The following is a 57,059-nucleotide window of genomic DNA, read 5'->3' as shown; positions in this document are numbered from 1 at the left end:
GTTCGCCGGGTCGAGCGTGAGTTGGCCGTGTTCGTCCACGTAGGGACCGAGAACCGGGTCGTCTTCGAGCGGAAGCGATGACATTCGGTTCGAACGAACGCATCGCATCCGTTTATCCGTGTGCTATCCGGGGTGAAAGTGTGAGGGCGATAGATTCTTCGGACGATAGAACCGTTCTCATGACGTGACCGAAGTAGTTCTCGTCAGACAGAAACACCACCCAGGAAAAACCGAGAAACTCCGTGCGTGGTGTGACGAACTGGAGGCGCGCGAGGACGAAGTGTTCGAGACGCTCGAAAACGAGGGTGTCCACACCGAATCCCGATTCCTTCGGTCCACTGACGACGGCGATTTCCTGTTCACGTTCATGGAAGCCGAGGACATCGCGGCCTCGAAGAAAGCCGTCGAGGAATCGGAGTTCGATATCGACGACGACCACGCGGTGGTGATGGCGGACGTCATCGTCGAGGGAAGTACGGAACTGCTGGTCCCGCTCGACCACTTTTCGCATCCGGCGCGGCCGTAAAACAGCGGAAATGGTGGGGTGTGTTGTGCGTCCTTGCGGTATAAAACTACCGGATATTCGGTGCGACGTCGTCGCCCAGTCGCTCCACGCAGTCGGCCATCGCCTCGGTACCGATTCCGGGGTGGTACGTTCGGAAGATGAAGTGCACGTCGTCGCCCAGCGCGTCGCGGTACTCGTTCAACTCCGCCGTGACTTGCTCAGGCGTGCCGAAGATGGCCTGTTCTTTCAGTTCTTGTTGTCGTTCTACCGGGAGTTCGTCCACCGACTCGCCGGAGAATATCTCGGCGTACCGTCGCTGGATGTAGAAGTAACCGGGCTTCATCGCCTCCCACGCTTCTTCCTTCGAATCGCCGACGAACCCGTGTTGGAGGACGTACACCTCGAAATCGCCCTCGATTCCTTCCTCCTCCCGAACGTGCTCGATGTCCTCTTTGCGCTTTCGGACGCCCTCGATGGACAGCGAGGAGGGCGCACACCACGCGTCCGCGACGCGTGCCGCACGCCGAACGGCGGGTTTGACGCCGCCGCCGTACATGATGGGAATTTCCGACTCGGGTTTCGGCGTCACGCTCACGTCCGGCGAGACGTCGTGGAACTCGGCGTCGTAGTCGAGTTCCCCGTCCGACCAGGAGGCACGGAGGAGTTCCGTCAGGTCGGTCATGCGTTCGACACGCTCCTCGCGTGGGACGCCGAACGATTCGAACTCGCGGGGGTTCGACCCGATGGCGAGCCCCATCGTCAGTCGTCCATCGGACAGCAGGTCGACCGTCGCGGCGTCCTCCGCGAGGCGAACGCCGTCGTAGAGCGGGGCGAGTGCGATACAGGAACCGAGTTCGACGTTCTCCGTTCGGGCGGCCAGCGCCGCGAGCGAGGGCATGGTGGAGGGGAGATAGCCGTCCTCGGCGAAGTGGTGTTCCGACACCCACATGCTGTCGAGGCCGGAAGCGTCGATCACCTCGCCCAACTCCAGCATCTCGTCGTAAATCTCGGTCATCGAACGGTCGTCGTCCGGGCGTCGCTGGCAGGTGAACAGCCCAGTCCCGAGTTTCATACTCGAAAATCGAACGCCGATACCTTAATCGTTTATAAGGATGGTTGGCGGCGAAGCGCCGCCATCTCCACCCTCAGTATGAGTTTCCGCCACTCCGGAGCGCGTCCGCGACTTTCTCGATGGGATGCGGCGGCCGCGTCTCGCCAGCGCGGTCACCGAGTTGCGTCCGGCAGGATGCGCCGGGCGCGACGACGGTTTCCGCGCCGCTGTCCTCGACTTGGTCGAACAGGATCCGTCCGATGGCCTGCGAGAGGTCGTATTGCTCGGCTCGGTAGCCGAAACTGCCCGCCATGCCACAGCACCCGCTGTCGAGGGGGTCCACCTCGTACCCTGCCCGCCGAAGGACGCCGACCGCGTGGTGGTCCCGATTGAGCGCCTTCTGGTTGCAGTGGCCGTGATAGGAGAGCGATTCGGCCACGCCGCGGAACTCCATGTCCTCGTCCAGTCGCTTGCGGTCGATGAACTCACAGACGCCGTAGGTGTTCGCCGCGACGTCCTCGACGGCGCGGTTCGAGACGAGGTCCCGATACTCGTCCTGGAACATCACCGCGTCGGAAGGTTCCACGAAGACGACCGACCAGCCGTCGTCGACCCGGGATTCGAGCGCCGCGACGTTCGCTTCCGCGTTCTCGCGCGCCGTGTCGAGGAAGCCTTCCGAGTAGGCCGCCCGTCCGCTCGGCGCGAGGTCGGTCGGCACTTGGACGTGAACGCCGGCGGCTTCGAGGACTCGGACGGCGGCCTTGCCGGGTGCCGGATAGCTGTAGTTCGTGAACGTGTCCGGGACGAACAGCACCCGCTCGGTGGCGATGTCGGGCGGCACGCGACTCCCGCGCGATTCGAACCAGTCCACGAACGTCTCACGACTGAACGTCGGCAGGTCGCGCTCGGGGGCGATACCGAGGGTCCTCTCGGCGATCGCGTCCGCTCCCGGAAGCCGCGTCGCCCAGTTCGACAGCGGGGCGAGCGCGCTCCCGAGCGCCGAAATCCTGTGCACGTTCGCGAAGAACGTTTCGCGTCGGTCCGCACCGCGTTTCTCGTGGTCGGCGTGTTTCACCTCGGCCTTCAGTTTCGCCAAATCGACGCCGGTGGGGCAGTCGTGAGCACAGCCCTTACAACCCAGACAGAGGTCCAGCACCTCCTCCTGAAACCGGTCGGTGAACAGTTCCTCGGTCGGAATCTCGCCGCTGATGGCGGCCCGAAGGAGGTTCGCCCGCCCCCGCGTCGTCGTCATCTCGTCCTTCATGCCGCGGTAGGACGGACACATCGTCTCGCTTCCGGTCTGGCGGCAGGTGCCACAGCCGTTGCAGAGTTCGACGAGGTGCGAAAAGCCGCCTTCCTCCGAAAAATCCTGCACCGTCGTCGGCTCCAGTGAGGAGTATTCCGGCCCGTAACGGAGGTTTTCTCGCATGTCGGCTTCGTCCTCGTCCCGAAACACGACCGTTCCGGGGTTCATCCGCCAGTCGGGGTCGAACGCCGTCTTGAGGTCCTGAAACGCCGTCCACAGTTGCTCGCCGTACATCTTCGGGTTGAACTCCGTTCTGGCGAGTCCGTCGCCGTGTTCGCCCGAAAACGCCCCGTGGTGGTCGAGGACGAGCGAGGTCACGTCGTCCGCGATGGAGTGCATCGTCTCGATGCCCTCGGCGTCTTTGAGGTTCAGAATCGGTCGAATGTGAAGCGTGCCGCTTCCCGCGTGGGCGAAGTAGGCCGCCGTGGTATCGTGATCTTCGAGCACGTCCATGAACTCGCGGACGTACTCCGCGAGTTCCTCCGGCGGCACCGACGCGTCCTCGATGAACGGATACGGTTTCGGATCGCCCTCCATGCTCATCAGCAGCGGAATCGCGGCCTTTCGGAGCTTCCAGAGGTCCGCCTGCTCGTCGGCCGTGTAGGCTTCGAGCACGTCGAACGCCTCGCCCGCGTGGACGAAGTTGGCGTTCGTCTCCGCGATGGCGTCCTCGAAGTCGTCCCGGAGTTCGTCGTCGAACTCCAACATCAGGGCGGCTTCCGCCCGTTCCGGAATCGGAGCGGCGTACTCCGCGAACTCCGTCGAGTCCCGGGCGAGTCGGAACACCTCGTCGTCCATCAATTCGACGGCGCTCACATCGAATTCGAGGGCTTCCGGAACCGCCTCCATCGCCGACACGAGGTCGTCGAAACAGTAGAGCGCGAGTGCGGTTTCGTCGGGGCGCGACACCAATTCCAGCGTCGCGCGCACCACGATACCGAGCGTCCCCTCCGCGCCGACGAACAGTTTCGAGAGGTTGATGTATCGGTTTCCGTCCCGCTCGGAAATCACCTTGTGGAGGTTGTAGCCGCTGACCGAGCGCTTGAGCGTCGGATAGCGCTCCTCGATAGCGTCCTCGTTGTCCTCGACGAGTCCCCGGACGGTTCGGTACAGTTCGGCCTCCCTGTCGTCACGTTCCACGATTTCGTCCCACTCCTCGCCGTCGAGTTCGACGTCGCGGGTGTGAATCAGCGACCCGTCGGCGAGGACGACGTCCAACTCGGCGGTGTACGCGTCGGTGATGCCGTAGCGAACCGAGTGCGCACCGGTGGAGTTGTTGCCGATGCCGCCGCCGACCGTGGCCCGGTTGGAGGACGCCGGATCGGGCGCGAATTTGAGCCCCCACTCCGCGAGGTAATCGTCCAAGTCGTCCTGCACGACGCCGGGTTCGACCACCGCTCGGCGCTCGTCGGGTGCGACGTCCAGAATGGAATCCATGTGGCGCGAGAAGTCGAGGACGACACACCCTTTTCCGACGGTCTGCCCCGCGAGCGACGAACCGGCACCGCGCGGGAGGACGGGCATGTCGTGGTCAGCCGCGATGCGCGCCGCTGCTTGTACGTCCTCGACATCGGTCGGGTAGACGACCCCCGCGGGCTGGGATTGGTATATGCTGCCGTCCGTCGCGTACAGGATGCGCGTGTACTGGTCGAAGCGGACGTCACCATCGACTACGGCACGCAGTTCGTTCGCGAGGGAGGGATGCGTGTCCGAGACTTCGTGACCGAGCGAGGCGCGGTACGTTTCGAGGTCGGGATTGTCGTCCCGTGTTGCCATGCGAGAGATAACCAGACACATGGGCATAAATACGGGGTTGAATAAACTTGATCCTGCTAGATATAAACAAACGTGTCTCGTACTCGATGAATCTGGAATCGTGCCCGACAGGTCTCAAAACGGACGTTTTAAGCTATCCTTTCGTTCGGAAGGCGTCCGTATTTCGACGTGTCCTACCCCGAGACGTGACGGGTGGGGAACTATCTATAAAGTTTGGCGAGAGCCATATTATGTCATTCGAACAACTGGTCCTCGATAGGAGAATAGTCGAGAGGGGGATCACGAAATCGGAAGAAGGCGTCGGGGTAGGTTGCGATTGGCCATTACTCTTTTGTCTATTGCATGATTCTGTAGGGCTAGGGAGAACCATGCACGACCTGACTGGTTTCCAGCGAGACCTTCTGTACGTCATCGCTGGTTTGGACGAACCCCACGGCCTCGCCATCAAAGAAGAACTCGAAGCGTACTACGAGAAGGAGATTCATCACGGCCGACTGTATCCGAATCTCGATTCGCTCGTCGATAAAGGGTTGGTGGAGAAGGGACAGCGAGACCGTCGGACGAACTACTACACGCTCACCCGCCGAGGAGCGCGGGAAATCGAAGCGCGACGCGAATGGGAAGAGCGCTACGTCGGCGCCGACCTCAGTCAAACGCAGACCGCTTAAGGAGAGAGTGCGGTACCGAGGACCGCCGCGTTCAACGCTCTGATCTGAGCGAACACCGAGCTTGACTCATTTACTTTGTAGCCTTCACCTGACGGAGTGAGAACGCCGAGGTCCGCGAGTGGTTCGACGTGCATCCACACTGATTTTCGGGACAGACCGACGAGTTGGTGAAGGTCGTCCTGCGTGAACACCTCGTCCTGATCCATCGCGAGTAGTGCGTCCAACAGCAGTCGTACCTCCTTCGGCCGTGTCAGGTCACGAAAGCCGTCCGACGCGCCGCGTTCGTCCGCCGCACCGCGCAACTGCGCGACTGTGTTGGCGATGACGCTTTCCGAGTTCGGGCGGTACGTTCCGTCGTCTTCGCGGAATACATGGAGTTCCACGAGGTCGTCCAGGCTTCGGTCGACGCTGTCGGCTCCTTGGTCGAGTTCGTGCGCGAGTTCCTCTAGCTCCCACTCGCCGCCGGTCGCGGCGGCGAGACGAACCAGCTCTCTGGTCGCGGGGTCGCGGGTCAGAAAGAGCCAGCCGGACGGGTAAGCCGCCCGTGCCGCCTGAATTCCTTCTTCGTCCGCAAGCCCCAACATGTCGTCTCGATTGTGGGTCGTGCGGAGGGTCCAATCTCGGGAGTCTACATGGAGCGCCATTAGATTGCATTGTCCCGCCGATGGTATATAATGGTTGTACTCCGAAAGTGACTAGTTTTCCGGATTCGACTCACACGAAACGCTCCACGAGACGGGAGATTCCGCGGACAATCGTCGATAGATAGACTTCAACCCCTCAGAACGGGTGTCCGGAAGGATGTGTAGTTCGACGGAACCGTAGCGCACGACGACGCGAAAAGTCGTGTCGTGTTCGCGGTCGCGGACGAGATACATCGGGACGGGAAGGTCGAACCAGTCGCCGTAGGTGTAGGAATCCCCGTCCAGTACCCGCTCGACGAGCGCCACGAGGTCGTTCTCGGATGGGTCGGAGTCGGGCGAGAGTCGAAACAGCGTCTCCCCTTCGTAGCAAACGCCACCCCGTCGCGGATACGTTCGGCGCGGACGGTAGGGAATCGAGAACGGTGGGTCGCTGTCGGACATGGACTATCAGCGAATTACACCGTCATCGGTTAAATAGTTGAGCGGCGGGTACGGATAAAAATCGCACTCCCGGAGACGCAGAGGACGGCGACGACGTGTCCGACCAGTGCGAGCACCAGCAGGTCGTAGCCCCAGACGAAGGGGACCAGGACGAGTTGCAACACGGCGAAGGCGATGACGACCGCATCGACACGCCGGAGGTCCTGGCGCGTTTCCGACTCGCTCGGATACTTCACGGAGACCCAGAAGCCGATGACGCTCGCCCACCACGCGGTGCCGATACGGTAGCACACGTCCCAGAGGACGAGCAGGGTGAGGAACACGGCCGGAATCGGGGGCGACGTCCCGAGCAGGGATTCGAGCAGCGGCGCTCCAGTCCGAGGCGTGTACACCAGCAGGTAGGTGACCAATGCCACGTAGGCGAGGACGCCGAGAACCACCTCGATACTCGATCCGAACAACAGTTTTCGGTACGCCATCGGAATCGTCAGATCCCGCACTCGTCGTCCGATGAGGAGCATCAGCGCGCTTCCGGCGGTGGCGACGACGATCGCCGCGGTACCCGCCGGAACGGCGTGCCAGAGGTCGTATCGCCACGCGAGCAACAGCATGAGTCCCTCGAAGAGGACGAACTGAATCGTCAGTGCGAGCCAATCGGGGAACGTGACGCCCGGAATCCCGTCCACGATGCTCTCGTAGGCCCATCGATACTCCGGCGTATTCATCCGGTTTGCCCTGCTCATGCGATTGCGCGCCGCACGGCGTCGTCGAAGGGTGTCAGTTCGATGGGAACGAGCGAGCGGATTCGGTCGTCTTCCACGACGGTGCGCGTCTTCAGTCCGAGGATGAGCGGATGCGCGACGTCTTTGGGGACGTCGGTGACCAGATCGACCCAGTAAGCCGAGAGTTGCGGCGTGAGGACGGGAACCGGGACCATCGTCGCGCGTTTGTCGAGCAGTTCGCCCGTCCGAATTACCATCTCGCCGTAGGTCAGTACGTCCGGACCGCCGATTTCGTACGTTTCACCGGCCGTCTCCGGCGTGTCGAGGACCCCGACGAGATAACCGACGACGTCCTCGATGGCGATGGGTTGGCAGTTCGTCCGGACCCATCGTGGCGTTATCATGAGCGGCAGGCGCTCGGCCAACTGTTGGACCATCCGGAAACTGGCGCTGTCGCCGCCGATGACGATGGCCGCCCGCAGGACAGTGAGGTCGTACGCCCCGGTGCCGAGGATGTACTCCACTTCCCGGCGCGATTTGAGGTGATCCGAGAGCGTGACCCGTTCTCCGCCGAGTCCGGAGAGATACACCACACGGGAGAGTTCCGCCCCCCGAGCGGCCGAAACGAAGTTCCGCGCCGCGACTCGGTCGTGTGCCATGAAGTCCTCGCTCTCGCCCATCGAGTGGACGAGGTAGTACGCGGCGTCCACTCCGTCGAAGACGCCGCGAAGGCTCTCGCGGTCGTTCAAGTCCGCTTCCACCACTGACACGCCTTCCGGCGGGTCGTACGTCGAAGCGTTCCGAGTCATCGCCACGACTTCGTGACCCCGTTCGATCAGTTCGGGGACGAGGTTGCGGCCGACGAACCCGGTTGCTCCGGCGACGAGTACCCTCATTACTCGAAACTCGGGCGCTACGGTTCAAAAGCTGTCGGGGCAACCTGAAGGGTTATGGCTCGCAACCGCCTCCTCTGTCACATGGATTGGCCCTTCCTCCTCGCCCTCGCCCTCCTGCTCGGTGGCGTTCTCGGAAGCGTCGCCCCCCTCGTGCCGGGTGTTCCCCTCTCGCTCGCGGGAATCTACGTCTACTGGTGGGGGACGAACTTCCACAGTCCCGGCCTCGCCTTCGTCACCATCGCAACGGTCGTCGGTATCGCGGCGTTCGTCGCCGACTACGCAGGAAGCGCGATTTCCGCACGCGCTGGCGGTGGATCGATGGTGTCAGCCGCCGTCGCGGCCGTCGTCGGAATCGTCGCCCTGTTCGTCACGGGACCCGTGGGAATGCTGGTCGCCGTCGCGCTCGCCACCTTCGTCGTCGAACTCACGCGGACGAACGACCTCCGACACGGTGCACGAACCGCTGGCTTCGCCGTCCTCGGCATGCTCGCGTCGGCGGTCGTTCAACTGCTCGTGACCGGTTCGCTGCTCGTCGGCTTCCTCGCCGTCGTGTTGTTCTGAACGGCCGCCTTCCGCCGCTTTTCGCCCATTTTCATTCTACCAACATGAATAATATTGTGAATTTGGAGCTCTTCGGGTCAGGCTTTCCCGTCTACGCCCGGCATCATCACGACCGGTCCAGTTACTGAACTACCGTATTGAATAATTTTAAATCAGTTGCCTGATTTGTAGATGACGACAGCCATAGGCGCCTTTCCATGCAAGCTATCGAAATCACCTACATACTACTCAGCATCGTTCTCGCGGCGACCGGCCTCACGATGGTCGGTTTGGCGATGCGTGCCTACCTTCAGACCTCCCGACGGTCGATGCTCGCCCTCTCTATCGGGTTCTCGATTCTCGTCGCGGCCGCAATCGCCACCACGTTCAGCGCGTTTCTCACGGATTTCCACAACACCAGACTGCTTTTGACGGTGAACTACGGCGTCTCGACGGTCGGCTATCTGTTCGTCATCTACAGCGTGACCGGCGCGGACTGAAGTGACTCGAATTTCCCCGACCGGACCCTATTTTTCCCTCCTTCGCGTTCGAATTCCCATGAGCCAACTCGCGGACGCAGTTCGTGCAGGTGATCGCACCGTCGGATCGTGGATTTCCATCGGCCACCCGGCAGTCGCCGAGATGAGCGCCGAACTCGGCTTCGATTTCGTCGTCATCGACGCGGAACACACGGCGATGTCGCTGGAGACGGTCGAATCGCTCGCCCGTGCAGTGGATGCGGCGAGCGGCGACACCGAACCGCTCGTCCGCGTGGCCGACGACGACCCCGCCCGACTCAAGCGCGTCCTCGACACCGGCGTTTCCGGTGTTATCGTCCCGATGGTCGAGACGGCCGACCAGGCCCGAACCATCGCGGATGCGACGCGTTACCCGCCGGACGGGATCCGCGGAGTCGCCGGAGCGCGGGCGTCGCGGTACGGACTCAGCTTGAGAAAATACTTCGAACGGGCGAACGACGAGCGTCTCGTCGTCGTCCAAATCGAATCCTCGACCGGCGTCGAAAACGCGGCCGACATCGCCGCGGTCGCAGGTATCGATGCGCTGTTCGTCGGCCCGGCGGACCTCTCCGCGTCGCTCGGTCGGTTCGGCGACACCGACTCGCTCGACACCGAGATTTCCGCTGTCTTGGCCGCAGGTCACGAGGCGGACGTCCCCGTCGGCACCATCGCGCTCGAGTCCGAAGACGTGGAGCGTTGGGCCGACGCCGGATTCGACTTTCAGGTCGTCGGCATCGACGCCGACTACTTGCTCTCGGGTGCGACGAACGCCAAGGAACGCTACGAGGACGCGATCCGATGACGGCCGAGATGACGCTCGTCTGTCATCAGTGTGGCAACGAGGTGAACGCGGAAACGCGCGCACGTTGTTCGTGCGGCGAACCGCTCTGGCCGAAGACCGATGCATCGGATTTTTCGTGGCCGACGGTCTCGGACCCCTCCATCTGGCGGTATTCGGCGTTGCTCCCGGTCGGGCATCCGTCGGCGACTCCCGGTATCTGTTCGGCGGTCGGCGGAACGCCCCTCCTTCAAACGCCGCGGTTGGACGAGTACGCCGGGTGTTCACTGTGGATCAAGGACGAGAGCGCCAATCCGACGGGCAGTTTCAAGGACCGGGGGAGTGCGGTCGGCGTCGCCCGCGCGCTCGAAACTGGCGACGAGTGGGTCGGAACCGTCTCGCACGGCAACATGGCGATGAGCATGGCCGCGACCGCCGCGGGCGCTGGCCTGAACTGCCTCGTCTTGGTCCCCGACGACATCCCGACGGAACGACTCGCCCACATCGCCCAGTTCGGTCCGACGCTCGTGCAGGTCGAAGGTGACTACGGGCGACTGTACGACGTGAGTCTCGAATTTTCGGATATTCGGTTCGTGAACTCCGACGCGCCGCTTCGGGTCGCGGGCCAGAAGACGACGGCGCTCGAAATCTGTGAGTCGTTCGCCGCACGAGGAACCGGTTCGACCGTACCGGATGCCATCGTCGCGCCGGTCAGCAGCGGCGGGCACGCCAGCGCCATCTGGAACGCCCTCCGTGAACTCCGGAGCGCGGGGTTGCTGGATTCCGCGTCGCTTCCGCGACTCTACTTCGTGCAGGCCGCCGCTTGCGACCCGATTGCGAGGGCGTATCGGGAGGGAGCGAACGAGGTCGAACCCGTCGAGGGTGGCGAAACCGTGGCGTACTCCATCGCCAACGCGTCTCCTCCGAGCGGCAACCGAGTCCTCGCGGCGGTTCGTGATACGGGCGGTGCCGTGCTCTCAGTCGAGGACGATGCGATTCTCGATGCGAAACGTCACCTTGCCAGTCGTGCGGGGTTGTGCGTCGAACCCGCCTCCGCGACGACGCTCGCGGGAATCCGTCGGCTTTCCTCGGCGGGCGAAATCGCTCACGACGAGTCGATCGTCGCCATCGCGACCGGCACCGGGTTTCGTGAACGCTCGTCCATGACCGACCGCCCCGAATCGGTCCGGATCGACGACTTGCCGTCGCGCGTGGAGTCCTTGGTGTCCGGATAGCACTTCGCCAGTATCGTCTCGCTCTCGATGGTCGCGCCGTTCACCATCACGTCCACGCTCGTGAACACGATGCCGTTTCCGTACGGTTCGACCGTTTTCCCCGTCATCGGTCCGACGAGCGCCTTCCCTCGGTGGCCCGTGACGGTGTCCTCGTAGTAGATGACGAGGTCGTACTGCACGTCCTTCGGTTCGACCCTGACGGTCACGTTCCGGCAGGTGTAGTCGATGTCGGCGGTCACGTCGACCGTCTGGAGCGCCGTAGCGTCCGCTGTCGGTGTTTCGTCCCCTGTCGCCGGTTTACCGGTCGCGACCGTTTCCCCACCCAAACCGATCCCGGTGACCACGACGACGACGATCGCGGTCGTCACCAGTTTCCGTCCCATTCTCCCGAGATGCATACCGTCGGCACGCCATCGATTCGGTTAGGCGTTGTTGCCGACCCCGCTGGTCGTGTTTTCCGCTACTCGTCGCGTTCTCCGCTATTTGTCGCGTTCTTCCCTATTCGCCGCCGTCCTTGTAGACGATCTCCTCGATTTCGCGCCGCTCGCCGTCCTCGTACCGATACACTGTCCCCGCCTCCTCGTCCCTCGTGGTTCGGTGCGTGCCGTCGCAGAATGGGTAGTCCGACGAGAGACCGCACATGCAGATGGCGATGTTCCCCTTCTCGTCGTCGAAATCGTCTTCATCAACTTTCAGCGGACCGGTCGCATCGTGTCGCACTTCGCGGGCCATGGTTCGACTTGTGCCCGACCGTACTTCAGTCCCGTCGCCGACTTCCGGGCTACTCCTCGTCCCGTTCGTCCAGCACGGTTTCCTGAATCCGGATTCCTTTCGACGCCAGATGGCGCAACTGCTGACGGGCGAACTCCTCCTCGCGGGTGCCGCGCGTCGCCAGCACGTACATCCGGGCGCGTCCGGCGGGGCGCATGGTCCGTCCGGCGCGCTGTGCACCTTGCCGCCGTGACCCGCCGAGACCGGACGCGACGATGGCGATTTCGGCGTCCGGGAGGTCGATACCCTCGTCGCCGACGCGGGAGATAACGAGGGTGTCTTCACGCCCGTCGCGGAACGCCTGCAAGTGACGTTCGCGTTCCGGGTGGCGCATCTGTCCGCTCAGGAACGGCACGTCGAGGGCCTCCGCGATCCGGTCGCCCTGTTCGAGGTACTCCACGAACACCAGCGCCTTCGAGGTGGGATGTTCGGCGAGGAGGAACCGGATCTCGTCCAATTTTGCGGGATTCGTCGCCGCGATCTGGCGCTTACCGCGCCCGTCGGCGTTTGCGTACTCGCCCTGATAGGTCTCCTCGTCCCAGCCGACGTACCGTATCTCGACTTCCGGCTCCGCGACGAACCCGGCCTCGAACAGCGCGTCCCAATCGGTTCCGATTGGGGGGCCGATGAGCGTGAAGATGTCCTTTTCTTTGTCATCTTCCCTGACAGGAGTAGCGGACAGTCCCAAGCGGTGCTTCGATTGGAGGTTCGCGCTCCGGCGGAAGACTCTGGATGGAATATGCTGACATTCGTCGTACACGATGAGTCCCCAACGTCGCTGGTCGAACAACTGTCGATGGCGGTCCATCCCGGCGGTTTGGTAGGTCGCAATCGTCACCGGCCGGACGTTCTTCTCGCCGCCGTGGTACTCGCCGACCTGCTCTCGCGTGAGGGTGGTGTGGGCCAGTAGTTCGTCGCGCCACTGCCCGGCGAGTTCGCGGCCGGGAACCAGAATCAGCGTCTCGCCGGAGACGGCTTCGAGGACGCCCATCGCGGCCACCGTTTTCCCGCTGCCGGGCGGGCCGACGAGGACGCCGGATTTCAGGTCGATGAACTCCTCGACCCACTCGCGCTGGTAGTCGCGCAGGGAGAGCGCGCACTCGACGGGCAGTTCGTCGCCCGTCTCCAACTCGCGTTCGTCCTGAACGGGATACCCCGCCTCGTACAGGATTCGCTTGACTTCCGCGACCTTGTCCTCGGCCACCCAGCTCTCGTCGTCGGCGATGGGAGCCCGGAGGTGGTTATCGTTCAACTTCTGCCGGGCGACGTTCCCCATCAGGTCGTCGCTTGCGGCCTGCAGGACGACGTAGCCGTCCTCGTGGGTGTAGAGGCGGAACTGCTTCGCTCGTTTCCACTGCCCCTCGATGAACGACTCCAAATCCGGCGACGGTTCGGGGAGCACCTGCCGGACGGTTCGCATCAGGTTATCGAGCGAGTCGTAGGGTGCGGACCAGATGTCCTCCTGTCGAACCTGATAGCTGTAGCTCCCGGCCCGCGTCGTGTCGGTGAGGTGGGCGAACTGCGAAAGCTGTGCTCGCGTGAACTGTTCGGGCTGGTCGGCGACGATCTCGCGGCGCTTCGGGAACACCACGATTCGCTCGCGGTCGGCCAGTCGCTCCCACTCCGTCGGGAACCAGACCACCGGGTCGTTCTCCACGTCGAGGCGCGTCACGTCGCGCTCGTCCCGCAGTCGTTCGAGTGCGCGGTTGGCGTCCTCGTGCGAACGGTCGAGGACGCGGGCGACTTCGTCGGCGGTGAGCACCGGCCGCCCGATTTCCTCGATGGCGTCGTAAAAGTCCGAAATCTCGTACTCGTGCTCGTCGTCGGTCACTGCCCTTCGTTTGGATGCCCCCTCGAATACCCGTTACGACTCGGTGCGGTCGGCGTCGGTTTCGCTCCAGTTTCGCTCGTAGGCACCCTCTTTCCGGAGTTTCCCGCTCCGTTCGAGCACGCTCGGGGTGCGACAGACGCCGCGAGCACCGGCCGCCTGCGGAACGGTGCAGTTGTTGCAGTTCTCGCAGGCGACGGCCGCCTTCTTCCCTTCCAAAATCCGCGCCGGAAGCCGTGGCTCGGCGTAGAACGGCCTCCCCATTCCTACCGCATCACAGGACCCGTCCGCGAGCAGTCGGTCGATCTGCGGTCGATTTCGAATCCCGCCCTCGGCCAGCACGGGGATCGAAACCCGCTCCGCCACGCGGCGAGTGAACGGCCGATTCCACGCCGGGTCGAAGTCGTATTTCAGCGATTGGAGCCAGTTGAGCAGGGCGACGACGGCGGCGCGTGGCTTGCTCCCGAACGCCTCCTCGTACCCCTCTCGGAACCGCTCGTCGCGCCACGCGCGGGCCGGAAACGCCCCGCGGATGATGCTCGCGTCCCAGAACACTGAGGCCTGTACCGGCACGACAGCGTCGAAACCGGCCGCCTCCAATCGGTCGCAGATTCGAATCCCGTCGGCGAGCGAGAGATGTCGCCGGACGAAGACGGGAGCGGTCGTTTCGGCCGGTACTTTCGTCATGATCGGCACGTCGGGACCGACGCGTTCCCGAATCTCGTCGTACACGACTTCGAGGAATCTCGTTCGGGCGGCCAGCGACCCGCCGAACTCGTCGTCGCGCCGGTTGTAGAACGGCGAGAGGAACTGCTGGACGATGCCCATGTTCGCCCCGGCGATGTGAATCCCGTCGTAGCCCGCGTCAACCGCGCACGCCGCCGACCGGCCGAAATCAGCCGCGAGGTCGTACACCTCTCCCGTCGAAAGGACGTGTGGGTCGTAGTCCAGAAAGCTCAGTGTATCGAGCAGTCGAAGAACGGCTGGCGGTCGGGAAACCGCCAGTTGCCGTAAATCGGGATGTTTCCGGCGATAGCCCGCGTGCCACGTCTCCATGCTCCGCAAGCCGCCGTGTTCCAGTTGGATGAAAATTCGGCTTCCGGTCCCGTGGCCGTGAATCGCGTCCGTGAGTCGGGAGAGACGGGAAACGAACCCCGAGTCGTGCACCCGCGTCATCCCCGGCGCGGCACAGCCCCCCGTCCCGCGGACGATGGTCGCCCCTTGACAGATCAGTCCCACGCCGGACTCAGCGGCGGGTTCGAGTTCCCGAATCAGGACGTCCACCGCGTCCTCGCCGTTGCCAGCACATTCGAGCAACGGGGCGCGATAGAGCCGATTCGGCAGTTCGATACCCCCGATTTCCAGCGGGTCTTCGAGTTGCGGCACGTTGACGGTGAATTCGTCCGATTCGCTCGTAAAGGTTTGCGCGAAAACAACGGCCTCGTGGGGAGTGGTCGATTTTTCGATTCGGAGGACTGTCGCTGCTGGGTGGCTGTGCTCCTAACAGATAACGTCCGAAAGTCGAAATCACCACACCTGAAGCTACTCCCGTTCGAAAATTCGAAATGGAAAAGACCGCACGCGACCGCCTTATCGTTCGCTCTGTTGCTTCTTCTTCGCCTTTTCGTTCTCGGCAACGCCGAGGAAGGCGAATGCCGCGCCCAGCATGGCGGCGTTCTTCAAGAAGTGGTTCTGTTCGTTCCCCCGTTCCTGTCCCTCCTGATTCCAGAAGTCGTGGGTGAACGGCGTGACGCCGACCAAGAAGCTGATGGCGGCGCTGGCGGCGAGTCCAGGAAGCTTCCACAGACTGATTCCGACGCCGCCGACGACGAGGAGCCAGTGGGACGCCACCACGGACAACTCGGGCATCGGGATGCCTTTCGCTTCCGCGTAGCCCGCCTGTGCTTCGATGTTTCGAAATCCGGAAATCCCCATGTACGTCAGCAGGCCGCCGAAGATCACTCTGGCGAGCCTGAATCCGGTTGATTTTGCTACCGTGTCGCTGCTTTCTGCCATGGCTGACTACACGTCCAATCGCCACTTATAGCTGATTCCCAAAATGTTCGGTATCGCTCACGTCGGGTCCTGACATCGGTGTTACCGCCCCGGATGCTACCGATTATTGCTTTTATTTGTTCCCTTTCATTTCCACTTGATCGAGCACCCACGCGACGGCAGGAACTCCAAGTCAACGTCCTCGCCCGCGAGCACGCTGTCGATGGCGTCGCGGATGTAGAACTCGGTGGCTTCGGCGTCGGGATTCAACGCGTCGTCGAGTCGGCCGTGGTAGGCCAGCGTGAACGTGTCGCCCTCGTTACGGAGCAGGAACGGGTCGGGCGTGCAGACCGCGCCGTAGGACTCCGCGACTTCCTGTGTCTCGTCGTGGAGGTAGGCGTCGTAGGCGATGGTTCCGTTCTGAACCATCTCCTGCATGTTGTCGAAGGAGTCCTCCGGGTACTCCTCGGCGTCGTTCGCGTTGACGCCGACGACGGCCACGTCGTCGTACTCCTCCGCGAGGTCGTTCAGCAGGTCGAACTTCGCCTTCGCGTAGGGACAGTGGTTGCAGGTGAACACGAGCAACACGGCGTTGTTGTCGGAGAAGTCCGACAGCGTGTGAAAGACTCCGTCAGTGCCGCGCAGTTCGAAGTTCGGCACCGGATCGTCGCGTCCGATTTTCTCCTCGGATTCCTTCAGTACCATATCTACTCGTTTTCACCGAACCCTCAAAACAGGTTCGCCCACATCAGGTGGTTTTCGTCGGTGAAAACAGCGGAAACGGTGGTCTCGTGGAATCGCCCCGTCTCCCTTCCGCTCTCAGAGCGACAGGTACGGAATCGTCGCCAACTCGTCCGCCGAGTAGGCGAGGGCGTCGGACTGACTCACGCCGTCGGGCGTCACGAGGTCGATGACGTTCGGGTTCATCGAGTCGTCGCGCCCGCCGCCGAAGGTGTAGCCGCCAGCAGTCGCGTTGACGGGTCGAATCCGGCCCGGACTGTAGCCGTCCTGTCCGAGCAGCAGCGGCACGAGTCGCATGCCCGTCAGGTCGCCGAACACCGATTTCGGCAGTTCGAGTTTCACCGCATCGACCGACCCGTACCCCGTTATCGTCACGTCCTGCGTGAGTTCGCCTCCGTCGGCACCTTCGACGCGGGCCGGAACGAATCCTTCCGCGACGACGCGGTAGTGGTACGGCGCTTCGAACGTCGCGTTGACGCCCTCGCGTGCGGCCGTCGTCCCGTCCGCGTCCGACTCGTCGGGGTCACGGAGGTACACCTGAATCGTCTGGAGCGACAGTTTGTTGCCGCCCCACGGGTTCGTCAACTCGCCCGCGAGGGAGAGCAGGAACTGATAGCTGTCGTCGGTCTCGTAGACGCCGAACCCCTTGATGTCGAACGCGCCGTCCACGAACTCGCCGGAGGTCGGATAGGTGTACGAACCCGGTCCGTCGTCGTCGCCTTCGGGGTCGTCCCACGTCGCAACCTCGTCACCCACATCGACGTATGCGACCGTCTTCCGTCGCACCACCGTGCCCAACTCGTCCAACGAGTCGGTGTCCGTTGCGGCCGCCACGGTGATGCCGCTCTCCCCGTCGCCGACTTCGACTTCGACGCTGAACTCGCCGCCCTCGCGGACGACGGTATCGGTCGGCGTCTTCACGACGACCGTCGCGCCGTCGGTTTCCCCGGAAATCGTCACGGTTCGATCCGTGACCGGCGAGGACGGGAACTCGACCGAGAGGTTCGGTCCGTCCGGGACCTCGCCGTCGGCGTATCGCCCTGCCACGAACTTCGGCGTCTCGACCGGCCGTCCGGCCTCGACGCCGTAGGCGAGGCGGACGAACTGCGCCATGCTCCACGAGAGCGGGGTCGCCGACCCGGTTCCTTCACCGAACTCCCACCCGTAGTCGGTCGGGTCGGGTCGGTCCCACACTTGCTCGGGAATCATCCCGCCCGAGTTGGCGAACTTCGCCATCGTACCGAGCAGGGATTTCGGGTCGTACCGGCGCTCGCACCCCGTGAGAAGTTCGTACTCGCCACGCTCGCCGGTGAAGATGGGCCAGAGTCGGCCCTGTCCTTCGTTGTCGAGCGTCCACGGACCGCCCTCGCGGTAGTCGTCGTTCGGGTCCTCCCCCTGTTCGCCGTAGCCGTCGTCGTTGTAGCGGTAGAACGCCGGACCGTACGGCGTCTCGACTTTGATGGTGTCGTCCACGACGGCCAACGAGTTCCGAACGACCGGGTCGTCCCACGGCTTGACGCCGAGACGGACGAGTTCGAGGAATCCCGCGTCGATGACGTTCCGCTCGTCCAGCGTCGGCCCGCCGTTGTTGATGGCCCGTGGTGCCCCGTCGTCGGGATCAGTATCGTCGTTGATGCGGAAGTAGTAGGGCGTGTTCGTGTGTTTCTCGGTCCCCTCCGTCGTCGCCATCCACTCCTCGGTCTTCGCTTGCCAATCGTCGGCCAGCGCGAGGTAGACGAGCGCGTCGGCGTCCTCCCCTTCCGTGTCGGCAAGCGCGGCGGAGCAGGCGAGCCCGGCGATTTCGGCCGCCGTCGTGCTCGGCGAGTAGCCCGACTCCTCCTCCCATCGTTCCTGGCCGGTCGCCGGACCGTGCCCGACGACGTACTCCGTCGAGCGGCGAACGTTCCCGTAATCGTAGCTCACGTCGTCGAACCCGATGCCGTGGCGCTCGTGCAGTTGGTACGCCATGATCTGCGGGAACGAGATGTTGTCCATCTGTTCGCCGCCCCAGCGCGTTCGCCCGTCGAGGAACGTGTTTTGGGGCAGGAATCCCTCCTCGTCCTGCTGATACTCGTACAGGTATTCGACGGCAGCAATCGCGCTCTCCTCGTCTCCCATCGCCGACATCGCCGTGAACGCCTGATACAGGTCGCGCGACCAGACGAAGTTGTAGCCGTAATCCGACGGTTCGTTCGCCACCACGGCGTCGCCCCACGGGACGCTCGGACTGGCGACCCCCGCACCGCGGAACCGCTTCGACTCGGCCGCTTTCAGTGCCATCGCGCTGGCGTTGAACTGCCGTCGTAGGTCCGAATCACTTCGCACGCTCTTCGGTACGTCGACGCCCTGCAGATAGCTCCGCCACGATTTCGCGTAGCGCGCTCGTACCTTCGAAAACGGCGAGGAGAGCGCCGATTTCGCCTCCGCGTACGCACTCCTTTCGTCCGCGTTTTCGGCGAAGCCGAGCGCGACGGTGGCCTTCAGGTGTTCCGTTTTCGTTCCGAGACGCCCGACGAGGGCGATGTTCCCGGTCGCCTCGTCGTATCTCGTGTCCGCCGATCCGTCCGTCAGTAGCGGCGAGATGCTGTCGCCGCCGATCACGTCGACCGTCGTCCACTCGAATCCGGCATCCGCGACGAGCGCCCCGGCGACGTTGTACGGGTCGCCGTTCTCGTCCAGAATGACGGCATCGCCGTCGTTTTCGGCCGTGTCGTGTCCCGCCAAGTACTTCGAACTCCCATCGGATTTCGCGTGACCCATGTCGCTCATTCCGCTGTTGGAGAACGCCGTGTCGGCGAGGGCGTACACGTCGTACTTCGTGCTCCCGCTGAACTTCACGTCCGCGAGAAGCGCGTCGTGGTCCGGATGCGCCGCGTACTCCACGACGAGTTCCCAATTTCGGTCGCCGGTCGCGGTTATCGTCTGCCGGAACGAGAGCGAATCGTCGTCGACCATCTCGGTCGTTCGCTCGACGCCTTCCTCGTCGTCGTCCAATCGAGAGACGTCGAACGAGCGAGCGACGTAGCCCTCTTTCGGCGCGGCAACGACGAAATCGAGCGTTCGGAGGTTGATATAGTCGATCCGCGGGAACCGCGTTTCGGTCAGCGCGCCCTCGGTGAGGGTGAACCAGACCCGCGACGGGTCGTCCGCGTCGTGGTCGGCGACGGTGCCGACGCCGTACTTCTCGCCCGTCGTCCAGTGGGCGTCGGTGCCGCCGGTCGGCATTCCCTCCGCCGTTATCGGTGTCGCCATCGCCCCGGTAACGCCCGCCCCCAGCAGTGTCAGCGCGGTCCGCCTCGTCATATCGAATGTTTTCTCGCGCACGACACAATCTACGATGATTGATTACTTCATACTTTTCCAAAGATAATTATCTATAATTTCTGATTCATGCTTTCGTTGTTTCAGCCGATGTCGCTCCGGCAGTGATCTCAGCGACGGATTTCTTCCGGTGGCCCGCCCGCCAATCGCTCCCTATCGTGCTCCGCCTCAAAATCGAGTTCCGGGCCGACGGGTACGATTCCGGTCGGGTTGATGTCCGTGTGGCTTCGGTAGTAGTGCTCCTTGATATGGTCCATGCGGACCGTTTCGGCGACGTCCGGTAGTTGCATCAACTCCTTCAGGTAGTTCCAGAGGTTCGGATAGTCCACGATTCGCCGGACGTTGCATTTGAAATGCGTCGCGTACACCGCGTCGAAGCGCACGAGCGTCGTGAACATACCCACGTCCGCTTCGGTCAGAACCGGGCCGCAGAGATACCGCTGCTCGGCGAGCACGTTCTCCCAGTGATCGAGCGCGTCGAACAGTTCTTCGACGGCCCCTTCGTAGGCCGGTTGCGTCTCCGCGAATCCCGCGCGATACACCCCGTTGTTGATGGGTTCGTAGATCGCTTCGATGGTTTCGTCCACCTCGTCGCGGTACTCCTCGGGATACAGCGTCACGTCACGGTCCGCGACGTCATCGAACGCGATATCGAACATCCGCATGATCTCCTTCGACTCGTTGTTCACGATGGTCTCCTGCTCCTTATCCCAGAGGACGGGCACCGTCACGCGCCCCGTGAACTCCGAGTCGGCGTTCGTGTACACCTCGCGGAGGTAGTCGGCCCCGCTGATGTGGTCGGGTGTACAACCAGACGTTTCGGGCGAGAACTCCCACCCGTCGTTCTTCCGATGCGGGTCCACGACCGACACCGAGATGTGGTCGTCCAGTCCCTTCAGCGCCCGCGTGATGAGCGTCCGGTGTGCCCACGGACAGGCGTACGAGACGTACAGGTGGTAGCGTCCCGACTCCGCCGGAAATTCACTGTCCGGGTCCGCCTCGACCCACTCACGAAACGAGGTCGTTTGCCGTTCGAACTCCCCCTCGTCGTTCGTCGTCTCGTACGCGTCCGTCCGCCACTCGCCGTCGACGAGCATGTTCATGTCTACCGATAGGTCTTTCCTGGCCTTAGCGGTGGGGTTCCCCCACGTTCCTTCCGCATCCGTTCGGGGGACCCGGCCGCTACCCGTCCCTTGGCCGGTCGATTCTATCTGTCCCTTCATCCTTTCCAGATCTCTATCTGGATATCTGTACAGATTTCTTCCTGGATAGCTATATAGAAATCCAGCATCAGGCACCGCTTCTCCGCGGATACGACCCCGTCGAAACACCTCCGTCCCGTTGGACCCCCTCCCTGAATGGATGGCTTCCCTCGTGAAACGTCTACGTCGCTTAATGTTCTCCGTCGTGTACTTCCCCTCATGGCACTTTCGCCTCCGATTCTCGCTGTCGGGGCGTTCGTCGTCGGCGTCGTACTCATCGTGTACAGCGTCGAGGAACTGGTCGAAAACATCACGAAATCCGCAGTGTTGACCGGCTTGTCCCCGTTCGTCCTCGCTATCCTCTTCGCCGGGATGGACGTCGAGAATTGGGTGTTCGGCGTCGCCGCGATGCTCGGTGATCTTCCGGGTATTGCTATCGGGTCCGCGCTGGGATCGGGTCTCTTCCTCGTCGGTGTCGCCGTCGCCATCGGCGGATTCCTCACACCGTTCGAAACCACGGTAGACCGCGATTACCTCCTTCTCCTGCTCGCCTCCCCGCTCGTCTTGTTAGCCTTCATTTTCGACGGAAGACTGTCGCGGCTCGACGGCGTCGCCCTGCTCGTCATCTTCGTGCTCATCCTCGGGTACATCTATCGCGAGGAACGAGCTGGCCGGGAGACGTTCCGGGACGAGGAAACCCAAGAAGCGGTCGAAGCGGTCGAATCCAGTGGACACGGTGGCTGGTACTACCTCGGCTTGTCGGCCCTGTTCGTCGTCGGCATCGTGCTCGGATCGGAGTTGGCCGTTCGAGGCGCACGGGGTATCGTCACCGCGTTTAGTCTCGACGGGACCGTGTTCGGAATGACGTTCGTCGGAACGGCGATGTCGCTGGAGGAAGTGTCGCTGGTCGTCGTTCCAGTTCGCGAAGGGAAGCCGAGTATCGCCATCGGAAACGTCGTCGGAAGTCTGCTCTTCTTTTCGACGGGAAACGTCGGGCTGCTCGCGGTGACACGACCGTTCGCGCTCTCGCCCTCGGTGCTGCTATTCTACTGGCCCGCATTCTTCATCGCCACCGTCGTGACTGGCCTATTTCTCTACCGCGGCCGCATCGGACGCCCCGAAGCCGTCGTCTTCGGTCTCATTTATCTGGGTTGGTGGGTCGGTGGGTACGTTATTTTCTGACTTCCCGAACGCTCATCCCCTCATCCACCGAAACGGTCTGTTCGTCGTCCGCGAACTTCAGCGTCAGCCAAACCGTGTTCGGGTCCTCGGAGACGACTCGCGTGTCCACGTTTTTCGATATCTCGTCGAATCTCCAATGAGGTACCGTAGTGATATCGACTCCGTGGTCGTAGCAGAACGAAACCACGGCGGGATGGTCGATGACGTTCTCGATGATCGAGGTTCGAAGAAATCCCCGGCACCGGTCGCAGGTGTGTGTAATCTCGATTTCGCCCCCATCGATTCCGATTTCGTGGCTGACGGTACTCGCACACCACGGACAGATGCCGTCCCGAAGGAGGACTACCAGTCGTCTCGTCCAGCGATCGAACGCTCCGATACGGTCGTCGTCCGACCTGTTTTCGAGTCCGGCGGGGGGATACGGGGCGTTCGATACCGACTCGTCGCAGGTGGGGCAGTACGCGTAAAACACCTGATGGTCGTATCGCAGTTCGAGCGGGGATTCACAGTTCGGGCACCGCTCGTCGAGCGGAATCGGGTCGATTGCGTCCGGTCCCATGACGCTCCCGAGCATCGCTCGATAGAGCGCGATGCCACCGGCGAGATGCGTATATCCGTCGTCCGTTTTCCGGAGGAACGTTCCGTCGAGCGCGTTCAAATGGTACTGAAACCCGCCGCTGTCACGCATCCCGACGGCGTCTTTCAGCTCGGTGAACGTCACCAGAAGCCCTTGTCTTCTGGTTGGCGAACGAATCGCTCTGCGATTCGTTCACGTTGCCGTCCAGTTCGGCGCATTCCAGAGTACGTACAGGATTTTCAGTCGGGTTTCGTTGGCGAGCAGTTGGAAGGCGTTCCGGAGTTCCTCGTCCTCGGGTTCCGACGTCACGATTTCCCGTTCGATGGGGAGGAATTTCATCGGGTCGGTTTCCCCCACCAATCATGACAACGATCCAATTGAAACGTCGTTCAGCGAACCCTTTTCTCACCCGGTTGTGTCCCTCTCGGTACGAACGCGCCAGTGACGGCGCACGAAACATGAATCCACGACAGAGATACTTCCATTCGATTCGCACCGGTTTCGAACCGTCCACCGAACACCCACGATGCCATCGCTGAACGAACTCATCCGCCGGTTCTACGCCTACCGTGGCCTCACTTCCGAGGGATTCGTCTACCCCATCCTCACGGTTCACGCGCTCGCACAGGGACTCGACCTCGCCGGTGTCGGCTTCGCCGCGGGGTCGTTCTTCGTCGGCACGCTCCTCGGCGAGATTCCGACCGGTTACCTCGGCGACCGAATCGGCCGTCGGAACGGCCTCGCCCTCGGGTCGGTGCTCGTCTCGTTGACCCACCTCGGCTTCGCGTTCGCCCACTCGCTCGCCGGGTTCGTCGCGCTCTGGGGGTTCTGGGGTGTCGCGGCGACGTTCCGCTCCGGCACCACGGACGCGTGGCTGTACGATACGCTCTCGGATCACGGTGAGACCGCCTCGTTCGCCCGAATTCACGGCCGCAGTAGCGCGACGTTTTACGCCGCCGCCGCGACGACCGCGCTCGTCGGCGGGGTGCTCTACGAGCAGTGGGCCCCGTTGCCGTTCCTCGCCGCGGCGACGTTGACGGGCCTCGGAACCCTCATCGTCCTGACGCTCCCCGAACCGTCGGCCAGCAGCACGAACGAGGGATTTTCGCTCGCCGACGCGCGCACCGCACTCGTCCGCGTCGTCTCGAACCGCCGCGTTCGGTCGTTCGTCCTCCTCTCGGGCGTCGCCATCGCCGTTCCGGAAACCGTGGACGTGTTCGTCCAACCGGTCGCGCTCTCGGTCGGGTTCACCCCCGCCACGCTCGGCGGCCTGTACGCGGGACTGATGCTCGCCGCCGCCACCGGGTCCTCCGTCGCGGCCAGAATCGGCGAACGGTTCGGTATCGGCGGCTGGTTCACGCTCGGGCCGCTCCTCCTCGCCTGCGGGTTGCTCGGCGCGAGCGTCGTTCCGGTCGTCGCGCTCCCGGCGTTCCTCCTCTCCCGCGGAACGAACACCGTCTACGGCACCCTTCAGAGCACGTTCCTCAACGACCGAATCACATCACACGGCCGCGCGACGACGCTCAGTGGCGTCTCGATGATCCACGCGCTCCTCTTCTTCCTCGCCCGCACGGTTGGCGGGACGCTGGCGAACGCAACCTCCCCGCTCGTCGCCCTCGCCACGTTCGGGTTCGTCGCCGTCGGTTCGGTCGTCGTCTTCCGCTCGGTTTCCGATCCGTTCGTGTCTCGCGGGTCGGTCGCCGTCGACTGACCGACTTCCGTGCGGAATCGTCGGTTCTTCACGAATTAAAACCCCTCCTGGGAAATATAGGGTATATATCACCTTGCTCCTTGTAACTTCGTTCGAAGCATGACCGACCAAACCACGAACGAGGGACTGGAGGACGTCATCGTCGCCGAAACCCGGCGGAGCTACATCGACGGGGACGCCGGTGAACTGGTCATCGCGGGGTATCCGCTCGCGGAACTCGCCGAGAACGCGACGTTCGAGGAGACGGTCTTCCTGCTCTGGAACGACCGGCTACCGACCGCCGACGAGTTGGCGTCCTTCCGCGCCGACCTCGCCGAGTACCGCGACCTCTCCCCAGCGACGCTGGACCTGCTTCGAGCGGCCGCGGCGGACGACGCCCCGCCGATGGACGCGCTTCGGATGGGTGTCGCCGCCGCGACGCTCGGCCACGAAACCGACGGCTCCGAGGACGAAGCACGACTCCTCGTCGCGCAACTGCCGACCATCGTGGCGGCGTACTGGCGGCTCGAAAACGGCGAGGAGCCGGTTTCCCCCGACGACGACCTCTCCCACGCCGCGAACTACCTGTACATGCTCACGGGCGAGGAACCGACCGACGCCGAGATTCGCGGGTTGGAGACCTACCTCAATTCGGTCGTCGACCACGGTCTCAACGCCTCTACCTTCAGCGCGCGGGCAATCGTCTCGACCGAGACGGACCTCGTTTCGGCCATCACCGGCGCGGTCGGTGCGCTCAAGGGACCGCTTCACGGCGGCGCACCTGGCCCGGTGCTCGATATGCTCCTCGACATTCACGAGTCCGGGGATACGGAGGAGTACGTCGAAGACAAACTCGACGCCAGGGAGCGAATTATGGGGTTCGGCCACCGCGTCTACAACGTCCGAGACCCGCGTGCGGCCGTCCTCTCGTCGGCCGCCGAATCGTTCTACGAGTCGGGAGGGGAACGCGAGTTCTTCGAGACGGCGAAAACGGTCGAAACGACGACGACCGACCTGCTGGCCGAGCGCAGGCCGGACCTCAGTCTGGCGACGAACGTCGAGTTCTACACGGCCGTCCTCCTCCACGGTATCGGGATTCCGTCCGAACTGTTCACGGCGACGTTCGCCGTCGCTCGCGTCGGCGGTTGGACCGCCCACTGTCTGGAACAACTCGACGACAACCGCATCATTCGCCCCCGTTCGTCGTACGTCGGCGGGGAAAACCGCGAGTGGCGACCGGTCGAGAACCGCTAACTGGGTATCTTCAGCCACTAACTACCCATCACGGTTCGTTTTCGGTCATCGACTACCACCGGGACGACCCGAGCCATCGACCTTCCGGCGGATACTGTCTCGTTTTCGTGCGTTTTCATCGGCAACCGTGTCCTGCGAGTTCCGATATTCCTCCTGTGATCTATTCACTCTCCCACGTTTTTACATCGAGATTCGGATGAAGCGTGTGCTTGCTTGCGATTTGTTGCTCTCACGCCCAATAGAGATATATGTCTATTACAGCGAGTATGTAATAGAGTATGACTCTCAGTCCACCGAAGCGAATATCGACCGGTGTGGATGGACTGGACGAGATACTGCACGGCGGAATTATACCGGGACGGAGCTATCTCGTTCGGGGCGATCCAGGTACAGGAAAGACGATTCTCGGCATTAACTATCTCACTACGAACCCGGACGATACCGTCATGTTCGTCAACTTGGAGGAGTCGGAACATGACATTCGGGAGAACGCGGCGACGCTCGGCATCGACCTCGGTGCCGTGAACTTCCTCGATTTGAGTCCCGACTCGGACGTGTTCGTCGACGACCAGTCGTACGATATCTTCTCCCCCAGCGAAGTCGAACAGGAACCGCTCACGCAGGCGATCACGGACCGCGTCGAAGCCATCGAACCCGACCGGGTGTTCATCGACCCGCTCACGAAACTTCGTCATCTCACGTCCGGTGAGTATCAGTTCCGAAAGCAGGTCATCGCGTTCATGCGGTATCTGAAAGAACAGGGTGCGACGATTCTACTCACGTCGGAAAACACGGAGAACTCGCCGGACGACGACCTCCAGTACATGACCGACGGTACCATCGAACTCAGGCGCTCGGAGCGAGGTCGAACCATCAGCGTGCCGAAGTTCCGCGGTTCCTCGATTCGGGAAGGAAGACATTCGATGCGAATCGAGGAAGGTGGGCTCGCCGTCTATCCCGAACTGACGACCAACGAGCACGACAGCGAATACGTCGCGGAACCGATTCCGTCCGGCGTCACCGAGATCGACAAACTGCTTCACGGTGGGCTCGAACGCGGGACGGTCTCCGTCCTTAGCGGACCGACTGGCGTCGGGAAGACCACTGCCGGAACGCAATTCATGAAGGAAGCCGCCAGTCGTGGCGAGCGCTCCATCATCTACATGTTCGAGGAATCCACCGAGACGTTCATGCGGCGGAACCAAGCCATCGACATCCCCGTCGGGGAGATGATGGAGGAGGGGACGCTCTCGGTCGAGGAAGTCGAACCGCTCGATCACTCCGCGATGGAGTTCGCCAGGAAGGTCCGTCGCGAGGTCGAGGAAAACGACATCAGCATCGTGATGATAGACGGCCTGCAGGGGTACAAACTGTCCGTCAGTAGTGAGGACGACCAGATGCTGGTTCGCAAGCTCCACACGCTCTCGCGCTATCTCAAGAACATGGGCGTATCCGTTATTCTCGTGGACGAAATCGACACCGTCACCGGTGAGTTCCGCGCGACCGAGGCGGGTATCAGCTATCTCGCCGACAACCTCGTCTTCCTCCGGCACCTCGAAATCTCCGGCGAGATGCGCAAGGCCATCGGCGTCCTGAAAAAACGCACCAGCGACTTCGAGCGGACCCTCCGTGAGTTCCGCATCACCGAACACGGTCTCGAAGTCGGCGAACCGCTCACCGGTCTCCGAGGCGTCCTCTCGGGTGCACCGGAGTGGATCGAGGACGCACCGAGACTCGATGATGAATGACCGACGCATCACTCGTGCTCGTTTTGAGCAAAAACGAGCGCAATCAATCCCTCCTCACCGACCTCGTCAACGAGGAGGGATGTGAAACCAGGCCCGTCTCGACGGTCGAGGAGTTCGACAACGTCCTTCGGGGCGAGGATTCCATCACCATCGCCGTTCTCGACACCGAAGGGTACACCGCCGACCTCTGGAAGCGGTGTGACTACCTGAACGAACGCGACATCCCGACCGTGGTTCTCACACCCGAAACCCCTCCACACGTCCGCCGCGAAGCCATCAGTCGCGGCGTTCGCTCTATTCTCGAAAAGCCGGTCGACACGGCCGATCTGCGGGCGACGATTCGCGGCATGCTCACGACGACGTAAGGAGTTCGGCGTCATCGCCTCGCTCGTCTCTCTCGCCGCACTCGTTTCGTTCGTCTCTCATCTCTCGTCGCACTTGTCTCTCGCCGCACCCGTTTCGCTCGCCGGGTCGGTCGTTCCCGTCCGCAAGAGACAACGCCTTTAACCGTCTCGGCATATCCTTCGGTCGATGCGAATCGAGAACAGTTTCATTCCCGTCCGCGGGGTGGGCGAGAAGACGGAGCAGAAACTGTGGCGAAACGGCGTCACCCACTGGGACGAGTTCGACCCGTCCCACGTCGGGAGCGCCACGGGCGACCGAATCGAGTCGTTCATCGCCACCGCGAGCGAGCACCTGGACGACGGCAACTCCGCCTTCTTCGCCTCGGCCTTTCCCTCCAGCGAGAGCTGGCGGCTGTACGACAACTTCCGCTCGAACACCTGCTTCTTCGACATCGAGACCACCGGCTTGAGCCACTTCTCCAGCGTCACAACCACCGTCAGCCTCCACCGCGACGGCGAGACGAAGACTCTCGTCCGCGGCGACGACCTGACCGCCGAAGCCCTTCAGCGTGAACTCGGCGAGTCGGACCTCGTCGTCTCGTTCAACGGCAAACGCTTCGACCAACCGTTCCTCGAACACGAGTTCGACCTCTCGCTCGACACGCCGCACGTCGATCTGATGTACACCTGCAAGCGCCTCGGTCTCACGGGCGGCCTGAGTGCCGTGGAGTCCTCCCTCGGAATCTCCCGCGGCGGCATGGACATCGGCGGCGAGGACGCCGTTCGCCTCTGGCACCAGTACGAAGCGGGCGACGAGGAGGCACTGGAAACCTTGATCGAATACAATCAGTACGACACGCAGAACTTGGAATCGATTCTGGAACACGCCTGCGACGAACTCCACCACGACGTCTTCGCCCAACACGTGGAATAACGGGTTGTTCGGTGGACTTCGTGTTCGATTTCGACTGCGCGTGAATTCCGGTTTTGATCGTTCTGCGATTGCAGTTACTGGAGGGGGATTTCGTATCTCAAAGGCTCGTCCGTAAGGCTCGTCCGTGCCACACGGCGCGCGTGAGAAACGCGCGCGAGGGATGAGCGACGCCGTGACCGCAAGGAGCGGCGGAGGGAATCGGTTGGGGTGGGTGTGGCGGTTGCGGTAGCGGTATGATGCGGCTCGGTTACTGAAATCAAAGCAAACCTAACCACCTCCCTTCGAAGCGAGTGGGTTGGAGGCTTTCAAACTCGTTGTGACGTTGCGCCAGTACTTTTCAGTAGGTTCCAGTACTGATCCTCTCACCATTCCGCGACGGCACGAACCGGCCCACCATCTGCATCCGCCACGGCTAGCGGAAACGCCGAGAGCCGAAACCGCTCGGGAAGCCCGTCCAGATTCGTCAGGTTCTCCAGGATGAGGTGGTCGCTGCCGAGGAGTGCGTGGTGGGCGGGGATGCCGTCGGGTTCGTCGTCGCGGGCGTTTTGGGTCGGTGTGGAGTCCACGTTGAGGGCGTCGATACCGACGTGGCAGTCGTTATCGACACACCACGCCGCGGCGTCGGCCGTGAGATACGGGTGGTCGAAGTAAGCGTCGGTTCCCCAGTGGGCGTCCCACCCGGTGTGGAGGACGAGCAGGTCCGCGTCGGCCGGATTCGGTAACGCGCCTCGGTCGATGGGTTCGCGTGGACCCTTGCCCCGGCAGTCCACGAGACGGGCCTCGAACGCGAACGTCTCGATGGAAAACGAATCGAGGGTCCGGCCGTCGGGTTCGGTGTGGCTGGGTGCGTCGATGTGTGTCCCGCTGTGGGTTCCGAGTTCGAGGCTGGTGACGCGGTAGCCATCCTCCTCGTGGGTCGCGTGCGGGGTGCACTCGACGTGCGGGTCGCCGGGGTACACCGTCGTCGCGGGGGTCAACGGATGAGTACAATCGCGGAACATGTTCGTTCGATTCTCGAACCCGTGTGATAAAAATCTCGTCGCCCGACTACTCCACTTAAACCACTGTATTATTACCACCCGTCGTTCGATTACAGGTTGTATATTTCGATAGAAATATACCCCCTCACTGGACATCTACAGCAACGCGCGTATGAGTGATTCCAAACTGACAAAAATTTCGACTGGAACACCGGGTCTCGACGAGATTCTTCGGGGTGGGTTTATTGCGAAACGAAGTTATCTTCTCCGGGGCGATCCCGGGACGGGCAAAACGATTCTCGGAATGAAGTATCTCACGGAAGGTGTCGATTCGGACGAGACGGTACTGTTCGTCAATTTGGAGGAGTCCGAGGACGACATCCGTGACAACGCTTCGACGCTCGATATCGGTCTCTCCGACGTTCATTTCCTTGATTTGAGTCCTAACTCGGACGTGTTCGTGGACGAGCAATCGTACGACATCTTCACGCCCAGCGAAGTCGAACAGGAACCGCTCACACAGGCGATTACGGACCGCGTCGAATCCATCGACCCGGATCGGGTGTTTATCGACCCCCTCACTCGACTTCGTCACCTCACGTCCAATGACTACCAGTTCCGGAAGCAGGTCATCGCGTTCATGCACTACCTGAAGGAACAGGGTGCGACCGTCCTGTTCACGTCACAGCACAGCGATGAGTCGTCCGACGACGACCTTCAGTACATGACCGACGGTACCATCGAACTCGAACACACCGCACACGGACGGACGATCAACGTCCCCAAATTCCGGGGGTCGTCGGTCAACGAGGGCGACCACGCGATGCGGATTCAGGACGGCGGTATCGCCGTCTATCCCGAACTCACCCCGGGCGAGTACTCCAATGAGTTCGAACTCGACGCCATCTCCTCGGGCGTTCCCGAGGTGGACCAACTGCTCAACGGCGGGTTCGAACGCGGGACCATCACCATCCTTAGCGGACCGACCGGCGTCGGGAAGACGACCGTCGGGACGCAGTTCATGAAGGAGGCCGCCGGACGCGGCGAGCGGTCGGTCATGTACATGTTCGAGGAGACGCTGGAGACGTTCCGCGAACGCAGCCAAAATATCAACATCCCCGTCAAGCAGATGGAAGAACAGGGGGCACTCACTGTCGAGGAGATGAAACCGCTCGACTGCTCGGCGACCGAATTCGCCTATCGAGTGCGGAAGGACGTCGAGGATAACGACACCAGCATCGTCATGATCGACGGCATCGACGGCTACAAACTTTCGCTTCGGGACGACGACGACCGCGTGTTGGTTCGCAAACTCCACACGCTCTGTCGGTACCTGAAGAACATGGGAATCACCGTCATTCTCGTGGACGAAATCGACTCCGTCACCGGCGAGTTCCAGGCGACCGAGGCGGGAATCAGCTATCTCGCCGACAATATCGTTTTCCTTCGGCACCTCGAAGTGGCGGGTGAGATGCGCAAGGCAATCGGGGTCCTGAAGAAACGCACCAGCGATTTCGAACGGATGCTCCGCGAGTTCCAGATAACCGAACACGGACTCAAAGTCGGCGAACCGTTGGACGAACTCAGCGGTGTTCTCTCCGGTTCTCCAGATTGGGCGCGAGGACGATCGGAGACGAATAATGGGTGAAGCGGCCCTCATCCTCGCGCTGGGAAAACGAGAGCGAAACCTCGAACTGCTCGCCGACCTGCTCAAGAACGGCGGCTACGATGTCGAAATAGCGACCAGCATGGGTGAGTTCGACGAACTGCTCGAACAACGCGACGACGTTGCCCTCGCCGTCCTCGACGTGGACGGTTTCACCGAGGACATCTGGAAACGGTGTGAACAACTCAACGCCCGCGACATCCCTATGCTCGTCCTCGCCGCACAGATTCCACCCGCAATGCGACAGAAAGCGGTCAGCCGCGGCGCACAGACCATTCTCGAAAAGCCGGTCGACAAGGCGGATTTACAGGCGACGATACGCGGATTGATGGAATACATCCGGATGAATCGCTGACCGGTCACTTCGCTCGATGCGCTTTTTGGCTTACCGCTCGAATTCTACACCATTCGCCGTCGATTTCCACACTTCCGTTTCGAATAGTCACGACGTTCGAACCGTCGAAGGAGAAAGGATGACGAGCCGTTTTGCGACCCACCGGGAACCATTGGGGGCGGGAGGGTGAGTGGGCGGGAGCGGGATGGGGGGGTTGGGATGGAGGCTGTCGTGGAACCGCGGGCGGCACGGGACCACGGGCGATGAGGGCCGAAGCGCGGTCGTTAGGGGGAACGACCGGGGGTGGTGGGTCGCTACGTCGTCATCGATTATTTCTATATCCGATACCTAATTCAGTACTTCCATCTTACTATCAATAGCAACGTTACTGTCGATAGTATCAACACACTTCATACTATTCTATATATCCGTACTTTCCGTACTCGCCTCGTTCGTAACACTCCGTTCGTCGTCCTTCCTGCACGCCGAACGTCCCACGACCACGTTCCATCTCGTCGCTACAGTTTATGCCGAAACGCGCGGAGCACGTCGTGTCCGGTGTCGGTCAACGTCACTTGCTTTTGACGTCCGACTTTCCGAACCTCGATGTAGTCGTCCCGTTGCAGTGGGTCGATGATGTTCGCGTTCAACAGGGCGAACTTCGCCTTGTCGTTCGCCGGATTACTGTCCGCGATGAAGGAGAGTCCCGCCTCTTCGGAGTACCCGATAATGTCCTTCTTCTTCGGCGTGTACACCTCCGTATCCGACTCTTGGAGGTAGTTCATCACCGACACTTGATCACGTGTCGGCGATTCGATGGGGTAGGTCGGGAGCACTTCCTCACCCGTGTACCCGTAGCTTTGCCGTTCTTCCCTGTCCGCGTGGGCGTACCCCTCGGGATGGACGTAGTAAGCCGTCGCGTCCGTCGCCATACAGGCGATTGCCGCGCCGACGGCGGAGAGTTTCGACCCGCTCGCGACGTTCACGCGAACGATGTCGTCCTGGTGTTCCGAAACCAGCGTCGTGACGATTCCCAACACGTCGTAGATATCCATCAAATCCACCGTCCGCGACCGGACATCGATCCCTTCCGCTTCGAGTTCGTCCTTCAACGCGTCGTGGTAGTCCGGCCGGTCGGATTCGGGACTGTCGTGTTCGAGGAGATAGAGGATGTCCACCCCGTGCTCCTGAACGGGTCCCAAGATTCGGTCGTATTCGAACCCGAGCGGAGCGATATGTACCTCATCGATGGATTGCATAGCCGATTTCTTTGCGTGAAACTCGTTAAAACCGCTAGATTTTCGTCCCGCCTTCCGTTCGAGTACCACCAACTCGCGGCGAAATTTATGACAAAATAGTCAATCGTCATCAAACCAAGATGCACCGATGACTTGAGTAGATAAATGAGAATCTAGTCACGTCACGTATCGAATCGAATCCGCGACTCATCGAGCGGTTGTCCGCGAGCGAGTCGGGGGAACCGAGGCCAGTTGGAACTCTTCTTATATAATCGTATAACTGGAATTCTCGTCACCGCGTGTCCGTCGCCTCCACGTCCGTCGCAAGCAGGAGGGTGAACGAGACGACCGCGACCAACAGCAGGACGAGCGCGAGATACCCACGCCACGAACTGGTCGGCAGTGACACCGGTCCGACGAACGATAACGTTCCGACAGCGAGACCGATCCCGAGCACAGCGACGAGCAGTCCCCCTGTCGCGTGGGCTACCTCACCACGGCGCGTCTCTGCGGTCCGCCCGATCTGGAGTCCGACCTCCGCCGCGTGGTCGCCCACGTCCCGGACCACGAGGGCGGCACCGACGGCACAGAAGACGATGACCGGGGCCGCTCCGAGTTCGGCGGCGGCGAGTGCGCCGATGAACAGCGCCGCGCCGCCGAACGCGAACCCGCTCGCCGAATCGAGCGCGACCCACGGTCTGACCGCCAACACCGCGAACACCTGCACCAACACGAGCAGAATCAACACGCCCGCAACGCTCCCCGCGATGACCGTCGCCGGACCGAGTTGCTCGACCATTCCCCAGGGCTCGATGGTCGCGAGCGTCGATCCGACCGACGGGACGAACGTCGATACCGCTCCGACGAGTCCCGCCAACGCGACGCCGCCGATACCACCGGCCGCAAACGCGAGCGTCTGGGGCGGTTCGTCACCCATCCACGCGATGATGACGTGTTGTGTCCCCCGCGCGGCGAGGATTACCAGTTCGAACAGGATGATAGCACCGACGACCGCTTGAAGCACGCCCGAACCGAACACCGACCGGATTACGTCCCCGAGCACGGACAGCGACGCCAGTAGCCTCGCGAACCAGCGCGGTCCCCATCCGGAATACACGACGATGATCTGTATCGCGAGGAACGCCCAGTACGCCACCGGGACCGTTTCGAGTCGGAAGCCGAACGGTTCGAGGATTCGCTGCCGGAGTCGTGCCTTCGCCGGAAGCCAATCGTCCAGTATTGGGACCACCCAATGGAGCAGTTCGACGGCCGCCAAACAGCCGATCTGCAGGGCGATGATCATCGCCAGCGTGCTCGACGTGGCAGCGTTGACGATGACCAGACCGCTGAGTCCGCCGAGCGTCCTGAAGAGACCACCGTGGATGCACACCCCGAGGGCCGTCCCGACGACGAGCACCGCGGTGGACCGCCGAAGCATGAGGTACACCGGAAAGCCGACGCTCGACGAGAGGTCGACCCTCGCGTTGAGCAGTACCGCCGTCATTCCGAGTCCGAGCAGGAGCGAGAACAACGGCGGCGTCCCGAGTCCGGTGGAGGCCGTCAGTGCGATCGCACCGCCGACGATCGCGAGGCTTCCGGCCGCTCGGCGTTCGTTCTGCTTCGACTGCATCCCGTTCGCGCCCAGTGCGATGCAGACCGCACCGACGACGCCCGCCGCGACGCTGACGAGGTTACCCGTTCCGACGCCGAGCAGAATCACCGCACAGACCGCAACGACGCTCGCCAACCCGCCACCGAAGCGCGTCGAACCGTGATTCACGCTCATGCGGACCTCCTCGTGCTCTTCGAGACGGCCGCCGCAAGCGGTTCGTCGGGCGACCAATCGATCGCACGGAGTCCGCTCCGTCGCACCTCGTTCAACCGTTCCGCCCGCGCGAGACTGGACACCGTCCCGCCCGGCGTTTCCGTTCCGGTCATGTTCGGGCTGACGACGGTCACCGCGTGGCCGTGTGCGTCGAACCGTTTTGCGACAGTGACGGCCATGTCGTCGGCCAGCGGTGAGAGGAATATCACCTGCGTCTCGGAGGACAGACGTTTCCGGAGGCGCTTGAACCGCGACTCCCGTATCCGTTCCTCACGCCCGGTTCCGAAGAGTCCGCTTCCGCTCGTCGTCTTCCGGGGCGTATCGATCTCTTCGAGTTCTTGACGGACACGAGCGACCTGCTCACGGCCGCCATCGGGCGCGAGAAACAGGGGTTGTGGGCCGTACAGAGCCAATCCGACGAGATCGTTCTGTCGGACGAGCGCGGCCGTCATCCGCTCGGCCGCGTACCCGGCAAGGTCGATGGCGTTCGGCTCCCCCGACCGGCGAGCGATACAGGCCTTCGATCGGGCGTCGATGAGGAGCAGGACCGACGCGGACCGACTTTCGCGGAAGTTCACCGTCGTCAGCTCTTGGGTCCGCGCGAACCGCTTCCAATCGATTCGGCTCATCGGGTCGGCGGGACGATACTCCCGTGTCGAGTGGAACTCGATACCTTCGCCGCTCGCATCGGTCTCGATGTGTCCCGGCATGGAAGTGGTCAACTGCGACAGCGGCATGTCCTCGACGTACGTATCACACGTTATGGTCATCGGCAGGTTTCGCTCCTCGCGGGCGTCGGCCGTCCCGCTCATGGATTTGGCCACGAGCGTCGTCGGTTCGAACTCGTGTGCGCCACGCTGGGCGCGAATCGTGTACGAGAACGAAACGGTTTCGCCCGGCCCCACACTCGTCCCGTGGCGCGGCGACCCGTCCACGACGCCGAGTTGTTTCGGAACGCCGTCCACGATACGGAGGTCCGGGACCGCACGGTCGCCGTAGTTCTCGACGGTTATCGTCACCTGCACGTCCTCGCTCGGGCGGGGGGATCGCTCGCTCACCGCTCGGTCGACTTCGACCGTGATATCCGGCGTTCTGGACATGAACTGGTAGGCCGCGTAGACGAATCCGATGACGGCCGAGAGGAACATCACGGTGTTTCCGGTGACGACGCCCGCCGCACCGGCGAGCAGCGCGACCGTCATTCCGGCGTTCAACCGCGGGCCGTTCCCATCGCTCATCGTGACTCCCCTCCGTTACGAGTTCGGAGTTCCGAAACCGCCCGCTCGGCGCGGCGGTCGAACGTCTCACCACGCGCCCAGTCGCTGATTCTCGTGCGAAGCGGAATGGACGCGTTCGACGCGCCGAGGAAGGCCGCCGCACGCGGGTCGTCCGTCCACGACCCCGCTTCGAGTCGCTCGGCCGCTTCCTGTTTGGTGTCTCCCTCTGCACGGAACGTTTCGATCGCGGCTCTTCGAACGTGACGCCGCGCAGTCGCCCGGCGACTGCGCCGCTCCCTGGCTTCTATCCCGAGATCTTCGGACAGTCGGAGTCCGTCGTCCACGTCGGACCCGGTCGTCCGCTGTTCGTGGAAGTGCGCTTTCTCGGGTTCGGTTCTCGGTTGCCAGATGACCTCCCGCTCGTCCACAACGCCGTCTTTCAGCGACCAGATGGCGAGCACGCCGCCCGCGCCCGCGAGGAGGAAAATCGTTATCGGTCTCGCGATCCAGCCGACCAACGGCCTGACCGTGGCCTCCGGTACGACTTGCGGGACGAAGACGACGAGGAACGCACAGGCCAGCGAAACGATACCGCCCGCGAGCAGGATTCGCTCGCGGCTTTGATCGGTTCGGAACAGCCGTCCGACGTGCCCGGCAGCGCGTCCGATGGCACGTCCCACGAAACGCATCATTCGTCGTCCTCCCTGAACCGTTCGATCCTGTCGATCGCGGTGCGGGCCAATTTCGTCCGCTTCCCGGACGCCGGGAACCTCCCGTACCTGACTTCACGGAACGCATCGGTCAACTGGCGAACCGCATCTGCCGGGTACCCGCGGTTCATCGCCACGCGTGCGTACTCCGCGGGGGTCGTGGTTCGCCGACGCCTGACCGGGAGACGTTCGATCATCGATTCCCACGCCTCCTCGATACTCGGCGGTCCCCGTTCCTCGGGTTCCGGCGGGGCGGTTTCGTGGCTCGTCGTTCGTCGTTTCGATTTCCGGTTGGACCCGCCGAAACTCGGCCGTGAGAGGACCTTCGGTATCGAAAAGAGGCCGCTTCCGACGCTTCCGACGGAGAGCAACGCCCCGCCGAAGCCCCGTCCGAGGATCGAGAACGTTTCCGCGATTGCCGACCCGAGACCGACGGTCCCGGCCGAGAGACCACGGCCGAGTTCGGCTAACAGACCGAACGCGTCGTCGGTAAGTCGCGGAATCGACGCGGAAAACCCGACGACGAGACCCATCGTTCTGGCGGGAATTTTCCCGAATAGTTCGCCGATGGGGACGCCGCGAATCACGAGCGGTATCGCGCCACCGCCACCGACGCGAACCGTCCCGGTACGGAATCCGGCGAGGAGGAACCCGACGAGGCAAAGGAGGGCGACGCCGATTCCTTCGAGGATCGTTTTGAGCAGGTCTCCTCCGCCGGCCGAGGGGTGGTGACTGGCTCCCGCTCCGGCGTTCGTCGTCGTAGTCGTCGTTGTCGATTGGCCGTTTGAGTCGCCGTTCGAGTCGCTGCTCGTCGTCTGGGCCGCTGTCGTCATCGCATTCGATTGCTGACCGGTCGTGGTTCCGGCCTCGACGGTCGAGTGACCGCCGTGGCCGGTCCCACCCGAGTTACCTGCACGACTTCCGCCTCCCGGACCGGCGGGATACGACCCGAACCCGGTCGCCGGAAACAGGGACGCGCCGAAGATAACTGCGAGGACGCAGAGGGCGATGAGGGCGGCACGGAGATGATTACGGTCCACTGCTGTTCGGGTTCTTTCTCATCCGGCAAATATCTTCTCCTAACCGAACACATCTTTGAACCAACATTCATGTGTGATGACCGCGACACGTTACGTACGACATGTCACGAGACCCCGCCCTGACTCGGCGAATATTCGCCACCCTCGCGTGCGTGCTGATCGCAGACCTCCTGCTCGTCGGCTGTGTCGCGTTCCTCCTCCGCCCGTGGCTCGCCCCCGTCGCGTCGAGCCTTCCCGCCGGTTCGGGATGGCTGGCGTTCGTCGTCCCCGCGACCGCGGTGTTGGTGTGGGCGCAACTGCGCTACACCCGCCGCGAAGCCCTCTCGGAGGTCGATGCGACCGTCGTTACCGACGAGACGCATCCGAACCTCGTCGCGCGCGTTCGACGGCTTGCGACCGGCGTGGACGTCGCCGTCCCGACCGTTGCCGTTTCCGAAGCTGAGGTCGCAAACGCCTTCACCGTCGGAACGCCACGACGCGCCACGGTCGTCGTTTCGACCGGCCTGCTCTCCGCCCTCGACGAGGACGAACTGGACGCGGTGCTCGCCCACGAACTCGCGCACGTCAAAAACCGCGATGCGATGGTGATGACCTTGGCGACCTTCCTCCCGGCGCTGGCGGGCAACTACTCCCTGCTCGCCGACCTCGGTCTGGGGAAATCGGCCAGACGAACCGCTTGGATGGTCGCCATCGCCCTCCTCTACGTTCCGAGTGCGGCCGTCATCGACGCGCCGATTTTCGGCGTTCGATACACCGTCACGTACGTCCTGCTCGTCGCGTTCGTCCTGCTGTTCGGCGGGGTCGCGCTGGGACTGCTGGCGATGCCAGTCATCTCGCTCGCGGGACGGCTTTCACACGACCGGGAGTTCGTCGCCGACCGTGCGGGCGCGACGCTCTCGGGCAGTCCGGCCTCGATGGCGTCCGCGCTCACGACATTGGCCGACACACCCGTGGCACCCGACCGGGACGCACGCGCCGTCGATGGCGTGAAACAGCTCTGTTTCCTGTCCGGCGGGTTCGGGAAGGGCGAGGAGGACGAAGCGGGCGCGCTCGACTCGCTCCCGATTTCGGTGCAGACCCATCCCGCGATCGAGGACCGTCTCGCCGAACTCCGTGACGTGGCGTCGGAACTCGAAGCCTGAGAGACGGTCGAAAAAATTCCGATCCGCTGTTATCGCGTTTCGTTGAACGACTCGATTCGTCGGCGGACCGTCGAGAAGACGCCCGCCCACTTCAGTTCGACCACGCCCCATACCAGGAGCGTCAGGACGCTGATGAGGATGGCGACGACTTCGGGGACGCCCATCCAGACCGGCGTGATGTACATCAGCGCGTTGAGGTACTTGCCGGGCATCTTGTCCTTGACGCCGATCCAGAACTCGGTGACGAACCCGTTCGACTTGGATTTGAGTCCCGCTTTTTGGGCGCTCGGGCCGCCGGCGCTTTCGTCACCCGTGCCGAGCCGCTCGGCTTCGTAGGGGAACGCGATTTGCACGTCCCAGACGATCTTGCCCTTTTCGTTCACCTCGAAGACGCGGTTCCCGTTCGAGTCGGTGATGAGCGTGTGGCCGTTCGGCAGACGGTCGGCGTCGCGGGGCCACTGCATCTTCGAATCCTGCCACACCCACGTCTGGTTCCAACTCCCGTTCTCGCGCTGGTACTCTATCACGCGGTTGTTGTCGGAGTCGGCGACGACTTCCGCCGGGCCGCCGTTCGACTCGTTGATGTAGTCGGGGTTGTGTTGCTCGTAGAGAATGCTGTGGTCGTCGTCCTTGCCGAGCGTCTCGTTCTTGAGCATGCCCTTCCCCGGCTTGAGGAACACGACTTGGTCGTGATTCCGGATGCTCACGGCGATTCGTCCGTCCTTGAGCGCTTGCACGTTATTGATGTGCGACCAGTCCTTCGGGTACTCACCGCCGGTCTTGTTCGGTTGGTAGACGTCGCTCACGTTCCACGTCCATCCGACCTGTCCGTTCGTCGTGTTCACGATGAAGACGCGGTCGAGGAAGATGTCGGCCACGACGAAGTGGTTCTTGTCGAGACGGTCGACGTCGTGATACCGGGTCGCTTCCTTCCCGGGCGTGATCTGCGACCAGATGGGGGTTACCTTCCCGGTCGTCAGGTTCACGCGGTCGATCCCGTTTCGCGTACACGCGGGGACCTCCCCGTGGACCTTCATATACGTGTTCCATGTCTTCTGGGAGACGTTGCGCTTCGTGAGGTTCCAACTGGTCGGACACTCCGATTTGTTCAGGTGGTCCGCGTAGGAGTACTCGACCGTCGTTTTCGTTCCCTTCACCGGGTCGACGTCCCAGTATCTCGTGTGGGTGTCGTTGTAGTACAGGATCGACCCGTTCGGGTTGAACGCGACGAGTTCAGCCCGCGCACGAGGACCACTTCCTTCCTTCCCGAGCCACGAATTGGAGTCCGTTGCGATGACAGTGATGTTGTCACGGGGGGAGACCATTGCGCCCGTTTCGGCTCTGATCTGGGACTGTGTTTTTCCGCTGAAATCCGCCGAACTTCCCGGGGTGGAGGCGTACGCGTTTACGACGGCGATCCCGGAAAGTATCACGAGTCCGGCAAAGAAGAGCCGATACATCCGCTTTGATACCATTACCTCCCTCTATTGGGTCCGAAAATATACTCGTTTTGACCGATCTCGTCAATCAAGAATCATTTTAACGCGCGATTACTCCGGGATAATTAATTTCCCTGTCATGATCTATCGCTGTGGATCGTCAGGAAATCCGACCGTTCCTCCGTGGGCAACCGGGGGGTCCCCCGTTCCGTTTTATCCGTCGTTCCGCAACCGAAAGACGAAGAAGGGACACGACCGTAGTGGGCGATAATGAGCACTGCTGAAACTCGACTCCGAACGTTCGGCGTCGGACTTCTCCTCTCGATCGGAGCGTACGGGGTCGGTCAAATCGTCGCCGCGATAGCGATTTTCGGCCTCATGGCCGTCGGAATCGACGTTTTGAACCGCCCCGGAATCCTGCTTTTGGTCAGTTCCGTCATGCTCCAAGGTCTCACCTTCGGTGGTATCGCGCTCGTTTACCTGAACTATCGCGACCTCGGTCTCGACTTCATCCACATCCACGTCCCGTCGCTTCGGGATATCGGTGTCGCCATCGGTGGGTTCGTCCTCCTCTTCGGCGCGTTGAACGTCATCTCCAGCGTGATCCAGTCGCTCGGTCTCCACTCGGCGGAGAACTCCGTCGTCGATATCGCGAGCGGGAATCCGGCGGTGTTCTTGCTGTTGATTCCGCTCTCGTTCCTCCTCATCGGTCCCGGCGAGGAACTCCTTTACCGTGGCCTCATCCAAGGGGTTCTCCGCGAATCGTTCTCCCCCGTGCCCGCGGTCATCCTCTCCAGCGTGCTCTTTGCGTCCATTCACTTCTTCTCGTTGCAGGGGTCGGGCAAATTCGTTTACCTTGTCGTCGTGTTCTTCCTGGCGCTCATCCTCGGGAGCGTGTACGAGTACACGAACAACCTCGCCGTCCCGATACTCATCCACGGCGCGTACGACGCGACACTGTTCGGACTCCAGTATCTCATGGCAACGGGCCAAATCCACCCGTAACCGTCCGCCACGGGATAATAACTCATACCGGATTTTTTAATAATCTCTATCTAACGAACCCCCGTTCCATAGCAGCTGGATTAATAAACTCGTGGTGGCTACGTTCTCTCATGCAAGACGCGGATTCGGACACGCCGCCCGACTCCGGTTCGTGTGGCTGTTGTGAGGGAGAAACCTCCGACGACGGCCGCGGGGACGGCAGTTCAGATGGTGATTCGATGAGTGGGAACGGCAGCGGGAGCGACGTCGTCCGGTTGTCCGTCCCGGATATGGACTGTGCATCCTGCGCGGGCAAGGTCGAAAACAGCGTCCGGAAAATCGACGGTATCGACGCCATCGACGCGGGCGTCACGACCGGAACGCTCACCGTTGAGTACGACGGTGAGACGACGAGCGCGGACGAGATTTCGGGTCGCGTCGAGAAGGCGGGGTACGCCGTCGAAGACGATAGCTCCCAGGTGACGGTTTCAGTCCCGGACATGGACTGTGCGTCCTGTGCGGGCAAGGTCGAGAACGCCCTCGATTCGGTACCCGGCGTCCGCTCCTACGACACGCGGCCGACCACCGGAAAAGCCGTCGTCACGACCGATTCGTCGGCCTCCGTCGGCGACGTGACGGCGGCCATCGAGAACGCGGGATACGAAGTCACGGGAACCAGCGAAGACGAGCGCGGCGAGTCGCCACGCTCGTCCGAAAGCGTCTGGCGGAGTTCACGCGCCATCAAAACGTGGATCAGCGGCGTCTTCGTCGCGCTCGGACTCCTCTTCGAGTTCGCACTCACGGGACAGAACGCGACGGTCGTCGCTGGTGCCACTGCGGTCGGAAATGCCGACATCACGGTTGCCGATGTTTCATTCCTGCTGGCCGTCCTCGTCGGTGGACAGGCCATCGTCACCAACGGTTACTACTCGCTTCGCAACCGAAACCTCGACATCGACCTGCTGATGAGCGTCGCCATCCTCGGCGCGCTCGTGGTCAGCGTCGGATTCGGGAAATCGCTCTACTTGGAAGCCGCCACGCTCGCGTTCCTGTTCAGCGTCGCGGAACTGCTCGAACGCTACTCGATGGACAAGGCGAGAAACTCGCTCCAAGAACTAATGGACCTCTCGCCCGACGAGGCGACGGTCAAACGAGATGGGGTTGAAGAAACCGTCCCCGTGGACGAAGTTCGCATCGGCGACATCGTCGTCGTGCGCCCCGGGGAGAAAATACCGATGGACGGAACGGTGACGACCGGCGAGAGCGCGGTCAATCAGGCCCCGATTACGGGCGAGAGCGTGCCCGTGGACAAATCCGAGGACGACGAGGTGTTCGCCGGAACGATCAATGAGGGCGGCTACCTCGAAATCGAGGTCACCTCGGAAGCGGACGACAACACGCTCTCGCGCATCGTGGCGATGGTCGAGGACGCACAGGCCAACAAGACCGAGCGCGAGCAGTTCGTGGAGCGCTTCGCGGACTATTACACGCCCGTCGTACTCGGATTCGCCGTCCTCGTCACGGTCGTCCCGCCGTTGTTCTTCTCCGAACCGTGGGTGAAGTGGTTCGTCTACGGGTTGACGCTCGTCGTCCTCTCGTGTCCGTGCGCGTTCGTCATCAGCACGCCCGTCACCGTCGTCTCGGGTATCACCAGTGCGGCGAAAAACGGCGTCCTCGTCAAGGGTGGCAATCACCTCGAAGCGATGGGTGAGGTCGAGGCCGTCGCCTTCGACAAGACGGGCACCCTGACGAAGGGTGAGTTGACCGTCACCGACGTGATTCCGCTCAACGGCAACACCGAGGACGACGTGCTCCGCTGTGCCCGCGGCCTCGAAGCGCGCAGCGAACACCCCATCGGCGACGCCATCGTCGCCGAGGCGAACGGCGCGAACGTGGCCGAACACGAGATAGAGGATTTCGAGAGCCTCACCGGCAAGGGCGTCCGGGCGGACCTCAGTGGGACGACCCACTACGCCGGAAAGCCCGCGCTGTTCGAGAACCTCGACTTCGACCTGAACCACGTCCACGCGACCGACGGCAGCGTCGCCGTGGCCGAAACTCGCGACCTCTGTGAACGCAACGACTGTCTCGACCTGCTCGAAGAGACGGTTCCCTCGCTCCAGCGCGAGGGAAAGACGGTCGTCTTGATCGGCCGCGAAGACGAACTCGAAGGCATCGTCGCCGTCGCCGACGAAGTTCGTCCCGAAGCGACGGCGGCGATTCAGCGTCTGCGAGACCTCGGTATCGACAACCTCGTCATGCTCACGGGTGACAACGAACGCACCGCGAAGGCCATCGCCGAACAGGTCGGCGTGGACGAGTTCCGCGCCGGACTCCTGCCCGAGGACAAGGTCGAAGCCGTCGAGGAACTCGATGAAGAATCCGGTTCGGTCCACGAGCAACGGTCGTGGGCTCGCCGGACCTCGTCCGGCGGTGTTGCGATGGTCGGCGACGGCATCAACGACGCCCCCGCACTCGCCACCGCGACGGTCGGCGTGGCAATGGGTGCCGCCGGAACCGACACCGCGCTGGAAACCGCCGATATCGCGCTGATGGGCGACGACCTCTCGAAACTGCCGTATCTGTACGACCTCGCACACCAGGCGAATGGCGTCATCCGCCAGAACGTTTGGACGAGTTTCGCCGCGAAAGCCGCGCTCGCGATCGCGGTTCCGTTCGGTCTCGTCCCGATCTGGGCCGCCGTTCTCGTCGGTGATGCGGGAATGACGACGGCCATCACCGGTAACGCCATGCGTCTCGCTCGAATCGCGCCGAGCGACCGTCTCGGCGAGTAATCGTTTTTCGCTGTTACTTTTTTCATCGATTCGATGGCTGTACCATAGCCGCTTTCTTCGACCCGCCCCTATCGAAAATCAGCGGGTCGGACGTGCCCGTCCGACGTTCTCCCGTTAACAGAGAAAACTATGGATACTTCCACACAAAACGCCGACACGGCGACCGCCGGGTCGAACAGTTCGAGACGACAACTCGCGATTGCAGGTACAGCCCTCATCCTCCTCACCGGGGTGATTCACCTCGCCTTGGCACCCGAACACCTGGAGGAAACCACCTATCTCGGCGTGCTCTTCGTCGCCAACTTCGCCGCGGCGGCAGTCGCCGCGTACGGCATCTACCAGGACCGGGACTGGGGCTGGTGGCTCGGTGCCATCGTCGCCGCCGTCGCTATCGTCGCCTACATCGCGAACGGTACCGTCGGCCTGCCGATGACCGAGTCCGAAGGGCTCCTCGAACCGGCCGGTATCGTCACCAAAGTAATCGAATTCCTGTTCCTCGGCGTCACTGCCGTGTGGATGGGGAAGAACTGACGACGAACGCGAATCTCCGCTGACCAACCGAGAACCGCCAACCAACCGAGAACCGACTTTCGAGCCGTTTCTGAACCGAAAACGCGACCGCGCCGTTCATCGGTTCAGTTGCAGTGCCGATTTTATCTCACCCGTTACCCCACCACTGTCGAGTCCTCGTATCGGCGCGTTATCTCGACTTCCTCGTCTTCCGCCGGAAACGTCACCTCGTAGATGTCGGGCATCGTCAGTTCTGCCCGCCAGAACTCGGCGTCGAAGCGCTCGTCGTACTCGTGCAGGATCAGCGTGAGGAGATTACCGTGCGTGCCGACGACGATGGACTCGCCGGAATGACGTTCGCGGAGACGCTCGACTGCCGCGACCCCCCGCCGTTTCGCATCGCGATTCGACTCGCCGTTCGGCCACGCGAACGACCAGTCCGACCAGACCCGCTTGATCGCGCTCTCGAACGTCTCCCCGATGGATTCCACAGGGCCGTCGGTCAACTGCCGCTCGCGGAACCCGTCGTCCGTTTCCAGTTCGACGCCGTTCCGATCGGCGATCGGACGGACCGTCTGTCGGGCGCGGGCGAACGGACTCGAAACGACCGCATCTACGGACTCGTTCGAAAGGATGTCGGCGACGCGCTCCGCTTGCTCGTGACCGCGTTCCGAGAGCGGCCGTTCCGCCTCTCGGTTCGGAACCCACGGCGAGTGGGCGTGGCGGACGAAGTGGATGGTCGTCATACGGTATTTCCTCCCGTCCTCCGAGTAATCCTTCCGATTTCGGACACGCCGTGCGATTTTTCGTGGGCTTCGCAGCTAATTTTATGGTCGTCCTCGTTCACCGTTCCTATCACATGCGCGATTTTCACACCCACTCGAACTACTCCGACGGGAAGTTCCTCACTCGCATGGTACGGGCCGCCGAGGCTGCCGGTCTCGACGGTATTGGCTTCGCCGACCACTGTACCGTCTCGTCCCGCGAGTACCCGCGCGACATCCGTGCGATACGGGGCTTCAACTTGGACGCCACCTACGAACGTCGGAGACGGGCCATCGAGGGGTTGCGCGAGACCAGCGACGTGGCTATCTACGACGCCGTCGAGATGGATTACGATCCGCGCGACGAGGACGAGATTCGTGATTTCTTCGAGCGGGCGAACTTCGAGTACACCATCGGCAGCGTCCACGACATCGAGGGGATGAACGTGCAGGTGTCATCGAACTTCGACGGGATGTCGGACGAAGGGATCGACGCGTTCGTGGACCACTACTTCGAAAACCTCGAATCGCTCGTTCGCTCCGAACTGTTCGATATCGCCGCCCACCCCGATCTGATAGAGCGCACGCCGGAACTCCGTGGACGCGCCACCGAATCCCACTATCGAACGCTCGCGGAGGCGTTTTCGAACTCCCGGACCGTCCCTGAGATCAACGCCGGTCGGGCGCTGACCGACGCGGGAATCGTCCACCCGTCGGAAGGGTTCTTTGCCGTCCTCCGCGAGTACGACGTTCCGTTCACCGTTGGCTCCGATTCACACAGGCCGGACGAACTTCCGAACCGACACGAGTTTCTGGACGATCACTTCTCGTCGTTGGACCTCGAACCGATCGCGCCGCCGAGTCTCGTCCGCTGATCCCCATCCGCTCGCCGATTCTCGTTCGCCGATTCTCGCCCGCCCATTCTCACTCTCCGTTCTCCCGTCCCCCGTCGGTCGCCTCGCCGCCTTTCGTCGTGTCGTCGAACCGCTCGTCCGTTTCCCGCGTCGTCGGCTCGATATCGATCGGGGAGTCCGGTTTCTCCCCACGGAGTTGCGGGACGACCACGCCGAAGAACTGGACGACGATGACCATCAACAGCGGCCCGAGGAAGACCCCGTACCACCCGAACAGTATCGGACCGAGCAGGTAGGCGAACATCACCAACGAGAGGTGGAACAGCTTCCCCGATAGGTACGGACGGATGTAGGTTCTGACGACGTTGTCGAACGCGAGCGTCATAAACAGGAAGAACACCACCGGGTACCAGAGGTCGGTCGGGTTGCGCTGAATCGCCCCTAACGCGAGAAACGCCGCGATGGCGATGTAGACGACGGAGCGACCGACGAGCGGCACGAGCGTGAAGATACCCGTGATGACCGCGAGCAGTATCGTCGCCGGAATCAGGAGGTTGTTGGGCGCGAAGAGGTTGAACAGGTTGTAGATGAGGGCGGTCAGAATCATGATGACGAAGATTGTCAGCGTGTAGCCGAAGTAGATGGAGTTCAGCCCCGAATCGACCGCTTCGAGGTAGTCGACGGACAGTCGGTCGTCCCCGAGCAGTTGTTCTTTCCCCCACCGAGCGAGGCGTTCGTCCTCCACGAGGAGGAAAAAGCCCAGCAACAGGGAGAGAAAGAGCATGAACACGCTCGACGCGACGGCACCGATGAACGACTGTGCGCTCGTCAGCGCCGACTGCACCGACGGGTTCTTGAGCGTCGTGCTCGCCGTGTCCAACAGTTTGTTCGGGTCGTTCGGGATCGTGATGTTCGGGACCCCACCGAACAGTTTCGTCACCATCGGCGTGGTCGCGAAGTTGGCCAGTTGGCCGATTGCGATCGAGAGGAACACACCCAGAAAGAGGACGACCGGCACGACGATGAGCAGCAACGACAGCGCCGCCGAGAGGTTTCCGTTCCCGATTCGCTTGCCGACGAAGCGGTTTATCGGCCGCGCGACGTAGTAGATGAACAGTCCGAACACGACCCACGGAAGGAACGTGTACGCGACGACGGCGACGATGCCGAACACTATCAGGCCGACGACCCACCACCGCAGGTTCGGCCGCTCGATACGAATCCGCGTCGCTCCCGAATCAATCCCACTCCCAGCCATACCTATCGTACGTCATCCAGACCGTTAGCTCTGCCGCTGAAAGCGCCGGAAACAGGTGATTGAAGAGCTGGTACTGGTGTTTACCCTTCGACCACAACACCTATCCTGTTAGCTGGCCTACTTGTGTGTGAAGGCACGACTCGGCTCCCACGGCCGGTCGTGCTGTGGGGGAAGTGACATGAGTGACCCGAAATCGGGACCGAACTGGGGTATCGGACGACGAGCGACGGGCCAATTCCGTGATTACGAAGGGGTCGCCGAGCCGTGAGTTTCTTGAGGGTTCTTCCGTTGGCGTTCGTGATGATCGCCGGGCCGCAGATTCTGAGTGCCATCTTCCTCGCGACGAGCGAGAACTGGCGGCGCAACTCCGCCGCGTTCGTCTTCGGTTCGGCGCTCTCGATCACGTTTCTGGTCTCGCTCGCGTACTTCCTCGGTATCGGCGCGAACCGCCAGCGCGGGTCGAACACCACGCTCTCCGTCATCGTTCTCGTTCTCCTCCTCGCCGCCATGGTGCACACCTACCTGACGCGAGAGGAATCGGAACCGCCGAAGTGGATGGGGAAACTGACGACGGCCAACCCGCGGTTCTCGTTCCGACTCGGTTTCCTCCTGCTCGGATTCTTCCCGACCGACATCCTCACCTCGGTCGCCGTCGGGTCATACCTCTCGGCGAACGGATTGGCGTGGACTGACTCGCTCGGGTTCATCGCCATCACCCTGTTATTTCTGGCGTTTCCTGCCCTCGTGTTGCTCGCTTTCGGCAAGCGTGCGCAGGCGTGGCTTCCGAAGGCACGCGAGTGGATGAACGACAACTCGTGGATCGTCAGCGAGGCCGTCATTTTGCTCTTCGTCGGGATGAGCCTCAACGACCTCCTCGGATAATCGCCTCCGTTCGTCCCCGGAACTTTCGCATCAGAACCGATACTCGCGTATTCGCACGTCCTCACCGTATTTCTCCCGTAACTCTTCCCTTCCGGCTTCGACCCGCTCCTCGTCGCCCGTCTGACTGTCCGGTCGCCGATAATACACGAACAGCGGCTCAGGAACGTGATAGCCGTCGAGACCGGCGTCGAGATACCGCAGGAGGAGGTCGTACTCCGCGAATATCATCTCCGGGTCGTAGGACCCGAACCCGCGGAGACGGTCGGTTCGGTGCACCATGCCGACCTTGACGGTGTTCATGGCGTTCTCGCCCGTCTCGACGGTTTCCCACGTCCCGTCCGGAAACCGCTCGTAGTAGTCCGGATAGACGAAATCGATCTCCTCGTTATTTTCGAGAACTTCACACGACTGCTGGAGGAGTGACGGGAGGAACTCGTCGTCCGAATCGAGGACCGTCACGTACTCGCCGCGCGCTCGCTCGATTCCCTGATTGCACGCAACAGTGCCGTTTCCGCTGTTTTCCTCGTTCTCGATGAGTCGTACGGACGGCGATTCGAACGATTCGACGAGTTCGACGGTTTCGTCGGTCGAACCGTCGTCGACGACGATGTGTTCGATCCACGCTTCGTCCATCGTCTGCCGTCGAACGCTTTCGAGCGCACGCTCGATGTACTCAGCGGAGTTGTACGCCGCCGTGACGACCGAGACAGTCGGTGCAGTCATCTCAATTACTACGAACGACAAATCATCGTTTCCACAATACGTTTGCCCTCGCTCGAAACTCCTCGACGAGTCAGTTGTGGAGAAAGATTATGCTCCGTCATCGTGTATGAATCGCTACGATGCCCTCTACGGTTCCTCGAAACCTCCTCGTCGGTGACCATCCTCGGACCAGTGTCCGAGCACTGGTCGCTGGACTCGTGATGGCCGTATTCGCGGTATCCCTGCGATTCGTCGCACCGACGCTTCTCCTCGGTCCTACCCTCCTGTCGCTCGCAGCGGTCGCCGGTTTCCTCCTCGCGGCGGGGGTCGGTTGGTATCGTGGAAGCGTCCTCGTCGGAATACTCGTCGCCACCCTTCCGGTGTTCGCGTTCGACGCCGCATCGACGGCGCTCTTCGAACCGGCGACGCTCGAACTCGCCGTTCGCGCCGCCCGCCGGGCCGCGTGGTTTTCCATCGGCGTGTCGGTACTCGTCGCCGGGCCGCTCGGCTACGCCGTCGGCGCGGCCCTGCGGTCGGACGACGAATCGCTTCCTCCGCTCCGTTCCCGCTGGAATTTCGACATTGCCGACGAACAGCGGGCCGTATTGTTCGTCTGGGGCTGTTTTGCAGTAGTGGTTGCTGCCGCGTTGACTGTCTTCCCACTGGCTGTGATGCTCTCGCTAGTCGCCATCGCTCCGGTCTTCGCCGTCGCTGGACTCGTCGTGGCCGCCGTCCTCGGCTATCAAAGCCCTGATGCGCTCGCGTCGGTCATCGCTGGCGGTATCGGTGTCAGTTCCGGGTTGTGGCTGTTCACGCACGGATTCGCCGCCGTCGAAGCGGGGACGCGAGCGATTCCACCGCTCGCGCTCGTCAGAATCGTCCTATTTGGCGGCGTCGTTCTGCTCGCCGGTTTCGTCGCCGGTATTCCGCTCGGCTTGGCCGGGTACGTTATCGGACGAACGTTGGACGCCTGACACCACTCGGTTGTCGTACCACCAACGGATGACGATTCGGACGATTTTCTGCCGATTTCTGGTCAGCTGTTTTGCAGCTGTCGCTCTTTTCCGAGAGGCATACGTTTTTGCGCTATCGCCGCACGGTTGCATTCATGACACGACTCACCGACGCCATCGTCGGCGACGCGTACCGGAACGATTTCCAGTGGCAGGTCCTCGAAGACCTCGTCGACCTCGAAACCAGAATGGCCGGTCAGCAAGGGGAGAAGGACGGCGCGGAAATCCTCGAAGGCTACTTCGAAGCGGTCGGACTGCGAGACGTCCACCTCGACGAATTCGACATCGACGGCTGGTGGCGGGGTACCTCCTCCATCGAAACCGGCGGGAGCCACAGCCAGCGCTACGGGAAGGATTATCAAGTCATCGCGCTCCCGGGAACGCCCGCCGGAACTGTCGAGGGAGAACTGGTGGACGTCGGGTACGGGCGACCGGAGGACTTCGAGACGGCCGACTGCGAGGGCAAAATCGTACTGGCTTCCAGCGAAACGCCGGATGACTACGGCCGCTGGATTCACCGGATGGAGAAGTACGTCAGCGCGGCCAACGCCGGGGCTGTCGGCTTCGTCTTCACCAACCACATCGAGGGATGTCTCCCGCCGACCGGTGAGGTAGGCTACGATAACCGTCCCGGTTCGATCCCGGCGGTCGGCGTCTCGAAGGAACTCGGGGCGCGTCTCGCCCGCCACGCCGAGGACGGCGACCTCTCGGTGACGGTCGATGTGGACTGTCGAAACGAACCGTCGACGTCGGTCAACGTCGTCGGCGATATCGGACCTGACACGGACGAAATGGTCCTTCTGACAGCCCACGTCGATACACACGATATCGCCGAGGGCGCGAACGACAACGGTGCGGGAAGCGTGTTGGCGACCGAGGCCGCCCGCCTGCTCGCCCGAATGGAGGACGAACTCGAAACGCGCGTTCGCGTCGTCGTGTTCGGTTCGGAGGAGATCGGACTCAAGGGTGCCTACCACGCGATGAACACGTACGACCTCGACACCGTGAAGTGTATCGTCAATATCGACGGCGCGGGACGGGACAGAACCCTTTCCGTGAACGCGAACGAGTTCGACGACCTCCTCGACGCCTTCGAAGTGGTGACCGACGAACGGTCGATTCCACTCGTCTCCAGCAACACCGTTTCGCCACACGGAGACCAGTGGGCGTTCGTCCAGGAGGGAGTTCCGGGCGTGATGGTCTCCTCGACGAGTCCCGACAAGAGCGGTCGCGGATGGGGTCACACGCACGCCGATACCCTGGATAAGGTCGACCTCCGCGACCTCCGCGAGCACGCCGTCACCATCGCGGACGCCGTTTGTGCCCTCACCGAACCCGACCGTGAGGTTCCGAGCCGTTCCCGCGAGGACACGCGTGATCTGATCGACGCCGGATACGAGCAGGAACTCAAACTCGGCGGGCGCTGGTCGTACTGAGCATTCGTCGATCCCTCCGGAATCATCGTTCGTCCGGTGACCGACTGACCGTCCGACTGTACTCGATTTCAATCCGAAATCCGATTCGATATTCCGCTGACCGACGCTGCCCCGCCGTTCCCGGGACCGCCGAGTCAGCTGTTCCCGACGGTTTCCGAGGATGAATGGGAGGAGTTCTACGACGCCTATCCGAGCGCGTTCGATGGAATCGACACGTGGGTCACACAGATAAGCTGTACACTCGTCCGGACGCCGGAACGACTGATCCTCGTGGATACCGGACTCGGTCCGAACCTATCGATACAATCACAGTGAAAGTGACCGCTATGGGTGGTTACTTCACGCCATGCCCTCGACTTATTCCCGTGACAGAATCCTTTGAATCAACCCGTCCAGAGACGCTTTCCCGCGTTCTTGGTAAGCATTTCATCTACACGTATGATAATGGCTGGCAGTACGAGATGTATATCAAGGACGGGTACACGATCGATTATCGGATTCATAGTGGGATGGTCGGAGGCCGATGGGTTCGTGACCAGGATGCTCACATCGTTCGACTCTCCGATGACGTGTTCAAGGTCTCTTGGGACGAGCCGACTGGAACCAGCGTCAGTGTCTCCTTCAATCTCACCGAACGACAGATCCATGGTGTCATTTTCTTCCCACAGTGGATCGAACAGAACCCGGAGCTAACCGTCTGCTACCAAAACGAACATCTCGATGAGATGCGCCAGTATCGGGACGAAGGACCGACGTATCCAAAACTGGTGGTCGATGAGTTCGCTGAGATCATGTTTATCGAGGACGTCGGAACCGAGCGTGAGGATATCATTGACTGTGCACCCGCGGAGCTACCCGATCGGTACACGGATCGGCGCAACTGAACCCCACGAATAACTAGCATACGCCGATGTGATTTTAGCAGTTATAGCCGGTAGCACCGTTGATGCCGCGTGTTTGCTCCATCTACTCCCTCCCTTCGATTCTTACGATTTCATATAGCGGTATGAAATTTATAAATTCGGATCTTCTCGTTTCATGGTCTCTATCCTCCAAATTCTCCGACCACGCCATTTCCGATGTCACTGCCGCTTAGTTTGATAATCGGAAGTGAATATGGTCGGGTCGCTCCCCTCGGGGAAGCACGAAACCTCTCATCGACAACGAGGCGGTTCCGTCTGGAAAGACAGCGCTGTTTCCACCGATTTTCGATATCTCGTTCCTCCGATTACCGTGACGAAAGGATTGATGATGGTGTATCGTGCATCATCGTTCGTGAATTCAATTAACATCGGTATCGTCGGCGCAGGTAACCGCGGACAGCTACACGCGCGAGAGTATACTACTATAGAGAACGCATCTCTGGTGGCTGTTGCAGATATCGACGAGGAATCGGCGCATTCGCTCGCCGCCGAGTACGATATCCCCTCCGTCTATTCGGATTTTCGCGACATGCTCGACGACGCGGACCTCGACGCCGTGAGCGTTTGCGTGCACAACAACCTCCACCCACCGGTTGCGATCGCCGCCTTCGAGGCCGGGTGTCACGTCTTCTGTGAGAAACCGCTCGCGGCAACTTACACCGACGCCAAGGCGATCGCTGATGCGGCCGAAGCGGCGGGAAAACACCTCGGCGTGCAGAACGAGAACCTGTTTCTCGACCGAACCCGCGCGGCAAAGCGACTCATCGACGATGGAAAGCTTGGCGACGTGTACTACGGAAAGGCCGTTCGCTCACGTCGACGTGGACGACCGTACGTGGACGGGTACGGTACGCCCGGATTCGTCTCGAAGGAGTCCGCCGGTGGCGGTCCGATGATCGATATCGGTACCTATCAAATCGGCCAACTGCTGTATCTGCTCGGGAACGCACCCGTGGAACGGGTGAGCGGCGCAACCTTCGAGCACACCGGCGATGCGTATTCGGCGGACCTCATTGGCGACAATCGTCCGACGTACACCGACCGACTGGAGACGTCCGGGTACAACGTGGAGGACGCCGGTCTCGGTTTCGCCCATCTCGAAGACGGGTCGGTACTCTCCGTCCGCGCCGCGTGGCACATGTTCCTCCCCGACGAACCGAGTCAGGTCGCGGGAACGAAGGGCGGTGTCCAGTTGGACCCGTTCGAGTTCTACACGACGACTGCGGACTACGAGGCGACGGTTTCGCTGGACATCAACGATTACGAGACACGACAGGCACTGTTGGAAAGCGAGGGCGGGTACGAGTTCGAACGGGATATCGGCCAGTTCTCCCACTGGATTCGAACGCTGACCGGTGCGGCCGACGTACCGATTCCGACGGGCGATATCGCGCTCAACTCGATGCTCGTCATGGAAGGTACCTATCTCGCACAGGAGGCAGGACGGGAACTGACGGCGGCGGAAATCGCCGAACGGTCGAAATCGACGGCAATCCAGTTGGATTGAGAACTCGTCGACGACTGGGGGTTCTCGATATCGTCTCCGTCAGACACACGCCTGACTGACCTTCTTGTACGTGACCGTCGTTACTCTTCGTATGGGACTCACGACTGTCGCACGTGTCCACGAGCGAGACACATCCCGCGACAGGGGGACGTCGATATGACCGAACGAACCGTCCAAATCGAGATCTTGGTCGCGGATTCGCCGGAGGATGCCCCGGAAGTCGAAGCACACTCCCGTGTGGACGTCGCCGTGAACGGACAGATGTACCCGACCGCAAAGCTCATGGACGGCCGCTACGTCGCGTGGTGGTTCGAGGCGGCCGCTCCCGCTCCCGACGACAGCGTTACGACCGAGTGGGTCGCCGCTCCAACCCGATACCTGGCGGCCGCGACGCTCGGGGAACTCTGGGAGGATCCGGCGGCGTTCGATTCGATAACCGGCGCGAACTGCTAAAAGGGTAGAGACGATCGATTTTACAGGCGGTCGGTAGTCGTAGACGATTCCCTCGGCCGACGGTACCGTTGTTCAGACACTTCCGGCCGAAAACTCACTGCTTGGACTCCCAGTTGACGCCGTTCTAACGGATGAATCCGGACTTGTCCAGTGAGCCACCGTCCAACCAGTAGGGTCACACAGACGTTGAACGCGACGACGACGAGAATATCGGACGTGACGAACGTGACCAACAAGCCCGTCAACAACACCCTGAGGGCGAGCGCCAGTACACCAACGGTGGCTATTGCTGTGAGTATAGCGCTCGTCCACCCGTACGCCTGCCGCATGTCACCACGCTTGAAGTGGGCCGGCGAGCGGGAGACGAACGTTTCCTTTATGCTTCCGAAACTGACGTTCGGGACCACTACAGATGTCACTGTTGACGACTGATAACACTGCGCTAACGATTCCTTGCTCCGACGAGCACCCCGCACCATTATCATCCCGTTCGTTTGCTTCGCTATTCAAACTGTGTCAGTCCGCTGTCTGACGGTGGAATAGTTGACGGCCGCGCTTCATATTCCCTCCTGATGGCCACAAACCCCATACCATCACTTGTGATACGATTAACACGTAGACCACATTGAACAATGATCTCTCTACCTGTGGACACCGCACCCGATAGAAGTGCGCTTCTCGGTGCCGTCATCTGGCTCGTCGTCCCCGTACTGATCTCACTCGGGCGTATCGCACACTTATTCTTGCTCGCCCCACTCGTCCTCGTTCCGCTCGTCCTGCCAATGCTCACACCCGATTCACGTACTCCCCTCCACCGAATCGCCATCCTCGGGCAACCGTTCGGTGCGGTGTTGGTCGCTCTCTCGTTCGTCTTTTCCCCCGGTCTCTTCGCAGGCGTTCTCGTACTTCCATGGTTAGCGACCACGGTAACGATCGCTCTTTTGGGCTTCGCTCGTCTCCTTCCACGTGGATTCCGTCCGCTCGAAGAACTCTGTCTCAATGCGGGACTTCTCTACATCGCCGTCGGTGGGTGCTGGCTACTGATAAGCCGCCTCGGAGCGAACCCACTCGGGTTCGGTGACGCTATCGTCTTTTTCACCGCCGTTCACTTCCATTATGCGGGATTCGCCCTTCCAGTCGTGGTGGGGGTCACCGGTCGCGCCATCGATGACGATCGCATTCGTCGATTCTACCGACCGATCGCGACTGTGGTCGTTTTCGGTCCCGGACTGATCGCCATCGGAATCTCGTTGTCCCCCATCGTCGAAGTCGCGTCCGTTACCGTTCTCACACTTTCGGTGATGTCGTTCGCGCTGCTTCTCATCCTCGGCGTCGTTCCAACTCGCTCGAACCGCCGCCAACAGGTATCCTTGATCGGTGCTGCGGTTGCCGTCGGTATCTCGATGCTGTTCGCCCTCGGATACGGTCTCTTCCAATATCTCGGGACTCCGATCACAAATCTCTCCATCGGGCGAATGGTGCAAATTCACGGTCACCTCAATGCCCTCGGATTCGCTCTTCTCGGCATCGTCGGTTGGCGGCTTTCGACACCGCCTCCCCGATTCGAGGACCCGACCCCGTCGATCCCTTTCAGTTCGCTGACTTCGACGTGGCGAGTCGGAAATGATTACGTCGAACGAACCGGAATCGAGGCCGATGGCGGTTCGAAGCCGGTCGGTCAGGTAGACGACTTCTCGACGTACGCTCGTCACGACTTCGACACCGAATCCGTCCACACTGCCGTTCGAAACTTCTACGAACGAACGAGCGAGTACACGCTCTCATATCGCACCCATTGGCATCGTGGCTTCCGCCTCGGTGCCCGTATCGCTGCGCTGTTCACGGGTTCCTTCGAACAGTTGAACCTCCCAACGCCCGAAACCGCATCGAAGACGGCGAACAGCCGCATCATCGATATCGACGACAGAGCGGACGGGCGTGAAAACGTCCGTGCATGGGTTCGAACCGATTCGGAAACCGGATCTGCCGTTTTCGTCGCGGCGTATTCGACCCACGAGTACGCTGGTGAAACGTACATGAACGTCTCCCTTCCACTCCCCGGTTTGAACTTGAGTGGAATTCTCCGTATCGACTCGCTCGATTCGACCGAACACGAAGGCGCTATTCGACTCACTTCGAAACGCCCGAAGCCCGGCGGTCATTCCGGACTCTATCTCGTAACACCGTTCGTTCCGATTCGGCTTCCCATGCACGAGGTGTTCCGAGTTTGGTCCGCAAGCGATACCCCCGCTACAACTGGAGCCATGGCGACTTCGGAGACCACGCTCATCGCACAACACGAGATGTGGCTGTTCGGTCGCCAGTTCCTCACTATCGACTACGCGATCACACCGACTGCCAGTTCGAAGACACGAACAGCAGAACCCGAACTGGACTGATTTGTCGAGTTTTCATACAATGTATTAACAGACAGTTGTCACACCATCTCCCCACGCGCGCACGAAACAACAACATACAATTCGGTATCGAGGAATACCGCTCGGTAATGTGAGCTTGTCCCGTGGGATATGTCGAATCGTGCCACTGCCGCTTCGATTCGACGTACTTAAATTCAACCGGCCATTTCGATAGAATGCGAAGGACGCCTCGTGGTCACCCCGCGAGGTGTCAGCCGGAGACCCGCCACATTTGACGATGTGCTGTTTGGGTTTCGGGCGAAAGAAAGCCAATCCAATGCCCTTAAGTGTATGGGGGCACTC

Annotated in this window: 53 protein-coding genes (1 of these 53 running past the window's edge); 27 read left to right on the top strand and 26 right to left on the bottom strand. The window is 61.8% G+C overall.

Annotated elements, in window-relative coordinates:
- Positions 1-84: the 5' end (the start) of a DNA-3-methyladenine glycosylase gene (locus NKF26_RS15465; protein WP_253228353.1), read on the bottom strand. Its footprint begins 492 nt before the window's first position; 84 of the gene's 576 nt are visible here — the first part of the coding sequence; its start codon is at positions 82-84; its stop codon lies off the left edge, out of view.
- Between the two features lie 100 nt (positions 85-184).
- Here NKF26_RS15465 and NKF26_RS15460 point away from each other — a divergent pair, with 100 nt between their 5' ends.
- Entirely contained in the window at positions 185-526 is a 342-nt protein-coding gene (locus NKF26_RS15460; RefSeq protein WP_253228352.1) for a DUF6176 family protein, read from the top strand.
- Positions 527-572: 46 nt separating this feature from the next.
- Here the strand turns inward: NKF26_RS15460 and NKF26_RS15455 are convergent, their stop codons facing one another.
- Both NKF26_RS15455 and NKF26_RS15450 read right to left on the bottom strand, forming a co-directional pair.
- On the bottom strand, positions 573-1,577 hold the full coding sequence (locus NKF26_RS15455; RefSeq protein ID WP_253228351.1) for an LLM class flavin-dependent oxidoreductase: 1,005 nt from the start codon (positions 1,575-1,577) through the stop codon (positions 573-575).
- Positions 1,578-1,650: 73 nt separating this feature from the next.
- The gene (locus NKF26_RS15450; RefSeq protein WP_253228350.1) at positions 1,651-4,638 is read right to left on the bottom strand and encodes an FAD-binding and (Fe-S)-binding domain-containing protein; all 2,988 of its coding nucleotides are present in this window, start codon (positions 4,636-4,638) and stop codon (positions 1,651-1,653) included.
- A 368-nt stretch (positions 4,639-5,006) separates the two neighbouring features.
- Between NKF26_RS15450 and NKF26_RS15445 the strand changes: the two genes are divergently transcribed.
- A complete protein-coding gene (locus NKF26_RS15445; protein ID WP_253228349.1) occupies positions 5,007-5,306 on the top strand; it encodes a PadR family transcriptional regulator in 300 nt (99 codons plus the stop codon).
- Here NKF26_RS15445 and NKF26_RS15440 read toward each other — a convergent pair.
- The 4 genes from NKF26_RS15440 to NKF26_RS15425 are packed head-to-tail and all read right to left on the bottom strand — an operon-like array spanning position 5,303 to position 8,009.
- The gene (locus tag NKF26_RS15440) at positions 5,303-5,950 is read right to left on the bottom strand and encodes a hypothetical protein (RefSeq protein WP_253228348.1); all 648 of its coding nucleotides are present in this window, start codon (positions 5,948-5,950) and stop codon (positions 5,303-5,305) included. The genes NKF26_RS15445 and NKF26_RS15440 overlap by 4 nt on opposite strands.
- A 51-nt stretch (positions 5,951-6,001) precedes the next feature.
- Positions 6,002-6,391, bottom strand: a complete 390-nt coding sequence (locus tag NKF26_RS15435; protein ID WP_253228347.1) for a hypothetical protein — start codon at positions 6,389-6,391, stop codon at positions 6,002-6,004.
- 29 nt (positions 6,392-6,420) lie between these two features.
- On the bottom strand, positions 6,421-7,116 hold the full coding sequence (locus NKF26_RS15430) for a hypothetical protein (protein WP_369682159.1): 696 nt from the start codon (positions 7,114-7,116) through the stop codon (positions 6,421-6,423).
- 14 nt (positions 7,117-7,130) lie between these two features.
- Positions 7,131-8,009 (bottom strand): NAD(P)H-binding protein, encoded by an 879-nt coding sequence (locus tag NKF26_RS15425; RefSeq protein WP_253228345.1) that lies wholly within the window; start codon positions 8,007-8,009, stop codon positions 7,131-7,133.
- A gap of 81 nt (positions 8,010-8,090) precedes the next feature.
- Between NKF26_RS15425 and NKF26_RS15420 the strand changes: the two genes are divergently transcribed.
- From NKF26_RS15420 to thrC, 4 genes are all read left to right on the top strand, one after another.
- A complete protein-coding gene (locus NKF26_RS15420) occupies positions 8,091-8,570 on the top strand; it encodes a DUF456 domain-containing protein (RefSeq protein ID WP_253228344.1) in 480 nt (159 codons plus the stop codon).
- A gap of 197 nt (positions 8,571-8,767) precedes the next feature.
- Entirely contained in the window at positions 8,768-9,049 is a 282-nt protein-coding gene (locus NKF26_RS15415) for a hypothetical protein (RefSeq protein WP_253228343.1), read from the top strand.
- Positions 9,050-9,107: 58 nt separating this feature from the next.
- Positions 9,108-9,869, top strand: coding sequence for an HpcH/HpaI aldolase/citrate lyase family protein (locus tag NKF26_RS15410; protein ID WP_253228342.1), 762 nt, complete (start codon positions 9,108-9,110; stop codon positions 9,867-9,869).
- Positions 9,866-11,080 (top strand): threonine synthase, encoded by a 1,215-nt coding sequence (thrC, locus tag NKF26_RS15405; protein WP_253228341.1) that lies wholly within the window; start codon positions 9,866-9,868, stop codon positions 11,078-11,080. The genes NKF26_RS15410 and thrC overlap by 4 nt, the downstream gene beginning before the upstream one ends.
- A gap of 498 nt (positions 11,081-11,578) precedes the next feature.
- On the opposite strand, the gene NKF26_RS15400 is transcribed toward thrC, so the two are convergent.
- From NKF26_RS15400 to NKF26_RS15370, 7 genes are all read right to left on the bottom strand, one after another.
- Positions 11,579-11,812, bottom strand: coding sequence for a CDGSH iron-sulfur domain-containing protein (locus NKF26_RS15400; protein WP_253228340.1), 234 nt, complete (start codon positions 11,810-11,812; stop codon positions 11,579-11,581).
- Positions 11,813-11,861: 49 nt separating this feature from the next.
- Complete coding sequence (locus tag NKF26_RS15395; protein WP_253228339.1) at positions 11,862-13,682, bottom strand: DEAD/DEAH box helicase family protein; 1,821 nt, start codon at positions 13,680-13,682, stop codon at positions 11,862-11,864.
- Between the two features lie 33 nt (positions 13,683-13,715).
- Positions 13,716-15,065 (bottom strand): tRNA-dihydrouridine synthase, encoded by a 1,350-nt coding sequence (locus NKF26_RS15390; RefSeq protein WP_253228338.1) that lies wholly within the window; start codon positions 15,063-15,065, stop codon positions 13,716-13,718.
- Positions 15,066-15,269: 204 nt separating this feature from the next.
- On the bottom strand, positions 15,270-15,695 hold the full coding sequence (locus NKF26_RS15385) for a DoxX family protein (RefSeq protein ID WP_253228337.1): 426 nt from the start codon (positions 15,693-15,695) through the stop codon (positions 15,270-15,272).
- 126 nt (positions 15,696-15,821) lie between these two features.
- On the bottom strand, positions 15,822-16,379 hold the full coding sequence (locus NKF26_RS15380) for a thioredoxin family protein (protein WP_253228336.1): 558 nt from the start codon (positions 16,377-16,379) through the stop codon (positions 15,822-15,824).
- A gap of 114 nt (positions 16,380-16,493) precedes the next feature.
- Positions 16,494-19,718: a glucodextranase DOMON-like domain-containing protein gene (locus NKF26_RS15375; protein ID WP_253228335.1), complete on the bottom strand. Its 3,225-nt coding sequence runs from the start codon at positions 19,716-19,718 to the stop codon at positions 16,494-16,496.
- Positions 19,719-19,846: 128 nt separating this feature from the next.
- Positions 19,847-20,839: a glutathione S-transferase family protein gene (locus tag NKF26_RS15370; RefSeq protein WP_253228334.1), complete on the bottom strand. Its 993-nt coding sequence runs from the start codon at positions 20,837-20,839 to the stop codon at positions 19,847-19,849.
- Positions 20,840-21,157: 318 nt separating this feature from the next.
- Between NKF26_RS15370 and NKF26_RS15365 the strand changes: the two genes are divergently transcribed.
- Positions 21,158-22,120: a sodium:calcium antiporter gene (locus NKF26_RS15365; RefSeq protein WP_253228333.1), complete on the top strand. Its 963-nt coding sequence runs from the start codon at positions 21,158-21,160 to the stop codon at positions 22,118-22,120.
- Here the strand turns inward: NKF26_RS15365 and NKF26_RS15360 are convergent.
- Both NKF26_RS15360 and NKF26_RS15355 read right to left on the bottom strand, forming a co-directional pair.
- Positions 22,110-22,841 carry an ArsR family transcriptional regulator gene (locus NKF26_RS15360; protein WP_253228332.1) on the bottom strand — a complete coding sequence of 244 codons (732 nt, stop codon included), beginning with the start codon at positions 22,839-22,841 and terminating at the stop codon, positions 22,110-22,112. The genes NKF26_RS15365 and NKF26_RS15360 overlap by 11 nt on opposite strands.
- A gap of 48 nt (positions 22,842-22,889) precedes the next feature.
- A complete protein-coding gene (locus NKF26_RS15355; protein ID WP_253228331.1) occupies positions 22,890-23,054 on the bottom strand; it encodes a hypothetical protein in 165 nt (54 codons plus the stop codon).
- A 169-nt stretch (positions 23,055-23,223) separates the two neighbouring features.
- On the opposite strand from NKF26_RS15355, the gene NKF26_RS15350 reads away from it, so the two are divergent.
- The 5 genes from NKF26_RS15350 (at position 23,224) to NKF26_RS15330 (ending at position 28,667) form a co-directional block, all read left to right on the top strand.
- Positions 23,224-24,408, top strand: a complete 1,185-nt coding sequence (locus tag NKF26_RS15350) for an MFS transporter (protein ID WP_253228330.1) — start codon at positions 23,224-23,226, stop codon at positions 24,406-24,408.
- Between the two features lie 99 nt (positions 24,409-24,507).
- The gene (locus tag NKF26_RS15345; RefSeq protein ID WP_253228329.1) at positions 24,508-25,641 is read left to right on the top strand and encodes a citrate synthase/methylcitrate synthase; all 1,134 of its coding nucleotides are present in this window, start codon (positions 24,508-24,510) and stop codon (positions 25,639-25,641) included.
- Positions 25,642-25,919: 278 nt separating this feature from the next.
- Entirely contained in the window at positions 25,920-27,389 is a 1,470-nt protein-coding gene (locus NKF26_RS15340; RefSeq protein ID WP_253228328.1) for an ATPase domain-containing protein, read from the top strand.
- On the top strand, positions 27,386-27,754 hold the full coding sequence (locus NKF26_RS15335; protein ID WP_253228327.1) for a response regulator: 369 nt from the start codon (positions 27,386-27,388) through the stop codon (positions 27,752-27,754). Before NKF26_RS15340 ends, NKF26_RS15335 begins: the two co-directional genes overlap by 4 nt.
- Before the next feature lie 166 nt (positions 27,755-27,920).
- Positions 27,921-28,667 (top strand): ribonuclease H-like domain-containing protein, encoded by a 747-nt coding sequence (locus NKF26_RS15330; protein WP_253228326.1) that lies wholly within the window; start codon positions 27,921-27,923, stop codon positions 28,665-28,667.
- 362 nt (positions 28,668-29,029) lie between these two features.
- Here the strand turns inward: NKF26_RS15330 and NKF26_RS15325 are convergent, their stop codons facing one another.
- Positions 29,030-29,668 carry a cyclase family protein gene (locus NKF26_RS15325; RefSeq protein WP_253228325.1) on the bottom strand — a complete coding sequence of 213 codons (639 nt, stop codon included), beginning with the start codon at positions 29,666-29,668 and terminating at the stop codon, positions 29,030-29,032.
- Between the two features lie 151 nt (positions 29,669-29,819).
- Here NKF26_RS15325 and NKF26_RS15320 point away from each other — a divergent pair, with 151 nt between their 5' ends.
- A complete protein-coding gene (locus NKF26_RS15320; RefSeq protein ID WP_253228324.1) occupies positions 29,820-31,295 on the top strand; it encodes an ATPase domain-containing protein in 1,476 nt (491 codons plus the stop codon).
- The gene (locus tag NKF26_RS15315) at positions 31,288-31,668 is read left to right on the top strand and encodes a two-component system response regulator (RefSeq protein ID WP_253228323.1); all 381 of its coding nucleotides are present in this window, start codon (positions 31,288-31,290) and stop codon (positions 31,666-31,668) included. The genes NKF26_RS15320 and NKF26_RS15315 overlap by 8 nt, the downstream gene beginning before the upstream one ends.
- 497 nt (positions 31,669-32,165) lie before the next feature.
- Here the strand turns inward: NKF26_RS15315 and NKF26_RS15310 are convergent, their stop codons facing one another.
- The 5 genes from NKF26_RS15310 to NKF26_RS24430 all read right to left on the bottom strand — a co-directional run bounded on the left by NKF26_RS15310 (position 32,166) and on the right by NKF26_RS24430 (position 37,677).
- Positions 32,166-32,906: a DUF6293 family protein gene (locus NKF26_RS15310; RefSeq protein WP_253228322.1), complete on the bottom strand. Its 741-nt coding sequence runs from the start codon at positions 32,904-32,906 to the stop codon at positions 32,166-32,168.
- A gap of 271 nt (positions 32,907-33,177) precedes the next feature.
- Positions 33,178-34,671, bottom strand: a complete 1,494-nt coding sequence (locus tag NKF26_RS15305) for a hypothetical protein (protein WP_253234541.1) — start codon at positions 34,669-34,671, stop codon at positions 33,178-33,180.
- Positions 34,668-35,948: a DUF58 domain-containing protein gene (locus NKF26_RS15300; RefSeq protein WP_253228320.1), complete on the bottom strand. Its 1,281-nt coding sequence runs from the start codon at positions 35,946-35,948 to the stop codon at positions 34,668-34,670. The genes NKF26_RS15305 and NKF26_RS15300 overlap by 4 nt, the downstream gene beginning before the upstream one ends.
- A complete protein-coding gene (locus tag NKF26_RS15295) occupies positions 35,945-36,619 on the bottom strand; it encodes a hypothetical protein (protein ID WP_253228319.1) in 675 nt (224 codons plus the stop codon). The genes NKF26_RS15300 and NKF26_RS15295 overlap by 4 nt, the downstream gene beginning before the upstream one ends.
- Positions 36,616-37,677 carry a DUF4129 domain-containing protein gene (locus NKF26_RS24430; protein WP_253228318.1) on the bottom strand — a complete coding sequence of 354 codons (1,062 nt, stop codon included), beginning with the start codon at positions 37,675-37,677 and terminating at the stop codon, positions 36,616-36,618. The genes NKF26_RS15295 and NKF26_RS24430 overlap by 4 nt, the downstream gene beginning before the upstream one ends.
- A gap of 101 nt (positions 37,678-37,778) precedes the next feature.
- Between NKF26_RS24430 and NKF26_RS15285 the strand changes: the two genes are divergently transcribed.
- Positions 37,779-38,819, top strand: a complete 1,041-nt coding sequence (locus NKF26_RS15285) for a M48 family metalloprotease (protein WP_253234540.1) — start codon at positions 37,779-37,781, stop codon at positions 38,817-38,819.
- A gap of 29 nt (positions 38,820-38,848) precedes the next feature.
- On the opposite strand, the gene NKF26_RS15280 is transcribed toward NKF26_RS15285, so the two are convergent.
- The gene (locus tag NKF26_RS15280; RefSeq protein ID WP_253228316.1) at positions 38,849-40,294 is read right to left on the bottom strand and encodes an arylsulfotransferase family protein; all 1,446 of its coding nucleotides are present in this window, start codon (positions 40,292-40,294) and stop codon (positions 38,849-38,851) included.
- Positions 40,295-40,528: 234 nt separating this feature from the next.
- On the opposite strand from NKF26_RS15280, the gene NKF26_RS15275 reads away from it, so the two are divergent.
- The 3 genes from NKF26_RS15275 to NKF26_RS15265 all read left to right on the top strand — a co-directional run bounded on the left by NKF26_RS15275 (position 40,529) and on the right by NKF26_RS15265 (position 44,568).
- On the top strand, positions 40,529-41,263 hold the full coding sequence (locus NKF26_RS15275; RefSeq protein ID WP_253228315.1) for a CPBP family intramembrane glutamic endopeptidase: 735 nt from the start codon (positions 40,529-40,531) through the stop codon (positions 41,261-41,263).
- A 218-nt stretch (positions 41,264-41,481) separates the two neighbouring features.
- Positions 41,482-44,037, top strand: coding sequence for a heavy metal translocating P-type ATPase (locus tag NKF26_RS15270; protein ID WP_253234650.1), 2,556 nt, complete (start codon positions 41,482-41,484; stop codon positions 44,035-44,037).
- A gap of 129 nt (positions 44,038-44,166) precedes the next feature.
- A complete protein-coding gene (locus tag NKF26_RS15265) occupies positions 44,167-44,568 on the top strand; it encodes a hypothetical protein (RefSeq protein ID WP_253228314.1) in 402 nt (133 codons plus the stop codon).
- 134 nt (positions 44,569-44,702) lie between these two features.
- Here the strand turns inward: NKF26_RS15265 and NKF26_RS15260 are convergent, their stop codons facing one another.
- Positions 44,703-45,293, bottom strand: coding sequence for a histidine phosphatase family protein (locus NKF26_RS15260; protein ID WP_253234539.1), 591 nt, complete (start codon positions 45,291-45,293; stop codon positions 44,703-44,705).
- A 113-nt stretch (positions 45,294-45,406) separates the two neighbouring features.
- Between NKF26_RS15260 and NKF26_RS15255 the strand changes: the two genes are divergently transcribed.
- The gene (locus NKF26_RS15255) at positions 45,407-46,186 is read left to right on the top strand and encodes a PHP domain-containing protein (protein WP_253228312.1); all 780 of its coding nucleotides are present in this window, start codon (positions 45,407-45,409) and stop codon (positions 46,184-46,186) included.
- Positions 46,187-46,235: 49 nt separating this feature from the next.
- Here NKF26_RS15255 and NKF26_RS15250 read toward each other — a convergent pair whose 3' ends face one another.
- Positions 46,236-47,423 carry an AI-2E family transporter gene (locus NKF26_RS15250; protein ID WP_253228311.1) on the bottom strand — a complete coding sequence of 396 codons (1,188 nt, stop codon included), beginning with the start codon at positions 47,421-47,423 and terminating at the stop codon, positions 46,236-46,238.
- 264 nt (positions 47,424-47,687) lie between these two features.
- Here NKF26_RS15250 and NKF26_RS15245 point away from each other — a divergent pair, with 264 nt between their 5' ends.
- The gene (locus NKF26_RS15245) at positions 47,688-48,305 is read left to right on the top strand and encodes a GAP family protein (RefSeq protein WP_253228310.1); all 618 of its coding nucleotides are present in this window, start codon (positions 47,688-47,690) and stop codon (positions 48,303-48,305) included.
- 30 nt (positions 48,306-48,335) lie between these two features.
- Here NKF26_RS15245 and NKF26_RS15240 read toward each other — a convergent pair whose 3' ends face one another.
- Positions 48,336-49,028 carry a glycosyltransferase gene (locus NKF26_RS15240; protein ID WP_253228309.1) on the bottom strand — a complete coding sequence of 231 codons (693 nt, stop codon included), beginning with the start codon at positions 49,026-49,028 and terminating at the stop codon, positions 48,336-48,338.
- Between the two features lie 119 nt (positions 49,029-49,147).
- Here NKF26_RS15240 and NKF26_RS15235 point away from each other — a divergent pair, with 119 nt between their 5' ends.
- The 7 genes from NKF26_RS15235 (at position 49,148) to NKF26_RS15205 (ending at position 56,738) form a co-directional block, all read left to right on the top strand.
- The gene (locus NKF26_RS15235; protein WP_253234538.1) at positions 49,148-49,981 is read left to right on the top strand and encodes a hypothetical protein; all 834 of its coding nucleotides are present in this window, start codon (positions 49,148-49,150) and stop codon (positions 49,979-49,981) included.
- 134 nt (positions 49,982-50,115) lie between these two features.
- Complete coding sequence (locus tag NKF26_RS15230) at positions 50,116-51,456, top strand: M28 family peptidase (protein WP_253234537.1); 1,341 nt, start codon at positions 50,116-50,118, stop codon at positions 51,454-51,456.
- Between the two features lie 215 nt (positions 51,457-51,671).
- The gene (locus NKF26_RS15225) at positions 51,672-52,340 is read left to right on the top strand and encodes a phenolic acid decarboxylase (protein ID WP_253234536.1); all 669 of its coding nucleotides are present in this window, start codon (positions 51,672-51,674) and stop codon (positions 52,338-52,340) included.
- Between the two features lie 364 nt (positions 52,341-52,704).
- A complete protein-coding gene (locus tag NKF26_RS15220) occupies positions 52,705-53,886 on the top strand; it encodes a Gfo/Idh/MocA family oxidoreductase (RefSeq protein ID WP_342766342.1) in 1,182 nt (393 codons plus the stop codon).
- Between the two features lie 156 nt (positions 53,887-54,042).
- Positions 54,043-54,339 (top strand): hypothetical protein, encoded by a 297-nt coding sequence (locus tag NKF26_RS15215; RefSeq protein WP_253228306.1) that lies wholly within the window; start codon positions 54,043-54,045, stop codon positions 54,337-54,339.
- Between the two features lie 216 nt (positions 54,340-54,555).
- The gene (locus NKF26_RS15210; RefSeq protein WP_253228305.1) at positions 54,556-54,771 is read left to right on the top strand and encodes a hypothetical protein; all 216 of its coding nucleotides are present in this window, start codon (positions 54,556-54,558) and stop codon (positions 54,769-54,771) included.
- 200 nt (positions 54,772-54,971) lie between these two features.
- The gene (locus tag NKF26_RS15205; RefSeq protein WP_253228304.1) at positions 54,972-56,738 is read left to right on the top strand and encodes a YndJ family protein; all 1,767 of its coding nucleotides are present in this window, start codon (positions 54,972-54,974) and stop codon (positions 56,736-56,738) included.
- Positions 56,739-57,059 lie beyond the last annotated feature (321 nt).

Source organism: Haladaptatus sp. AB618 (assembly GCF_024136965.1).
Lineage (GTDB): Archaea > Halobacteriota > Halobacteria > Halobacteriales > Haladaptataceae > Haladaptatus.
This window is presented reverse-complemented; position numbering and strand designations above follow the sequence as displayed.

What these genes read in the sequence shown, in the direction of transcription:
- NKF26_RS15455 (WP_253228351.1), bottom strand. Translation starts at nt 1,577, where the DNA reads ATGAAACTCGGGACTGGGCTGTTCACCTGCCAGCGACGCCCGGACGAC.
- NKF26_RS15450 (WP_253228350.1), bottom strand. Translation starts at nt 4,638, where the DNA reads ATGGCAACACGGGACGACAATCCCGACCTCGAAACGTACCGCGCCTCG.
- NKF26_RS15445 (WP_253228349.1), top strand. Translation starts at nt 5,007, where the DNA reads ATGCACGACCTGACTGGTTTCCAGCGAGACCTTCTGTACGTCATCGCT.
- NKF26_RS15440 (WP_253228348.1), bottom strand. Translation starts at nt 5,950, where the DNA reads ATGGCGCTCCATGTAGACTCCCGAGATTGGACCCTCCGCACGACCCAC.
- NKF26_RS15435 (WP_253228347.1), bottom strand. Translation starts at nt 6,391, where the DNA reads ATGTCCGACAGCGACCCACCGTTCTCGATTCCCTACCGTCCGCGCCGA.
- NKF26_RS15430 (WP_369682159.1), bottom strand. Translation starts at nt 7,116, where the DNA reads ATGAATACGCCGGAGTATCGATGGGCCTACGAGAGCATCGTGGACGGG.
- NKF26_RS15425 (WP_253228345.1), bottom strand. Translation starts at nt 8,009, where the DNA reads ATGAGGGTACTCGTCGCCGGAGCAACCGGGTTCGTCGGCCGCAACCTC.
- NKF26_RS15420 (WP_253228344.1), top strand. Translation starts at nt 8,091, where the DNA reads ATGGATTGGCCCTTCCTCCTCGCCCTCGCCCTCCTGCTCGGTGGCGTT.
- NKF26_RS15415 (WP_253228343.1), top strand. Translation starts at nt 8,768, where the DNA reads ATGCAAGCTATCGAAATCACCTACATACTACTCAGCATCGTTCTCGCG.
- NKF26_RS15410 (WP_253228342.1), top strand. Translation starts at nt 9,108, where the DNA reads ATGAGCCAACTCGCGGACGCAGTTCGTGCAGGTGATCGCACCGTCGGA.
- thrC (WP_253228341.1), top strand. Translation starts at nt 9,866, where the DNA reads ATGACGGCCGAGATGACGCTCGTCTGTCATCAGTGTGGCAACGAGGTG.
- NKF26_RS15400 (WP_253228340.1), bottom strand. Translation starts at nt 11,812, where the DNA reads ATGGCCCGCGAAGTGCGACACGATGCGACCGGTCCGCTGAAAGTTGAT.
- NKF26_RS15385 (WP_253228337.1), bottom strand. Translation starts at nt 15,695, where the DNA reads ATGGCAGAAAGCAGCGACACGGTAGCAAAATCAACCGGATTCAGGCTC.
- NKF26_RS15380 (WP_253228336.1), bottom strand. Translation starts at nt 16,379, where the DNA reads ATGGTACTGAAGGAATCCGAGGAGAAAATCGGACGCGACGATCCGGTG.
- NKF26_RS15375 (WP_253228335.1), bottom strand. Translation starts at nt 19,718, where the DNA reads ATGACGAGGCGGACCGCGCTGACACTGCTGGGGGCGGGCGTTACCGGG.
- NKF26_RS15370 (WP_253228334.1), bottom strand. Translation starts at nt 20,839, where the DNA reads ATGAACATGCTCGTCGACGGCGAGTGGCGGACGGACGCGTACGAGACG.
- NKF26_RS15365 (WP_253228333.1), top strand. Translation starts at nt 21,158, where the DNA reads ATGGCACTTTCGCCTCCGATTCTCGCTGTCGGGGCGTTCGTCGTCGGC.
- NKF26_RS15350 (WP_253228330.1), top strand. Translation starts at nt 23,224, where the DNA reads ATGCCATCGCTGAACGAACTCATCCGCCGGTTCTACGCCTACCGTGGC.
- NKF26_RS15345 (WP_253228329.1), top strand. Translation starts at nt 24,508, where the DNA reads ATGACCGACCAAACCACGAACGAGGGACTGGAGGACGTCATCGTCGCC.
- NKF26_RS15340 (WP_253228328.1), top strand. Translation starts at nt 25,920, where the DNA reads ATGACTCTCAGTCCACCGAAGCGAATATCGACCGGTGTGGATGGACTG.
- NKF26_RS15335 (WP_253228327.1), top strand. Translation starts at nt 27,386, where the DNA reads ATGACCGACGCATCACTCGTGCTCGTTTTGAGCAAAAACGAGCGCAAT.
- NKF26_RS15330 (WP_253228326.1), top strand. Translation starts at nt 27,921, where the DNA reads ATGCGAATCGAGAACAGTTTCATTCCCGTCCGCGGGGTGGGCGAGAAG.
- NKF26_RS15325 (WP_253228325.1), bottom strand. Translation starts at nt 29,668, where the DNA reads ATGTTCCGCGATTGTACTCATCCGTTGACCCCCGCGACGACGGTGTAC.
- NKF26_RS15320 (WP_253228324.1), top strand. Translation starts at nt 29,820, where the DNA reads ATGAGTGATTCCAAACTGACAAAAATTTCGACTGGAACACCGGGTCTC.
- NKF26_RS15315 (WP_253228323.1), top strand. Translation starts at nt 31,288, where the DNA reads ATGGGTGAAGCGGCCCTCATCCTCGCGCTGGGAAAACGAGAGCGAAAC.
- NKF26_RS15310 (WP_253228322.1), bottom strand. Translation starts at nt 32,906, where the DNA reads ATGCAATCCATCGATGAGGTACATATCGCTCCGCTCGGGTTCGAATAC.
- NKF26_RS15305 (WP_253234541.1), bottom strand. Translation starts at nt 34,671, where the DNA reads ATGAGCGTGAATCACGGTTCGACGCGCTTCGGTGGCGGGTTGGCGAGC.
- NKF26_RS15300 (WP_253228320.1), bottom strand. Translation starts at nt 35,948, where the DNA reads ATGAGCGATGGGAACGGCCCGCGGTTGAACGCCGGAATGACGGTCGCG.
- NKF26_RS15295 (WP_253228319.1), bottom strand. Translation starts at nt 36,619, where the DNA reads ATGATGCGTTTCGTGGGACGTGCCATCGGACGCGCTGCCGGGCACGTC.
- NKF26_RS15285 (WP_253234540.1), top strand. Translation starts at nt 37,779, where the DNA reads ATGTCACGAGACCCCGCCCTGACTCGGCGAATATTCGCCACCCTCGCG.
- NKF26_RS15280 (WP_253228316.1), bottom strand. Translation starts at nt 40,294, where the DNA reads ATGGTATCAAAGCGGATGTATCGGCTCTTCTTTGCCGGACTCGTGATA.
- NKF26_RS15275 (WP_253228315.1), top strand. Translation starts at nt 40,529, where the DNA reads ATGAGCACTGCTGAAACTCGACTCCGAACGTTCGGCGTCGGACTTCTC.
- NKF26_RS15270 (WP_253234650.1), top strand. Translation starts at nt 41,482, where the DNA reads ATGAGTGGGAACGGCAGCGGGAGCGACGTCGTCCGGTTGTCCGTCCCG.
- NKF26_RS15265 (WP_253228314.1), top strand. Translation starts at nt 44,167, where the DNA reads ATGGATACTTCCACACAAAACGCCGACACGGCGACCGCCGGGTCGAAC.
- NKF26_RS15260 (WP_253234539.1), bottom strand. Translation starts at nt 45,293, where the DNA reads ATGACGACCATCCACTTCGTCCGCCACGCCCACTCGCCGTGGGTTCCG.
- NKF26_RS15255 (WP_253228312.1), top strand. Translation starts at nt 45,407, where the DNA reads ATGCGCGATTTTCACACCCACTCGAACTACTCCGACGGGAAGTTCCTC.
- NKF26_RS15250 (WP_253228311.1), bottom strand. Translation starts at nt 47,423, where the DNA reads ATGGCTGGGAGTGGGATTGATTCGGGAGCGACGCGGATTCGTATCGAG.
- NKF26_RS15240 (WP_253228309.1), bottom strand. Translation starts at nt 49,028, where the DNA reads ATGACTGCACCGACTGTCTCGGTCGTCACGGCGGCGTACAACTCCGCT.
- NKF26_RS15235 (WP_253234538.1), top strand. Translation starts at nt 49,148, where the DNA reads ATGCCCTCTACGGTTCCTCGAAACCTCCTCGTCGGTGACCATCCTCGG.
- NKF26_RS15230 (WP_253234537.1), top strand. Translation starts at nt 50,116, where the DNA reads ATGACACGACTCACCGACGCCATCGTCGGCGACGCGTACCGGAACGAT.
- NKF26_RS15220 (WP_342766342.1), top strand. Translation starts at nt 52,705, where the DNA reads ATGATGGTGTATCGTGCATCATCGTTCGTGAATTCAATTAACATCGGT.
- NKF26_RS15215 (WP_253228306.1), top strand. Translation starts at nt 54,043, where the DNA reads ATGACCGAACGAACCGTCCAAATCGAGATCTTGGTCGCGGATTCGCCG.
- NKF26_RS15205 (WP_253228304.1), top strand. Translation starts at nt 54,972, where the DNA reads ATGATCTCTCTACCTGTGGACACCGCACCCGATAGAAGTGCGCTTCTC.